This is a genomic window from Nostoc sp. (assembly GCF_036917555.1).
GTDB lineage: Bacteria > Cyanobacteriota > Cyanobacteriia > Cyanobacteriales > Nostocaceae > Nostoc.
On record NZ_JBALDD010000077.1, the window covers coordinates 173,015 to 230,685 of the forward strand.

General features: G+C 41.7%; 51 protein-coding genes and 2 pseudogenes (1 of these 53 cut by a window edge). 26 read left to right on the forward strand and 27 right to left on the reverse strand.

Annotated features, from left to right (window positions below):
* Nucleotides 1-109: 109 nt before the first annotated feature.
* The gene (metK, locus tag V7K60_RS30220; protein ID WP_334931188.1) at nucleotides 110-1,384 is read left to right on the forward strand and encodes a methionine adenosyltransferase; all 1,275 of its coding nucleotides are present in this window, start codon (nucleotides 110-112) and stop codon (nucleotides 1,382-1,384) included.
* Nucleotides 1,385-1,596: 212 nt separating this feature from the next.
* Here the strand turns inward: metK and V7K60_RS30225 are convergent, their stop codons facing one another.
* Both V7K60_RS30225 and V7K60_RS30230 read right to left on the reverse strand, forming a co-directional pair.
* Entirely contained in the window at nucleotides 1,597-2,781 is a 1,185-nt protein-coding gene (locus V7K60_RS30225) for an anion transporter (protein ID WP_334931190.1), read from the reverse strand.
* Nucleotides 2,778-3,026, reverse strand: coding sequence for a hypothetical protein (locus V7K60_RS30230; protein WP_334931192.1), 249 nt, complete (start codon nucleotides 3,024-3,026; stop codon nucleotides 2,778-2,780). Before V7K60_RS30230 ends, V7K60_RS30225 begins: the two co-directional genes overlap by 4 nt.
* 4 nt (nucleotides 3,027-3,030) lie before the next feature.
* On the opposite strand from V7K60_RS30230, the gene V7K60_RS30235 reads away from it, so the two are divergent.
* From V7K60_RS30235 to V7K60_RS35475, 3 genes are read left to right on the forward strand one after another with little or no spacing between them, the layout of a single operon-like run.
* On the forward strand, nucleotides 3,031-3,225 hold the full coding sequence (locus V7K60_RS30235; protein ID WP_334931194.1) for a hypothetical protein: 195 nt from the start codon (nucleotides 3,031-3,033) through the stop codon (nucleotides 3,223-3,225).
* Nucleotides 3,225-3,464 (forward strand): hypothetical protein, encoded by a 240-nt coding sequence (locus tag V7K60_RS30240; protein ID WP_334931197.1) that lies wholly within the window; start codon nucleotides 3,225-3,227, stop codon nucleotides 3,462-3,464. Before V7K60_RS30235 ends, V7K60_RS30240 begins: the two co-directional genes overlap by 1 nt.
* The gene (locus V7K60_RS35475) at nucleotides 3,421-3,702 is read left to right on the forward strand and encodes a TSUP family transporter (protein WP_442944489.1); all 282 of its coding nucleotides are present in this window, start codon (nucleotides 3,421-3,423) and stop codon (nucleotides 3,700-3,702) included. Before V7K60_RS30240 ends, V7K60_RS35475 begins: the two co-directional genes overlap by 44 nt.
* 236 nt (nucleotides 3,703-3,938) lie before the next feature.
* Here V7K60_RS35475 and V7K60_RS30245 read toward each other — a convergent pair whose 3' ends face one another.
* Both V7K60_RS30245 and V7K60_RS30250 read right to left on the reverse strand, forming a co-directional pair.
* Entirely contained in the window at nucleotides 3,939-4,394 is a 456-nt protein-coding gene (locus tag V7K60_RS30245; protein ID WP_334931199.1) for a pentapeptide repeat-containing protein, read from the reverse strand.
* A gap of 305 nt (nucleotides 4,395-4,699) precedes the next feature.
* A complete protein-coding gene (locus V7K60_RS30250; RefSeq protein WP_334931201.1) occupies nucleotides 4,700-5,566 on the reverse strand; it encodes an alpha/beta fold hydrolase in 867 nt (288 codons plus the stop codon).
* 205 nt (nucleotides 5,567-5,771) lie between these two features.
* On the opposite strand from V7K60_RS30250, the gene V7K60_RS30255 reads away from it, so the two are divergent.
* The 5 genes from V7K60_RS30255 (at nucleotide 5,772) to V7K60_RS30275 (ending at nucleotide 11,836) form a co-directional block, all read left to right on the forward strand.
* Nucleotides 5,772-6,590, forward strand: coding sequence for a DUF1206 domain-containing protein (locus V7K60_RS30255; protein ID WP_334931203.1), 819 nt, complete (start codon nucleotides 5,772-5,774; stop codon nucleotides 6,588-6,590).
* A 33-nt stretch (nucleotides 6,591-6,623) separates the two neighbouring features.
* A complete protein-coding gene (locus V7K60_RS30260; protein WP_334931205.1) occupies nucleotides 6,624-7,778 on the forward strand; it encodes a glycoside hydrolase family 10 protein in 1,155 nt (384 codons plus the stop codon).
* Between the two features lie 12 nt (nucleotides 7,779-7,790).
* Nucleotides 7,791-8,219 carry a DUF2358 domain-containing protein gene (locus V7K60_RS30265; RefSeq protein WP_334931207.1) on the forward strand — a complete coding sequence of 143 codons (429 nt, stop codon included), beginning with the start codon at nucleotides 7,791-7,793 and terminating at the stop codon, nucleotides 8,217-8,219.
* Between the two features lie 138 nt (nucleotides 8,220-8,357).
* The gene (locus V7K60_RS30270) at nucleotides 8,358-9,536 is read left to right on the forward strand and encodes a GNAT family N-acetyltransferase (RefSeq protein WP_334931209.1); all 1,179 of its coding nucleotides are present in this window, start codon (nucleotides 8,358-8,360) and stop codon (nucleotides 9,534-9,536) included.
* 992 nt (nucleotides 9,537-10,528) lie between these two features.
* The gene (locus tag V7K60_RS30275; protein WP_334931211.1) at nucleotides 10,529-11,836 is read left to right on the forward strand and encodes a serine hydrolase; all 1,308 of its coding nucleotides are present in this window, start codon (nucleotides 10,529-10,531) and stop codon (nucleotides 11,834-11,836) included.
* 263 nt (nucleotides 11,837-12,099) lie between these two features.
* Here V7K60_RS30275 and V7K60_RS30280 read toward each other — a convergent pair whose 3' ends face one another.
* Nucleotides 12,100-14,253, reverse strand: coding sequence for a cytochrome-c peroxidase (locus V7K60_RS30280; protein ID WP_334931213.1), 2,154 nt, complete (start codon nucleotides 14,251-14,253; stop codon nucleotides 12,100-12,102).
* Between the two features lie 279 nt (nucleotides 14,254-14,532).
* On the opposite strand from V7K60_RS30280, the gene V7K60_RS30285 reads away from it, so the two are divergent.
* Nucleotides 14,533-15,456 (forward strand): DMT family transporter, encoded by a 924-nt coding sequence (locus tag V7K60_RS30285; RefSeq protein ID WP_334931215.1) that lies wholly within the window; start codon nucleotides 14,533-14,535, stop codon nucleotides 15,454-15,456.
* 491 nt (nucleotides 15,457-15,947) lie between these two features.
* Nucleotides 15,948-17,657 (forward strand): alpha/beta hydrolase, encoded by a 1,710-nt coding sequence (locus tag V7K60_RS30290; protein WP_334931217.1) that lies wholly within the window; start codon nucleotides 15,948-15,950, stop codon nucleotides 17,655-17,657.
* A 110-nt stretch (nucleotides 17,658-17,767) separates the two neighbouring features.
* Here V7K60_RS30290 and V7K60_RS30295 read toward each other — a convergent pair whose 3' ends face one another.
* Nucleotides 17,768-18,211: a type II toxin-antitoxin system PemK/MazF family toxin gene (locus V7K60_RS30295; protein WP_334931218.1), complete on the reverse strand. Its 444-nt coding sequence runs from the start codon at nucleotides 18,209-18,211 to the stop codon at nucleotides 17,768-17,770.
* Nucleotides 18,205-18,447, reverse strand: coding sequence for an AbrB/MazE/SpoVT family DNA-binding domain-containing protein (locus tag V7K60_RS30300; protein WP_334931219.1), 243 nt, complete (start codon nucleotides 18,445-18,447; stop codon nucleotides 18,205-18,207). Before V7K60_RS30300 ends, V7K60_RS30295 begins: the two co-directional genes overlap by 7 nt.
* A 313-nt stretch (nucleotides 18,448-18,760) precedes the next feature.
* On the opposite strand from V7K60_RS30300, the gene V7K60_RS30305 reads away from it, so the two are divergent.
* The 3 genes from V7K60_RS30305 (at nucleotide 18,761) to V7K60_RS30315 (ending at nucleotide 23,547) form a co-directional block, all read left to right on the forward strand.
* Nucleotides 18,761-21,064 (forward strand): ATP-binding protein, encoded by a 2,304-nt coding sequence (locus V7K60_RS30305; RefSeq protein WP_334931221.1) that lies wholly within the window; start codon nucleotides 18,761-18,763, stop codon nucleotides 21,062-21,064.
* A 59-nt stretch (nucleotides 21,065-21,123) separates the two neighbouring features.
* Nucleotides 21,124-21,597, forward strand: a complete 474-nt coding sequence (locus V7K60_RS30310) for a response regulator (protein ID WP_334931223.1) — start codon at nucleotides 21,124-21,126, stop codon at nucleotides 21,595-21,597.
* Nucleotides 21,598-21,876: 279 nt separating this feature from the next.
* The gene (locus V7K60_RS30315; protein ID WP_334931225.1) at nucleotides 21,877-23,547 is read left to right on the forward strand and encodes a hybrid sensor histidine kinase/response regulator; all 1,671 of its coding nucleotides are present in this window, start codon (nucleotides 21,877-21,879) and stop codon (nucleotides 23,545-23,547) included.
* Between the two features lie 179 nt (nucleotides 23,548-23,726).
* Here V7K60_RS30315 and V7K60_RS30320 read toward each other — a convergent pair whose 3' ends face one another.
* From V7K60_RS30320 to V7K60_RS30340, 6 genes and pseudogenes are all read right to left on the reverse strand, one after another.
* Nucleotides 23,727-25,214 carry a hybrid sensor histidine kinase/response regulator gene (locus V7K60_RS30320; RefSeq protein WP_334931227.1) on the reverse strand — a complete coding sequence of 496 codons (1,488 nt, stop codon included), beginning with the start codon at nucleotides 25,212-25,214 and terminating at the stop codon, nucleotides 23,727-23,729.
* A complete protein-coding gene (locus V7K60_RS30325; protein ID WP_334931229.1) occupies nucleotides 25,211-25,501 on the reverse strand; it encodes a response regulator in 291 nt (96 codons plus the stop codon). The genes V7K60_RS30320 and V7K60_RS30325 overlap by 4 nt, the downstream gene beginning before the upstream one ends.
* Nucleotides 25,498-26,217 carry a sensor histidine kinase gene (locus V7K60_RS35480; RefSeq protein WP_442944496.1) on the reverse strand — a complete coding sequence of 240 codons (720 nt, stop codon included), beginning with the start codon at nucleotides 26,215-26,217 and terminating at the stop codon, nucleotides 25,498-25,500. Before V7K60_RS35480 ends, V7K60_RS30325 begins: the two co-directional genes overlap by 4 nt.
* Nucleotides 26,218-26,376: 159 nt before the next feature.
* Nucleotides 26,377-28,800: pseudogene (locus tag V7K60_RS30330) on the reverse strand (ATP-binding protein); the annotation flags it as partial.
* Between the two features lie 351 nt (nucleotides 28,801-29,151).
* Nucleotides 29,152-29,505: a hypothetical protein gene (locus V7K60_RS30335; protein WP_334931235.1), complete on the reverse strand. Its 354-nt coding sequence runs from the start codon at nucleotides 29,503-29,505 to the stop codon at nucleotides 29,152-29,154.
* 1 nt (nucleotide 29,506) lies between these two features.
* A complete protein-coding gene (locus V7K60_RS30340; protein WP_334931237.1) occupies nucleotides 29,507-30,679 on the reverse strand; it encodes a GAF domain-containing protein in 1,173 nt (390 codons plus the stop codon).
* Nucleotides 30,680-31,244: 565 nt separating this feature from the next.
* Between V7K60_RS30340 and truB the strand changes: the two genes are divergently transcribed.
* Nucleotides 31,245-32,213, forward strand: a complete 969-nt coding sequence (gene truB, locus V7K60_RS30345) for a tRNA pseudouridine(55) synthase TruB (protein ID WP_442944490.1) — start codon at nucleotides 31,245-31,247, stop codon at nucleotides 32,211-32,213.
* Between the two features lie 232 nt (nucleotides 32,214-32,445).
* Here the strand turns inward: truB and V7K60_RS30350 are convergent, their stop codons facing one another.
* The 4 genes from V7K60_RS30350 to V7K60_RS30365 form a co-directional block, all read right to left on the reverse strand.
* Complete coding sequence (locus tag V7K60_RS30350) at nucleotides 32,446-33,225, reverse strand: hypothetical protein (protein WP_334931239.1); 780 nt, start codon at nucleotides 33,223-33,225, stop codon at nucleotides 32,446-32,448.
* Between the two features lie 229 nt (nucleotides 33,226-33,454).
* On the reverse strand, nucleotides 33,455-34,291 hold the full coding sequence (locus V7K60_RS30355; RefSeq protein WP_334931377.1) for a CheR family methyltransferase: 837 nt from the start codon (nucleotides 34,289-34,291) through the stop codon (nucleotides 33,455-33,457).
* Nucleotides 34,292-34,333: 42 nt separating this feature from the next.
* Nucleotides 34,334-34,870, reverse strand: a complete 537-nt coding sequence (locus tag V7K60_RS30360) for a hypothetical protein (protein WP_334931241.1) — start codon at nucleotides 34,868-34,870, stop codon at nucleotides 34,334-34,336.
* A gap of 183 nt (nucleotides 34,871-35,053) precedes the next feature.
* Nucleotides 35,054-35,620, reverse strand: a complete 567-nt coding sequence (locus V7K60_RS30365; RefSeq protein ID WP_334931245.1) for an HD domain-containing protein — start codon at nucleotides 35,618-35,620, stop codon at nucleotides 35,054-35,056.
* Nucleotides 35,621-35,864: 244 nt separating this feature from the next.
* Between V7K60_RS30365 and V7K60_RS30370 the strand changes: the two genes are divergently transcribed.
* The 3 genes from V7K60_RS30370 to V7K60_RS30380 all read left to right on the forward strand — a co-directional run bounded on the left by V7K60_RS30370 (nucleotide 35,865) and on the right by V7K60_RS30380 (nucleotide 38,056).
* Nucleotides 35,865-36,605, forward strand: a complete 741-nt coding sequence (locus V7K60_RS30370; RefSeq protein ID WP_334931247.1) for an LmeA family phospholipid-binding protein — start codon at nucleotides 35,865-35,867, stop codon at nucleotides 36,603-36,605.
* Between the two features lie 33 nt (nucleotides 36,606-36,638).
* A complete protein-coding gene (locus V7K60_RS30375) occupies nucleotides 36,639-37,190 on the forward strand; it encodes a DUF2231 domain-containing protein (RefSeq protein ID WP_334931249.1) in 552 nt (183 codons plus the stop codon).
* 488 nt (nucleotides 37,191-37,678) lie between these two features.
* A complete protein-coding gene (locus tag V7K60_RS30380; protein WP_334931251.1) occupies nucleotides 37,679-38,056 on the forward strand; it encodes a hypothetical protein in 378 nt (125 codons plus the stop codon).
* A 451-nt stretch (nucleotides 38,057-38,507) separates the two neighbouring features.
* Here V7K60_RS30380 and V7K60_RS30385 read toward each other — a convergent pair whose 3' ends face one another.
* Nucleotides 38,508-41,834: an alpha-mannosidase gene (locus tag V7K60_RS30385; RefSeq protein ID WP_334931253.1), complete on the reverse strand. Its 3,327-nt coding sequence runs from the start codon at nucleotides 41,832-41,834 to the stop codon at nucleotides 38,508-38,510.
* A gap of 87 nt (nucleotides 41,835-41,921) precedes the next feature.
* Here V7K60_RS30385 and V7K60_RS30390 point away from each other — a divergent pair, with 87 nt between their 5' ends.
* From V7K60_RS30390 to V7K60_RS30405, 3 genes are all read left to right on the forward strand, one after another.
* Nucleotides 41,922-43,580 carry a hypothetical protein gene (locus V7K60_RS30390; RefSeq protein ID WP_334931255.1) on the forward strand — a complete coding sequence of 553 codons (1,659 nt, stop codon included), beginning with the start codon at nucleotides 41,922-41,924 and terminating at the stop codon, nucleotides 43,578-43,580.
* Nucleotides 43,581-43,836: 256 nt separating this feature from the next.
* Nucleotides 43,837-44,061 (forward strand): hypothetical protein, encoded by a 225-nt coding sequence (locus V7K60_RS30395; protein ID WP_334931257.1) that lies wholly within the window; start codon nucleotides 43,837-43,839, stop codon nucleotides 44,059-44,061.
* A 226-nt stretch (nucleotides 44,062-44,287) separates the two neighbouring features.
* Nucleotides 44,288-45,208 carry an alpha/beta hydrolase gene (locus tag V7K60_RS30405; protein ID WP_334931259.1) on the forward strand — a complete coding sequence of 307 codons (921 nt, stop codon included), beginning with the start codon at nucleotides 44,288-44,290 and terminating at the stop codon, nucleotides 45,206-45,208.
* A gap of 55 nt (nucleotides 45,209-45,263) precedes the next feature.
* On the opposite strand, the gene V7K60_RS30410 is transcribed toward V7K60_RS30405, so the two are convergent.
* The 9 genes and pseudogenes from V7K60_RS30410 to V7K60_RS30450 all read right to left on the reverse strand — a co-directional run bounded on the left by V7K60_RS30410 (nucleotide 45,264) and on the right by V7K60_RS30450 (nucleotide 53,476).
* Entirely contained in the window at nucleotides 45,264-46,325 is a 1,062-nt protein-coding gene (locus V7K60_RS30410) for a hypothetical protein (protein ID WP_334931261.1), read from the reverse strand.
* Between the two features lie 97 nt (nucleotides 46,326-46,422).
* On the reverse strand, nucleotides 46,423-46,752 hold the full coding sequence (locus V7K60_RS30415) for a hypothetical protein (protein WP_334931263.1): 330 nt from the start codon (nucleotides 46,750-46,752) through the stop codon (nucleotides 46,423-46,425).
* A 50-nt stretch (nucleotides 46,753-46,802) separates the two neighbouring features.
* Nucleotides 46,803-47,573 carry an SDR family NAD(P)-dependent oxidoreductase gene (locus V7K60_RS30420; protein ID WP_334931265.1) on the reverse strand — a complete coding sequence of 257 codons (771 nt, stop codon included), beginning with the start codon at nucleotides 47,571-47,573 and terminating at the stop codon, nucleotides 46,803-46,805.
* A gap of 272 nt (nucleotides 47,574-47,845) precedes the next feature.
* The gene (gene arsS / locus V7K60_RS30425) at nucleotides 47,846-48,853 is read right to left on the reverse strand and encodes an arsenosugar biosynthesis radical SAM (seleno)protein ArsS (protein ID WP_334931267.1); all 1,008 of its coding nucleotides are present in this window, start codon (nucleotides 48,851-48,853) and stop codon (nucleotides 47,846-47,848) included.
* Nucleotides 48,854-48,896: 43 nt separating this feature from the next.
* Nucleotides 48,897-49,862, reverse strand: coding sequence for an inorganic phosphate transporter (locus V7K60_RS30430; protein ID WP_334931269.1), 966 nt, complete (start codon nucleotides 49,860-49,862; stop codon nucleotides 48,897-48,899).
* Nucleotides 49,863-50,069: 207 nt separating this feature from the next.
* Complete coding sequence (gene arsM, locus V7K60_RS30435) at nucleotides 50,070-51,038, reverse strand: arsenosugar biosynthesis arsenite methyltransferase ArsM (protein WP_334931271.1); 969 nt, start codon at nucleotides 51,036-51,038, stop codon at nucleotides 50,070-50,072.
* A gap of 355 nt (nucleotides 51,039-51,393) precedes the next feature.
* Nucleotides 51,394-51,963 (reverse strand): annotated as a pseudogene (locus V7K60_RS30440) (SDR family NAD(P)-dependent oxidoreductase); the annotation flags it as partial.
* Between the two features lie 358 nt (nucleotides 51,964-52,321).
* Nucleotides 52,322-52,996: a response regulator transcription factor gene (locus V7K60_RS30445; RefSeq protein ID WP_334931273.1), complete on the reverse strand. Its 675-nt coding sequence runs from the start codon at nucleotides 52,994-52,996 to the stop codon at nucleotides 52,322-52,324.
* A 192-nt stretch (nucleotides 52,997-53,188) separates the two neighbouring features.
* Complete coding sequence (locus V7K60_RS30450) at nucleotides 53,189-53,476, reverse strand: Mo-dependent nitrogenase C-terminal domain-containing protein (protein ID WP_334931275.1); 288 nt, start codon at nucleotides 53,474-53,476, stop codon at nucleotides 53,189-53,191.
* 659 nt (nucleotides 53,477-54,135) lie between these two features.
* On the opposite strand from V7K60_RS30450, the gene V7K60_RS30455 reads away from it, so the two are divergent.
* The 5 genes from V7K60_RS30455 to V7K60_RS30475 all read left to right on the forward strand — a co-directional run.
* Complete coding sequence (locus V7K60_RS30455; RefSeq protein ID WP_334931277.1) at nucleotides 54,136-54,297, forward strand: hypothetical protein; 162 nt, start codon at nucleotides 54,136-54,138, stop codon at nucleotides 54,295-54,297.
* 3 nt (nucleotides 54,298-54,300) lie between these two features.
* Nucleotides 54,301-55,794 carry a sensor histidine kinase gene (locus V7K60_RS30460; protein ID WP_334931279.1) on the forward strand — a complete coding sequence of 498 codons (1,494 nt, stop codon included), beginning with the start codon at nucleotides 54,301-54,303 and terminating at the stop codon, nucleotides 55,792-55,794.
* 15 nt (nucleotides 55,795-55,809) lie between these two features.
* Nucleotides 55,810-56,238 carry a response regulator gene (locus tag V7K60_RS30465; protein ID WP_334931280.1) on the forward strand — a complete coding sequence of 143 codons (429 nt, stop codon included), beginning with the start codon at nucleotides 55,810-55,812 and terminating at the stop codon, nucleotides 56,236-56,238.
* A 75-nt stretch (nucleotides 56,239-56,313) separates the two neighbouring features.
* The gene (locus tag V7K60_RS30470) at nucleotides 56,314-57,351 is read left to right on the forward strand and encodes a sensor histidine kinase (protein WP_334931281.1); all 1,038 of its coding nucleotides are present in this window, start codon (nucleotides 56,314-56,316) and stop codon (nucleotides 57,349-57,351) included.
* 21 nt (nucleotides 57,352-57,372) lie between these two features.
* Nucleotides 57,373-57,671, forward strand: partial view of a GGDEF domain-containing response regulator gene (locus V7K60_RS30475; RefSeq protein WP_334931283.1) — the beginning only. Its footprint extends 2,173 nt past the window's final position; the window shows 299 of its 2,472 coding nt (coding positions 1-299); its start codon is at nucleotides 57,373-57,375; the stop codon falls past the right edge of the window.

The following is a 57,671-nucleotide window of genomic DNA, read 5'->3' on the forward strand; positions in this document are numbered from 1 at the left end:
GAAGATACTAACGACTGAAGTATAAATATTGTTATGATTTCAGAAATTAGGAGTTGAACTAAATACTCACATTTAGTCAACGAAAAAACTCTCGATGGAGGAATTTCCTTTGTCTCGTCGATATTTATTTACCTCTGAGTCAGTCACCGAAGGTCATCCAGATAAAATCTGCGATCAGATTTCTGATACCATTCTAGATGCCCTGCTGACACAAGATCCTAGCAGTCGTGTCGCCGCTGAAGTAGTAGTTAATACTGGTTTAGTGCTAATCACTGGTGAAATAACCACCAAAGCTAATGTAAATTTCGTCAATCTCGCCCGGAAAAAAATTGCCGAAATTGGTTATACCAATGCTGACAATGGCTTTTCTGCTAACAGCACCAGTGTTCTGCTAGCTTTAGACGAACAATCACCCGATATCGCCCAAGGCGTTAATACCGCCCAAGAAACCCGCGAACAAGATAGTGATGAACAATTCGACAAAATTGGCGCGGGCGATCAAGGTATAATGTTCGGCTTTGCCAGTAACGAAACACCAGAACTGATGCCTTTACCCATCAGTCTCGCCCACCGTATTGCTCGCCGATTAGCAGCAGTCCGCAAAACAGGTGAATTGTCATACCTCCGTCCTGACGGTAAAACCCAAGTAACTGTAGTCTACGAAGATGGACGCCCAGTAGGTATTGATACGATTCTAATTTCCACCCAGCATACAGCTAGTATTGGGGAAATTACGGATGAGGCGGCGGTACAAGCCAAAATTAAACAAGACCTCTGGTCAGCAGTGGTCGAACCTGTTTTTGGTGACATTGACGTTAAGCCTAATCAGGAAACACGTTTTTTAGTCAACCCCACTGGCAAATTTGTCGTTGGTGGTCCTCAAGGAGACTCTGGTCTGACAGGACGGAAAATAATCGTTGATACCTACGGTGGTTATTCACGGCATGGTGGCGGTGCTTTTTCTGGCAAAGACCCCACAAAGGTAGACCGTTCTGCTGCTTATGCGGCTCGCTATGTCGCGAAAAATATTGTCGCCGCTGGGTTGGCAGAAAAAGTTGAAATTCAGCTATCTTATGCTATCGGTGTAGCACGACCAACAAGTATCTTAGTGGATACCTTTGGCACTGGCAAAGTGGATGAAGAAACCTTACTGGAATTAATCAACAAGCACTTTGAACTCCGTCCAGCAGGGATTATCCATACCTTCAACTTACGCAACTTACCAAGTGAACGAGGCGGACGTTTTTATCAGGACGTCGCGGCTTACGGTCATTTTGGGCGGGCTGATTTAGACTTGCCTTGGGAACAAACCGATAAAGCCGAATTGTTGAAGCAAGCAGCGAATGAGTCACTTTCGGCAGTAGTTGCTCAGGCACTGACTTAGACTTATACGCTACTGTAAAAACTTAGTTTATCTACGTGAGGGTATTGGCAACTTGACAAGTTACCAATACCTTTATTTTTTAGTAACCACCTGAATCTCGAAAAATAAAACAGGATTCAGGAGTCAGAATTCAGAATTCAGAATCCTCTACCCATGTTCGTTCAGCGTACCGTAGACTTGTTGACTAATGACTAATGACTAATTACCAATGACTAAATCCAAAAATAAGTCAGCATGAGAGTCAGGATAGTTAGTGGTAGACCAAAACGTAAATGTTCCCAGAATGATAACTGATAACCAAGTTTTGCAACAGCCTCAGCAACAATTAAATTAGCAACTGAACCTAACAAAGTTAGATTACCTGCTAAGGTAGATCCTGCTGCTAATAGTAACCAGGTTTTTGTATCTGGATGAGGAAGTAAATGTTGTAGTAACAATACTGCTGGAACATTAGAAACTAAATTTGAAAGCAGAGCAGTAATTCCTAATATGCTCAGAGGATTATAAACTAAATCGCTAAATAAATTCAATATTCCTAATTTTTCTACTCCAGCAGTAACAATAAATAGTCCAGAAAACATCACCAGTAAATCCCAATCTACTTTATTTAAAATTCGTTGCGGTTTGATTCGCCTAGTAATGAACAGTAAACTGGCAGCTACGAGCGTTGCTTGGGCTGGGGGTATTCCAATTAAGAATGCAATTAATAATCCTCCTGTTATTAATAGGCTTTTAGTAAGTAACGGTTGAAATATGCGGTAACGCACAAGGGTTACACTCGGACAAGACTTAGTAGAACGGACATCAGGATAAAGCCACCACAATAACGCAATTTGGATCAACAAACTTACTAATGCGATGGGAGTCAATGCTTTTGCAAAATCGAGATAGCTGATACCAGAGAACGAACCAATTAGAATATTTTGCGGATTACCACTTAAGGTAGCTACTGAACCTAGATTAGTTGCTCCTGCCAAAGCAAGTAAGTAAGGAATAGGATTGAGGTTCAAAGTTTGGGTTAAACCAAGAACTAAAGGAGTCAAAATTAGAGCAATGGTATCGTTCAGAAAAAAAGCGGAGAGAATCCCACTGCCAAAAGTTAAAACAATTAGCAAACCCAGGGGGCTGCGAGTAAAGTGTGTAACTGTATCAAGGGTTAATTGGAAAAAACCAGCGTAAGCTAAGTTCGTACTGATTATCATCATGCCAAACAGAAAAATCAGCGTTTTATAGTCTATTGCTTGCCATGCTTCTTTGAGGTCTAATACCCCGAATGCCATCAGTAAAGATGCACCAACTAAAGCAATACTGGCTCGGTTCATCCGCAAACCAGGTAGATATCCTAAACCCAAACCTATATAAGTCAGCCCAATGATGATGTATCTGAAAACAATCATGATTTTGCTAGATTCTTGTGACGTGATGCCTTTCTATTAACTCCTGTTTTTGTTTCAGGTACATAGAACCAAAAAACCACTAAAGTCACAACTGCGTAGGCATAGCCCGCCGCAGGCATCGCTGCTAGAATCAAAAAACCAACATTGTAACCAGCACTTTTAACCACAAACCCGCAATTAGGGGATGCAGAGTTTCGCCTGCCAGTCCTTGCTGGCAAATTTAACCATTCAGTGCGGTAGGACATACCTTTGAACCTAGCTGTCAGCTTGATTACGATCGCTGCTTCTTTGACAATCCGGGGGAGTACACTTTCTTTTAGTCAAGTTATTCCATTACTTTCTGTGGTTTTCTCTTTGATAACTGGAGCGGTTATCATAGCCTTTTTAGGGGCAGCGATCGCAGGAAGGCTCTCTCAAACGAACAGCTTGAGCGCATCATCTTAATGTTATTAGTAGTGATTGGCATTGCCCTAATAGTCGAGGGTTTTCTACCTCAACAAATACCAGCTCTTTTACCGCCTGCTTTAAGTTGGCGTATTCCAGCAGGTATTTTATTTAGTCTAGCAATTGGACTGGTAAGCAGTTTACTTGGGATTGCAGGGGGTGAAGCGATCATCCCAACACTTGTTTTTGCTTTTGGTGCAGATATTAAAACAGCAGGTACAGCCAGTCATTATTGTTAGTTTACCAACTGTACTGGTAGGGGTTATCAAATATGCTAGTCGAGGTGCAAATGCACCTCGTACACTCTTGGGCAATACTATAGCGCCTATGGGAATTGGCTCGGTGATTGGAGCCATAATCGGAGGAATGCTTGTCGGTATTGTTCCACCACGGATACTAAAGGTCACACTAGGGATAATCTTGAATATATACGTGTTTCGGGTCTTTCACAAAGTAAAGTCTTCTAATGGGAAATAACAAAGATTTTCAGATTTTGATTGCACTTTTTTGTATGGATATCGGCCACAATGCCCATAAGAAACCCCCTCTGCTTTTACCATAGTAAAGTGATTACAAGGCAGAGGGGTTTCATTTTTATTAATATTTTTGTAGAGGCAGGTTTTAAGGATAATTCTGGCAAAAAACTAGTTTATTTGATTTAAAACCCGCCAAAACTATGTCGTATTGATTTCTACTTGTGTAGTCAGTTCGGCCTATTTCCAATCGGGAATTTCAGCGTCTTCTCCACCAATCCCAATTCCAGTGTTAAATATTTCCGCACCAGTAAGATTTAGATCGTTCATTGATGCTTGATACACATTAGAATCGTGAATTGTAGCACGAGTAAAATTTACTCCGTTGAGATTGACTTGCTTCAAATTCACATTACTTACATAAGCGGATGTTAGGTTAGCACCTGCCAAGTTTGCACCAGTTAAGTCAGCACCTTCGAGGTTAGCTCCTACAAGGCTAGCTCCTTGGAGCTTCGAGCCTCTCAAGTCAGCACCAATTAAATGAGCGCCACTGAGGTTAGCTCCTGATAGATCGCACTTAACACATTCCCCAGTTGAAAGCAGCTTTTGTAAATCCTGTGGATTTTCAGCTCTAACCGAGCTAGCAAAAAATAGGGGAGTTGCTAAGGCAATGGCCGCTAATAGCTGGAGTTTCATAATTTTCCCCCTTAATAATCAAGTTGCGTCCGTTCTGTCCCTCACAACTCTATTATCTCACTAAACTTCGTGAGGTCAATCTATCTTGTGACAATCTATCTCCTGACAAGTTAGTTGTGATCTGAAACACAGATAAAAGTGATGCCAAAAATGCCATTAATTCCGATCTGTTGGCGATTTTTACCAAAAATTCCTTAAAAAATGCCAGTATTAAATCACTATTAAATCTTTTTAAAAGTAAAAACTGGTGCTACTTGCTATAGCTAGTTAGAGAAGTATTTATACTTATCAATTCATGGTTTAGCTTAAGTCCTCAGAAATTCTCGCATATATTGATTAACCAATTCCGGCTGTTCTTGCTGCACCCAATGGCCACAATTAGGAATGTACTTGATTTGGAAATTCCTAACATAAGCTGCGGTATCGTAGGTTAGTTCCTTGCCAAGTGCAGTGTCGTTTTCTCCCCATATCATCAGTGTTGGCACTTCCAGAACGCCCCTATTTGGATTTAGCATTCTCTGCTGAAAAACATTGCGGTAGTAGTTCAACATTGCTGTAAGGGCACCGCGTTTTGCAGCAGCATCTTTATATGCGTCAATATCCGCTTTAGTGAAAGCACTCTTCTTAACTGCTGTACCTTTAAAAATTGTTTCAATTGCTTGGTAGTCTGTAGATTGTAAGAATAATTCTGGCATCCAGGGTAGTTGAAAGAGGAAGATATAGTAACTTCGCTGCAACTGTTGGGGAGTGCGTAAGCCTTGGGCAAATTTGGCAGGATGAGGCATGTTAAGAATAATTAATCGCTCTACCATTTCGGGATAAGCATAAGCATAAGCCCAAGCGATCGCACCACCCCAATCATGTCCAACTAATACACATTTTTGGTATCCTAATCCTTTAATTACTCCCTCAACATCTTTGATAAACTCCTTCATTACATAAGCTAATTGCTCATTTGGTTTATCACTATCGTTGTAACCACGCAAGTCAATGGCAACTACTTTAAAATCTTGGGCAAATTCTGGTATTTGATGCCGCCAAGAGTACCAAAACTCAGGAAACCCATGCAACATTAACATTAAAGGGCCTTCACCTTGGGTAACATAGTGTAGTTTTACCCCATTGTTAGTTGTTATATATTCGTGTTTCCAAGAACTTTCTATTAAAGACATAATTAATCTAAATTCCGCATTAAAAAATACTAAATAATAATACTGTACTTAATAAATTTAATATTATTTCGAGCAGCCTCACATCTATTAAAAGACAGTATTACAATAGAGATTTTTGGTAAAAATATTAGATAATTTGCCTTGGGGTAGATGTGAATCGTGGGTAAAATTTGGTAGAAGGTAGATATAATTTTCTCCAACTACGATGACACAACAGTTGACAAACCATGCTTCATTGTGGGTTGAGCGACTGGGGCGATTTGGCTATGTTTCCAAGGGAGTAGTTTACGGTATAGTTGGACTACTCGCAGCACAGGCGGCTTTTGGCAGGGGCGGTAGAACAACTGATACCCAAGGCGCTCTCCAAACAATTGTCAACCAGCCATTTGGGAAATTTTTGCTAGCTTTAGTTGCAATTGGCCTAATTGGATACGTAATCTGGCGTTTTGTACAGGCAATTAAAGACCCAGAAAATAAAGGTAATGATGCCAAAGGTTTAGCAGTACGAATTGGTTACGCAGTTAATGGCTTGATTTATGCAAGTTTAGCCTTAAGTGCTGTACAAATCGTCATGGGTACAGGCAGCGGTAAAAATAGTAGTGATTCTACAGAAGATTGGACAGCACGTTTGCTTTCTCAACCCTTTGGTCAATGGTTAGTTGGAACTGTGGGGGCGTTTGTAATTGCTCTAAGTTTCTATCAGTTTTATCAAGCTTTTAGTGGCAAATTTCGTAAAGAACTCAATTTAACTGAGTTAAGCAACACACAAGCCCAATGGGTAATGAGGATTTCCAGATTTGGTTTAGCGGCACGGGGTATAGTATTTTGCATTATCGGTTGGTTTTTAATTGAAGCAGCAAAACAGTCGAATGCCGCTACTGCAGAAGGTTTAGATGAAGTATTACAGACGCTAGCGCAACAACCTAACGGAGCATGGCTTTTAGGTATTGTGGCACTAGGTTTAGTTGCTTATGGGATTTACACAATAATACAGGCGCGGTATCGTCGGGTAGTCAATGTTTAGATGGCGCAATGCTGAGAATTTCAATTTATAAAAATGGCAATAACAGAAACCCGTGGTATCTGGCTGACCACTACTGATAGTAAAGTTCTCAGGTCAAAGGAACGTATTGCTGAGGCGATGGATTTCCTGGCTGAGACGGGATTTAATGTAGTGTTTCCCGTTGTTTGGAATAAGGCAGTAACTTTATATCCTAGCCAAATAATGCAGCAGACCTTTGGAGTCAAAATTGACCCGATGTCTGTAGGCCGCGACCCTTTAGAAGAAGTAGTGATTGAAGCGCGGCGAGTTGGGTTGAAAGTTATTCCTTGGTTTGAATACGGTTTTGCCAGTTCCTACAATTTGAATGGTGGTGTACTTTTACAGAAAAAACCGGAATGGGCTGCGCGTGATTGTAACGGCAACTTACTGAAGAAAAACGACTTTGAGTGGTTAAATGCCCTCGATGCACAGGTGCAGGAATTTTTGTTGAACTTGGTGCTGGAAGTTGCGAAGAATTACGATGTTGATGGTGTTCAAGGAGACGATCGCTTGCCAGCATTACCCTCTGAAGGTGGCTATGATCGGGGAACTGTCAGCCGCTATCGCCAGGAATTCGATCGCAATCCACCACAGAACCACAAGGATAGGCAATGGTTACAGTGGCGTGCAGATATTCTCACTGATTTTTTGGCGCGTCTCTATCAGGAGGTGAAAGCGGTGAATCCTAACTTATTAGTAGCGATCGCACCCAATATCCATGATTGGGCATTCCAGGAATATCTGCAAGACTCGCCTGCATGGCTGAAGCGGGGAATAGTCGATATGATTCAGCCGCAGATTTATCGCCGTGACTTTAGGAGTTACGCTGCGATCGCTGATAAACTGGTAAACCAGCAGTTTACAGATGCGACACTGCCCAAGTTAGTACCGGGAATACTGATGAAGCTCGGCTCTTACTGTATTAGTCCAGAATATCTGGTGCAAACAATTGAATACAATCGTCAACTTGGCATTCAAGGAGAGGTATTCTTTTTTTACGAAGGTTTGCGCGAGAAAAACAATACCCTTGCTAAAATTTTGCGAAATGGGCCTTATGCTAAGTCTGCATCATTTCCTACTCTGTTAGATTTGAGTGCAAGTGGCGTGAGTCACAAGAGGACATCTTCAATTTGGCCAGGAGTGGAAAATTTGTTAAAAAAGATTTTTTAAGGGAAAAAGTACGTGGAATATAAATTGCCAGTGGAAAAGGTAATTAATACTTTAAAAGAAGATTTACCGACACTTTTTGAAAAAGATATTTCTTATGACATTTATACACAGAATATCTATTTTAAAGACCCGGTGAATACATTCAAATACAAATTTAACTATCGCATTATATTTTGGACTTTACGATTTCACGCTCGGCTATTTTTTACTCAAATTTACTTTGATGTGCATGAAGTTTATCAATCAGCCGAAGACACGATTTTAGCAAAGTGGACGGTGCGCGGAGTGTTGCGCGTTCCCTGGAAAGCAGGGTTGCTTTTTAATGGCTATTCAACGTATAAACTCAATCAAGATAATTTGATATACGAGCATATCGACACCTGGGATAGAAAGCCAGGAGAGATTTTACGGCAGTTTTGGCAAAGGCAAGGAGATAGCTAGTTAGCTATTATATAGCGCTTTTTGTTTGCGTGAGGTACACCCGTAGGGGCACGGCAGTGCCCATTGGTGTCAACTTAAGCATTGGGGCAACGTCTGCTGTAGTATGATTGTGTTTTTGTCCTACTAATGGTATGAAAAATGACGGCTCAATTTGAATACAGCACTCTTGCCGATCCACAGGATATTCAGCAGCTAATATATATCCTTGAGCAGTGTTTCATCACCGGAGGTGGTGGCGAGGAAGCTTATATCAATCTCATTGGCGTAGAAAATTTCCGTATTATTCGGGGATTTGGGCAATTAGTTGGTGGATTGGCAACTCTGGATATGGGTCAGTGGTGGGGTGGTGTGCGTGTACCAATGACAGGAATTGCCGCTGTGGGTATTGCTCCAGAGTATCGCGGTTCGGGAGCTGCGATCGCTCTCATGCAGCAGATGCTCAAGGAACTTTATGCTAGGGGTATACCGCTCTCTGCTCTTTATCCGTCTATTCAAAGCTTGTACCGAAAAGTCGGGTATGAGCAGGGGGGTAGCTGGTGTAATTGGGAAGTTTCTACTAAGAGTATCCAAGTGCGAGAGCAACCCCTACCTTTGCAACCAATAGTGAGTATCAATCATCAAGTATTTCATCAACTATATCAGCAGCAGGCAAAACTAACGCATGGATATTTAGACCGACATCCCGCAATCTGGGAGCGCTTAATTCAACCAGATGAGAAGGAAACATTTTACGCATATTTTATTGGTACAAAAGATCAACCCGAAGGCTACATCCTCTTCAGTCAACATTCAAAAGAGGATGGCACAATCCTGCGAATCAAAGATTGGGTAATTCTCACAGTTGTGGCTGCACAAACATTTTGGTCTTTTCTTGCCAGTCATCGCTCCCAAATTGACCAGGTGCGATGGAGGAGTTCTGTAACCGATTCTTTGACATTGCTGCTACCAGAGCAAACTGCCAAACTTAAAAACACGATGCGTTGGCTGCTGCGGGTAGTGGATGTAGTCAAAGCACTGGAGATGCGGGGTTATCCATCAGGAATTGAAACTGAATTGCACCTAGAAATTCAAGATAATTTGCTAACTGGAAATAATGGTAAATTTATTCTTTCTGTCGCCAACGGACGTGGTGAAGTTACAAAAGGTGGAAAAGGTGAGTTACAGCTAGATGTTCGAGAACTAGCACCACTATATACAAGTTTGTTCGCTCCCTATCATTTACAAATAGCCGGAAAACTGCATGGGACAGAAACAGCTATTTCAGCAGCTACGCAAATATTTGCAGGTAGTTCTCCTTGGATGGCTGATTTCTTTTAACGTGAGATGTCAACCAACCTTTCTCTGCGTCAGTTCAAGTCTGTAAGGGGGGGACAGTAATGTGTAGTTAAACCAACTGATCCCGTCTCAATTTTGTCACGCTTCGCTTCGTCTTGTCAAACGCTTACGTCTCGTCAAAAAGATCGGAAAAGTGGGAAAATTGCAACATTTGAGTAATGACACGCCAGTAGAGTGCGTTATGGACACGCCGAAATAACAAATGCATTCGCCGAAGTAACAAATGCGTTCGCCGAAGTAACAAATGCATTCGCCGAAGTAACAAATGCATTCGCCGAAATAACAAATGCATTCGCCGAAATAACAAATGTATTCGCCGAAATAACAAATGCGTTCGCCAAAGTAACAAATGCGTTCGCCGAAATAACAAATGCGTTCGCTAAAGTAACAAAACGTTAAGTTGACACTAATGGGCAATACTCATTGGTGTCAACTTAAGCCAAAACCCTTTTAAAATCTTGTTTCTAGCCTCTGGCTGGAAATGCTACTCCTGGCGGCTCTGCCGCGAGTTCGGGAGGCTCTGCCTCCCATTAGGCATTCCCAGTCGGAGACTGGGAACGAGATAAACGAGATAATCTGCTAAAAGCTTTTTCTAGACTGGCTTTAACCTTAAGTTGACACCAATGGCCAATGCTGTGCCCCTACACGAAATCTATATGTATTAGGGTTTTAGTGAATGGGTTTTACTTTCTCTCTCTACAAAACATAAGTCGGAAACATAATTAATCCTTCGCTCGTCCTTGCCCTAGATTAACAATTTCTGTTGTTGTCAACTCACACCACAAATAAAACTCTCAGCTATTACTTTTAATAAGTAATGATGATTTATCGTGCTTATCTAATCCCAAACATAATCTCAAAAAATAACTCAACGGGATTTATGACTTTTTCTCCGGAAGTTCAGCACAGTCATCAGAAAATAATCTAAGTAAACCTGATTAGTTACTCCTTACTTGCACACCCACATTCACAACATGAAATCACATCTACTGGCGATTGGTTTAAGCAGTTTGGTTCTAATTGCAGGACAAGCTAAAGCCTCACAATTACAGTCTTGGTACTATGATTCTAGCCAAAATCAATTAGACTTAACTACCACTTCGGGAATAGAACCAAAAGCCTTTTTATTAGATAATCCTAATCGCTTGGTGATTGACTTACCTGGAACTAATTTTAATTCCGATACTGTCAAACAAAGTTTTGGTAAGGCGGTGAAAGAAATTCGCCTCGGCAAACCAGACTCTCAAACCACTCGTTTTGTTGTAGAATTAGCTCCTGGTTATGATGTTACTCCCCAAAATATATCAATTAAAGGAGATTCTCATTCGCATTGGATTTTCAAGTTCAATTCATTTAACCGCCAAAGTAATCCCATTGTTGGAGAGAACAGAGAAGATATTGCCATCAAATCCACAGATGCATCGACATTTGCTGGAGTTGTGAATCTTGGTCAAGAGATGGTTGGTATCACTTCTCAGATTCGCAGTTTGTTAGCAAGTTATAAAACATTGAATCCAGGAATATTTTTCTTAGATTTATCTACAGGAAACTATATAGATATTAATGGCGAAAAAAGATTTGCTGCTGCCAGTACAATCAAATTTCCCTTATTAGTGGCTCTTTTCCAAGAAATAGACGCAGGTAAAATTAAGCTCACCGATAAATTAGTGATGCGGCGCGATTTAAAGGTTGGCGAATCTGGAATTATGCAATACAAACCCATCGGTACTAAATTTAGCATCCTGGAAACTGCTACCTTGATGATGACAATCAGCGATAATACCGCCACAAATCTAGTTCTCGATCGCTTGGGTGGTGCAGCAAAAGTTAGCCAACGTTTTCGTAGCTGGGGATTGCAAAATACAGCACTTCGGAATCTACTTCCAGACATCGGTGGTACAAATACAACTAGTTCCAAAGATTTGGTCAGATTAGCGGCGTTAGTTTCTAATAATCGTTTGTTATCCCCAACTAGCCGCAATCAAGTTTTAGGCATTATGCGCCATGTCAAAACCAATAGTTTACTACCAGCTGGTATCGGTCAAGGAGCGACCATCGCCCATAAAACTGGTACATTGAGATTTGTCATTGGTGATGCGGGTATAATTCAAATGCCCAACGGCAAAAGCTATTTAGCAGGTGTTTTAGTACAAAGACCAAACTACGATCCCAAAGCTGGAGATTTTGTCCGTGAAGTTTCGAGAAGAGTCTATAATTACCTAGACAATACCAAAATTAGCAATATAGAACCGATACTTGGCGATGCCTCCGGTGGTCACTGAGCTTGCCGAAGTGCGGGCTACGCCTACGCACTCGTTAGTCAAGCGATCGTAACTACTAGTCCACCAGATCAACTTTGGTGGATGAATAAGTTCGTAGTAAGGACTTTAATCCTGGATTTTTAAGCACGCTTTATGCTGACTACAAACTGATCATATTTAATGGGACATACTACCACTATTGCACCAAATCGCAAAAATAGGGACGTACAGCTGTACGTCCCTACATATCTATCTGTATTCAGGTATTTTGTCGTGAAATGGAATTAACTCAGAAAATTTGGTGTACCACTATTACCATTCCTACCAACAGCAGGAATTTCCACTGTGTCATCTTTAGCTTTACCAGTGCCGTCATTGACAACGGAATTAGAGTTACCCACATGTCCATTAGGGATAAACAATTGTGGATGGTCAAAGGGCGCTTTATCATACCGAACTCGGTCATCGGTCAGTCCTTTTAAAAAGGTGACCAAATCCTGTTTTTCTTGTGGTGACAGATTTAGCGGCGGAAGTACTCCAAAATCACCACCACGATTGTAAAAATCAACCACTTGCTCTAGAGTCCCCTGACCTCCATTGTGAAAGTAGGGAGCAGTGAGTTCCACATTCCGAAGTCCAGGTGCTTTGAAAGCTCCGTTTGCAAACACAGTTTCACTGGAATTCAATGGTGGACTAAGGGTTGGGGGGTTTTCGCCAAGCAGATCCTTAAATTTGCCCAACTGAGCCAATCGTGCCTCTGAAAGCGGATTACTACCCGGAAAACCGTCATGACCACCCAAACCGGGGTCGTCTGTGGGCGGTCTGACACCGATATTAAAGAAGCCATTGTCTTCAGGGGATTTTGGGCCAAACGGCGCACGTTTGATTCGTCCCTCTTTAGCCACGCTGCTTACTGAAGCCGCTGTTAATTCTACTCCAGTGTGGCAACCAATACACAGACCTTTGCCCTCAAATAGTCCTTTCCCTCGTTGCTGCTGCGCGGTTAAAGCGCTGGTGTTTCCTTCCAAGTAGCGATCGTAGGGCGTATCATTGGCAATGAGTGTAGACTCGTACAACTGAATTGCCAGACCAAAGAATAGCGAGAAGTTGTACTCTAGCACTGTGTACTCATTAGTCTCCAAGGAGCGATCAGGCCTTTTGACAATAGTCCGTTTACCGTCAGAGTCAACTTGGATGAGGCGAGTAGAATTCCACCACTCCTGCTTGAAGGCATCTTTAATCATCTGCTCGTAGGTTTTATCTTTAAGTCCAGGTTGAGGCGATCTACTATCCTCACCTAAAACGCTGTCTTGTGGATGCACAATCTGTTTAACTAGCGGTCTAAGAGGTAATAACTTTTTCGCAAGTTTTCGGGGGAGCTTTCTACCCTTACCAGAGGTGAAAGATATTCTGTCAACTAGCCCCAACTTATCACTCCCGAACTTATCACCAATTTCTTGAAAACTGCGACCATCTGCGGATGACTCAAAGGAACTGAGTGGTGGTCCGACAGCTTGAGATGCCAAAGACGAGTTCTTGAGGCTGACTTTCACAAATTCTGCCCTAATTGGGTTTGTAGCTTTGACAACGGTGGCGTTAGGATCTCTTAAACCGAAAGGATTCACCCCATTAAAGATATTTTGTGCTCTTCCGTCCCAAAAGTTGCGGAAGTTGAATGCAGCATTAATCACGGTTGGCGTGTTACGCGGCTCGACGCGCCGCACATTGATACCTCCCACGTTAAACACCGGATCTAGGTCGGTTGTAACTTTGTCTTCTGCATTACCAGGTATGATATCCACAAACTTTGAATTGAAAATCCCCTGAGAAGAACTGACGTCGTTATGGTCAGATACAATAGTCTTAGGATCGTTTGGGTTTGACAGCTTGTGGAAGGGAAAATCTTCTGGTTTGAGCTGATAGTTTGGTAGTCCGCCGACATTAAAAACTGAATCTGGATTCTCTGTACCATCGGTGTTGACCCGCAAAAGCCCAGGAGCAATCTGATTTTTGGATCTATTGTCGGCTCCAGCATGGAAGTGACAACTAGCACAGGAGGTCTTTCCATCGCTCCCAACCTGCATATCCCAAAAAAGAGTCTTTCCTAACTTGATTGCAGCTGTTTTGTCTGCTACAAAGTCTCCAAGATTATCAGGTTCTGGAACTGATACGCTTTTGAGCGAAACTGGAGACGGGCCTGTAACTGCTGATACAGTATTTCCGGCTATTACTGCTACCAGAATAATGGCAGCAATTGTTATAGTCCTTAAAAATCTCGATTTCAAGTAGTTAGGCTTGCTATATCTGAATTTCCACTCTTGCCGCTTTATTTTTGTCACCAAAGATTTGAGCAAAAATCGACCTCTTGAGGTCAGCAATAAGTAGCTTGATAAAGCAGTGGTAAAGATTATTAAGCTGATTATGGGTAAAATTCCCATAGTTTTTTTCTAAAGTAACACCGAAATAAAGTATACATTTACGAGGAAGTTTGAAATTTAATATTCATGTAAAATAAACACACAAATTAAAAATTTTACGTGAACAAAAAAAACATCCTCTTCGGGCTACGAATAATAAATTGAGTTTGGTCAGCAGATTATTTTATATTGAATTTGGATTAACTAAGCTACTAATATCTATTCTCAACAAGAGTTTGATAAAATCAGTTAGATATATCTAAAACTTATTATCATTCCTACTTTGTGTAGGATATTTAAATGTTACTACATCAAAGTTCTGGTCGGTGGCGCTTAGGGCTAGCATTATCGCTATTGACAGTGTTCTTGTGGGGAATTTTACCTATTGCTCTTGCAGTAACTCTACAAGTACTTGATGTCTATACCGTAATTTGGTTTCGCTTTTTGGTATCATTTATATTGCTTACTGTGTATTTAGGGATACGCGGCAAATTACCAAAATTAGAACAATTACGCTCTGCTTCTGGGAAATTATTAGCGATCGCTACAATATTCTTAGGGATTAATTACTTTTCGTTTACCCAAGGTTTAGCATTAACATCACCTGCTAACGCTGAAGTTCTCATTCAATTATCTACCCTTTTATTAGGTTTAGGAGGGTTAGTAATTTTTAAAGAACGTTATCGGCTGTCTCAATGGATTGGCGTTAGTGTAATGATTTGCGGTTATCTTTTATTTTTCCACGAACAACTAACGAATTTAATTACAGTATATGGCACATATATACTAGGTAGTGTTTTAATCGCACTAGGATCGACAGCTTGGGCTATTTATGCTTTGGCACAAAAGCAGTTATTACAATCTTTATCTTCCACCAGTATCATGTTGATCATTTATGGAGGCTGTGCTTTATTATTCACTCCTCTAGCCAAAGTTAAATCAATTTTTATACTTGATACTTTCCATTTAGGAATGTTGATTTTTTGTGCATTGAATACTTTAATCGCTTACGGTGCTTTTTCGGAATCATTACAACATTGGGAAGCATCACGAGTAAGTGCAGTAATAGCTTTAGCTCCCATTGTGACATTAATATCAGTCGTGGTTGTATCAGTTATTGCACCTGATTGGACACCACCAGAACACTTCACCCTCATAGCAATATTCGGAGCGGGTTTAGTAGTTACAGGTTCAGTAGCGATCGCCTTGGGAAAAGCTGATTAATTGCAATGTTTTTCAGGATTTTTACTGGATTTTTCAGCTAGTAAATTTGTGCAATATTCAAAGCTACAACATAAATACTGAGGCAGACTATTTTTTATTTGTTATGATTTAATAGTGAAGGCAAACTACTGAAGTCAATCTGCGTGACTTTGTAGTATTTGATTGTTGACTTTATAGCCGAAATATCCTTGCAAAAGAATTCAAAAATCAGAATTCAGGAGTCAGAATAAATTACTAGGGCATTGGGAATCACTACTTTTTTTGACTACTAAATCTAAGATTTGGTGGAGATTTTAAACCCATTTATACCTATTATTTTAAGCCAGCTACATTCGCAAGTCATACATAATTCATCGTGAATTATAACTACTGACTCCTAAATTCTGTTTTGATAAAATTGAGGCTAATAACTTTAAGTAAACCAAGCAGGGCGCCCGAATAACTACCAAAGCCAACACTTGATAAAACCAGACCACCGAAATAGTTGAGCGATGAATAGTTTGTTTGGTAATTGGGCCAGCACCCTCAGAAAAAATTCTTTATTGCTGGTTCTTTCAATGGTGCTGCCAACATTTGGAATTAGTAATTCTGTCTTGGCAGCAGAGCGGATTTATGCATCTTATTCAGCTTTAGAGCTTTCCATTTCAGTCACGACTTTAGAGAACTACGCTAAAACAGGTGTAATTAACGAAGACTTAGCAACCTATCAGCGATATCTGCCTTTAGAACAGCTTCAAGAATTGCGGCGGATTTTGCTTAATCGTGTGAAAGTTAGTCCAGTAGTAGTTTCGCAACTTCTCTACACACCGCAAGGAGAATTTTTACTGCATCGATTGGCGCAAGTGATTAAAACCAGTCAACCACAACCAGGATTTGGTACTTTGCGTTCGGCGCTAATTTTAGCCTCTGGTGAATCGGGAGGCTTGACACTTTTGAACGTGTTGCGTAAATATCCCACCAGCAGCATTCGCCTTGATGTCGCCGAGACTTTAGAAATAGCTACGGAATTGGAGAAACTTGTTAACCAAACCCATCAGGCGATCGCAGCTGTTTCCCAAAAGTCTAAAATAGAAGCTGATAGCATTTCCCAACCAAATTTCTCGCAATTACCCGATTTAAAAGTTCCGGGAAAACTTAAGTCGCAAAAATACACCCTGAAGTTTTTCGACTCAACCCGCAATCGACTTTTATTGACTGATGTTTACATTCCCAATGTCCAAAAAACTGTACCGATAATTGTAATTTCTCACGGCTTGGGTTTAGACAGCAGTAACTTTCAATATTTAGCCACTCATCTAGCTTCTTACGGATTTGCTGTCGTTGTTCCCAATCACCCTGGTAGTGATGCGAAACAATTGCGTTCTCTGTTAAAAGGACGCGCCATTGAAGTCGCACAACCAAGTGAATTTCAAGACCGACCTTTGGATATAACATATATACTGAATCAATTGCAAAAAGGTAATCAATCTGATTTACGGTTTAAAGGTCGCCTAAATCTGCAACAAGTTGGAGTATTTGGTCAATCTTTGGGAGGCTACACAGCCTTGGCTTTAGCAGGCGCTAAAATCAACTTTGAGCAGCTAAAACAAGACTGTCAACCAGCAGCACTGCAAAATACCTGGAATATGTCTTTACTGCTCCAGTGTCGCGCTTTAGAATTGAGCATCAGCAAGTCTGGCAAAGATTATAACCTGCGGGATGAGAGAGTGAAAGCTGCGATCGCAGTTAATCCCATTACTAGTTCGATTTTCGGCAAAGCTGGTTTAAGTCAAATCAAAACTCCAGTGATGATTGTCAGCAGTAGTGATGATACAGTTGCACCAGCTTTATCCGAGCAAATTTTACCTTTCTCCTGGTTGACAAATTCCCAAAAGTATCTCGTCATGCTTGTTGGTGGTACACACTTTTCCACCATTGGCAATGCAAACCCTGTAAATCAACAAGTAGCATTACCTGCCGATATGATTGGTGATGCTTCCCAAGCACGTCGTTACATGAATGTTTTGAGTTTACCTTTCTTCCAAACATACATTACAGGAAGCTCGCAATATACTCCCTACCTGAATGCTGCCTATACTGAAAGCATTTCTAGTAAGTCGCTTGGTTTGAGTCTCGTTAAGTCATTGAATACGACCGAATTAGCACAATTATTGGATATAAAAGGAGCCAAACTCGTAAAAAAAAAGTTCCCAACACCATAGTCAGCTTCGGATTTTGGATGCTGGATATTGGTGTTGCATTGCTGCATGTAATGATTTTTATTTGATTTGTACAGACGTAATTAATTACGTCTGTAAAATTTATTTGCTCTTTATAAAATTAGAGACTCAATTCTTGCTTGGACTTCTTCAATTAGGTCCTGTTCAACTTTCTCTACAAACAACACCTTCCTAGCTTTCCAATCCAGTGATTTGATCTGATCGGCTAGCACTACGCCACTGGTTATCATTCCGTCAGGAAGCAGAACCTCAAAGTTAAGACCTTTTTTTTGATTAGTAATTGGACAAATTAGAACTATAGAAGCCATTCGATTGTATTTTAATGGCGACATAACTAAAAAAGGACAATAGCCCATCTGCTCACGCCCTTGAGGTTTTAGTTCAGCATTAAGCGTTTCAGCAATATCTTCAAATGACATTCCTGATGTTCTCAGGGCTAATACACGTCGGATCAAATCAGCCGTAATTTGCTTTGTAGTTCCGCAGTCTAACTTGACAATATCACCTCTATCTGGAATGTATGGTTTAACTACCAAACTTCATTCCCCACAGCAGATCCAGTATCTATTTCAGAATGGAAATTATCTGGAGTCATACCTTCCAATAATTCATCAAGCGTATATTTTTTTCGCTGCTGCGGCGTAATTACAATGCTATTGCCTGAAATGCTGAAAGTTATGTCTGTCCCCTCTTTGAGATTAACTTGTTCAGCCAAAGCTTTCGGAAGTCGAATAGCTAGGCTATTTCCCCACTTAGCAACAACTGTAGTCATAACTACCTCAAAATAAATACTTTCTTAGAGAATTTCACACCCAAACATAAAACTTTTGGAGCTTGACGCGCCTATTTTAAACTATTTGACGTATCTACTTTGAATATACCATAGTTTGTATTTTCGCTATATTACAGAAGCCTTGCCACGTCACTACACTATCTTCTAATTATTTGCATTTACCTTAGTTACTGTAAAAACTGTAACCAGCATAGATATATACGATCGCATTCATATCTTCTCGACATATACTTTAAAGAAATATGACATTTAATTGCGCTATTGTAAAAATCAGCTTTACATAAGTTCAGTTATGAGCCAGCCGGAATATACTACAGCCCAAGCTAATGCCCTGACTAACCACGATCGCAAACCTATTCACATACCTGGCTCTATTCAACCTCATGGCGTTCTACTGGCACTTAGTACTCAGCTAGAGATACTGCAAGTTAGCAACAATACCCAAGCATATTTGGGCAAAGAGTCAGAAAATTTGCTCGGCAAGCATTTGAGCGATTTACTTGACACTCAGCAAGTGGAAATTGTCAAGCAGTGTTTAGTAAAAAAGATAGGCAGTGCTAATGCTTTTAAAGTATTAATAAATACTTTAAATAAAAAAATATACTTTGATGCTATTGCTCATCGTACAGAAGAAGCTGTAATTCTGGAGCTAGAACCAACTGACTCGGAATCTCAGGTGAGTTTCTTAAACTTTCATAGTTTGGCGAGTGAAGCGATCGCTAAAATGCAAAGGACATCCAATCTGGGAGAATTTTTGCATCTGGTGGCTGAAGAAATCCAAAAAATCATCGGTTTCGATCGGGTGATGGTCTATCAATTTGACGAGTCAGAAGCGGGTTCTGTTGTTGCAGAAGTTAAACGGAAAGATTTATCACCTTATTTAGGACTCCACTATCCCGCTACAGATATTCCAGCGCAGGCTAGGGAGTTATACACACGCTGCTTTCTGAGATTTCTCCCCGATTTGACTGCCGAACCTGTCAAACTACTTCCAACAGAAAATCCGACAACACATCAGCATCTTGACTTAAGCTACTCTGTGCTACGAAGTTTTGATTGGTGTTGTACTCAATATCATCAAAGTATGGGAGTAAAAGCTCTTTTGGTGATTTCACTTATTCAAGAGCAGAAGCTTTGGGGATTAATATCTTGTCACCATCAAACACCAAAGTATATTTCTTACGAAGTCCGCAAGATGTGCGAATTTTTGGGACAAATTGTGTCTTCAGAATTAGCGCACAAAATCAGTTACTCGGAATGGGATTATAAAGTAAAACTCAAATCGCTACAGTCTGAGTTTCTAGAATCTATTTCCCAAGCAGACAATTTTATCGATGCCCTAATCAAACCGGAAATCCGCTTGCTCGATCTTGTTAGTGCTTCAGGAGCGGCAGTTTGTCTGGATAATGAAATTACCCTTGTAGGAACAACACCGAATATTGATGAAGTTAGGGCGCTCATTCAATGGGCGGATACCCAAGTTAGTGACAACCTATTTTCCACTGATTCTCTGCCGAAGCTTTACTCAAAGGCACTGATATTTAAAGATACTGTTAGTGGCTTATTGCTACTGCGGATTTCTAAAGTCCGGCGCTATTACATCCTTTGGTTTCGCCCCGAAGTTATCCAAACAGTACACTGGGCAGGAAATCCACAGGAATCCATGCAAGCTCAAGCAGATGGTAGCTTTAGCCTATCTCCCCGAAAATCCTTTGAACAATGGCAAGAAACGGTTAGATTAACTTCTCTACCTTGGAAACCTTGTGAACTTGACAGTGCGATCGCTTTGAATAATGCGATCGTTGGTATTGTACTCTCGAAAGCGGATGAATTAGCTAAAATCAACTTGGAGTTAGAGCGCAGCAACCAAGAACTAGCATCCTTTGCCTACGCCGCTTCCCATGACCTCAAGGAACCTTTGCGGGGCATTTATAACTTCTCGACAGTGTTGCTAGAAGACTATGCCCAAGTATTAGATGATGAGGGAATTGAGTGTTTGCAAACAGTAGTATCCTTGTCTGTACGCATGGAAACTCTGATTAATGCTCTATTGCGACTCTCACAGTTAGGACAAGCGCAACTGCGTGTGCAAGCAACTGACCTCAACGAATTGCTCAACCAAGTAATTGAAGTCTTTCGTGCTAGTCGCCAAGACTTTCAGCTTGTAGATATTCGCATCCCTCGCCCTTTACCAACAGTTCAGTGTGACCGAGTTCTCGTTAATGAAGTCTTCAGCAATCTGATTGGTAATGCGTTTAAATACAACGATAAGGCAGAGCAATGGGTTGAGATTGGCTACATTTCTCAAGAAGAAGGGCAGAGGGGCAAAGGAGCAGGGGAAGCAGGAGGAGAACAAATATTAGCCCATGCCCAATACCCAATCTTTTATATCCGAGATAACGGTATTGGAATTCCACACCATCACCTAGAAACTATCTTTAGATTATTTAAGCGACTCCATTCCCAGGAAAAATACGGTGGAGGAGCCGGTGCAGGACTAGCTATTGTTAAGAAGATTGTTGAGCTTCATAACGGTAAAATTTGGGTGAAATCTACTGTAGGTGTTGGCTCAATGTTCTATTTTACGCTGGAATAGTTTAAGATAGTGGCTAAATGCTAAATATGTATTTTTGTTAAGCTCTTTTAAGACCACGAATGACAAAAAAACTTCATGAACCGCTGCTCGTTGTTGAGGACAGCAATGAAGATTTTCGGATGCTGCAACGTCTGATGCGGCGTATGTCTGTCCAGAACCCCATACACCGTTGTACTAATGGAGATGAGGTTTTAGAGTTCCTTTATCAACAGAGAAACAATGCCTACGCTAAGGACGAAAACCTACCCAACTCTAAAGCAGCATTACGACCCTCTGTGATCTTGCTCGATCTGAATTTGCCAGGTATTGATGGGCGTGACATTTTAGATCGGCTCAAGCAAGACAAAACTTTCAAGGGAATTCCCATCGTTGTTTTTACCACATCATCTAACCCCAAGGATATTGAATTGTGCTACCAAAAGGGCGCAAATGGATATCTGGTAAAACCGATGGATGCTCAGGAACTAAAAAAGACGATTCAGGCATTCGTGGATTACTGGCTTGAAGCCAATACGCCACCTGTGTGGGATTAATTTATTTATTTTTTGTTGATGTAGCAGTGGGCGAAGAACGATAATAAAGGAGATGGCTCAGAGGACACAGAGACATTTTCCTCTTTGAGTCACTGTGTCTGTTTGTCTCTGTTAGATTCCTTTTGTCAATTTTCCTGTTTTTGACTATTTGGTGTTTCTTTAGGATTACTAAAGAATTTAAATTTTATTTACACTTATTTTATATTATTTTTAGAATTATGCAAGAAAACACAATCTGGATAAAAGGGATCTATATGGCTCCCTGATCCTCATAACCTTATGTTGGACACATGGACGCTACTTATCATCGATGATTGTGCCGCAGATCGGAAAATCTATCGTCGATATCTTTTGAAAGATCCGCACCAGTCCTACCAGATTTTGGAGGCAGACTGTGCAGAAGAAGGACTTGCTTTGTGCCAAAAAGTACGCTGTGATGTCATTTTGCTGGATTTTTGTCTACCTGATATGAGTGGGTTAGAACTTTTTGATCACATCCAGCAGGAGATATTTAAGACTTCTGTCCCCGTGATTATGTTGACAGGGCGCGGCGATGAAGAAATCGCTGTGCAGGTAATGAAACGGGGTGCTTTGGATTACTTAGTCAAGCAAAATCTTACACAGGATGTGCTGCAACTAGCAGTCCGCAACGCCATTAAGCAGTCGTGCTTGCAAGCCCAACTGATCAAAACTCAGGAGAGACAACGCCTAATTGCCACGACTGCTTTACGAATTCGCCAGTCTCTTAACCTAGAGCAAATTTTGAATACGGCTGTAGCTGAGGTACAGCAACTTCTGAAGTGCGATCGCGTGATGGTTTATCAGTATGCCCCAGATACAGATGGTAAAATAGTTGCCTCATCAGTTGAGTCATACCGGACTGTGGCATTGTGCGATCGCGTCGGGGCTGGAAACAAAAGGACGAGGAGACAAGAAGATAGAGAACTGATAACTAGGGAAGAGTTTTCCCAATCCCCAATCCCTTATATCTATGAGCTTGGCTTGTGTAATTGTGTCAACCTAAAAGAGCAATTTAATACTAAGGCAAATCTAGTGGTTCCGATTAATCTGAGCAACAATGGGAACCCAACCCCCAAACTTTGGGGTTTATTGATTGCTCACTATAATTCTGGGGAGCGACAGTGGCAAACGGATGATGCAGAAATGCTCAATGAAGTATCAGTGCAACTAGCAATTGCTATTCAACAGGCGGAATTGTTAGCCCAAACTCAAGCAGCCCTTGCCAAAGAAAAGCAACTCAATGTATTTAAATCCCAAATAATTACAACGGTTTCCCATGAGTATCGCACGCCGCTAACTTCAATTCTGGCTGCGGCATCAACTTTAGTAAAACATAGCGAGCAACTAGATGAGTCTAAACAAGAGAGATTTTTGGGAATCATTGAACAGAAAGCAAGGTATATGTCCAAACTCGTGGATAATATGCTTCTGGTTAACCAACTTGAACTGGAAAAACCCAAGTTTAAACCAATCTCAGTCGATTTACTACAATTTTTTTCTGACCTTGTAGAACAAGAGCGAGAAACAGTAGGCGATCGCCACGAATTGATTTTTAAAGTTACTGGTAATCATCATGGATTTTGGGGCGATCGCGGACTTTTGCAACAAATTTTTATTAACTTCATGTCCAATGCAATTAAGTACTCTCCAGATAGAGGTAGTATAGAATTCCATTTGATCAGCAAAGAATCAGAAGCAATTTTTTACATCAAAGATCGGGGAATTGGTATCCCGATGGCAGATCAAGAAAATTTGTTTCAATCCTTCAGCCGTGGAAGTAACGTTGACACAATTCCTGGTACAGGCTTAGGGCTAGCGATCGCTAAAGCTTGTGTCGAGTTACATGGTGGTAATATTACCTTGTCCAGTGAAGTGGGGCAAGGAACTAAAGTTACAGTCAGCTTACCGAAGTTATTCCCAAAGGATTAAGTATCTCCATCATCAACTTGACATTATACGTATCTTATACCAATTTTAAAAAAGAATGCGACAGATACATACGGACATACCTTTTTTATGTCTGGCTTTCTTAATTTTGAATTTTGAATACTTCGACTTACCTCGGCTTTGCTCGGCACAAGTCGCTCAGTACAAGTTTTGAATTGGTATTAGTTGTGTTCTAGCAGGTTTAGAATCTTCTTCACTAACTCCTCTGGTTCTAATGGCTTGGTAATGTGAGCTTGAAACCCAGCAGTCAGTGCTTTTTGCTGGTCAATATCTGCGGCATAAGCGGTAAGCGCGATCGCCGGAATCGTTCCTCCCTGATTGGGTGGGCGTGAACGAATCTGCCCAATCAGTATGTAGCCATCCATATCAGCCATGCCGATATCACTCACAATTACATCAGGAATGAAACTATCAAGTACTTGCAATGCTTCTAACCCAGACGCTACGGCTGTAACTTTTGCGCCATTTTGTTCTAGCAAAAATGCTTCAAACTCACGAGTATCAGTATCATCATCCACGAGCAAAATTTGCAGGTTGCTTAAGGGAGTTTCTGCGCTTGATGTTTCAGCGTCGCCTGAGTTAAGTATAATTAGTGCTGACTGAGCCAAGATAGGTATTTTAACTATAAAGGTTGCGCCCTGATTCTCACCCAAGCTTTCTGCCTTGACTGTGCCACCGTGCAGTTCTACAATTTGGCGGACGATCGCTAACCCCAAACCCAAGCCGCCAAATCTGCGTGTCGTTGAGCTATCCTCTTGCCGAAAATACTCAAACACATGTGGGAGAAATTCCGGTTGAATGCCAATGCCTGTATCGATCACCCGGATCTGAGCTTGCCCTGCAATTTGCCTTAATTCAATGATTACTTGTCCCTCATCTGGTGTAAATTTGACGGCATTGGTAAGCAAGTTCCACACCACTTGCTGCAAGCGGGCAGTGTCACCAGAGATAGGTGCAGTCGGATCGAGATCAATCCGTAAGTTAATATTCTTTGCTTCTGCTGCTAAACGCACCGTTTCCAGGGCAGCAGAAATAACAGAGATTAAATTAAGGGGAGCCACCTTTACGGACAGCTTGCCCTGCATAATCCGCGAAACGTCGAGTAAGTCTTCAATTAATTGTGATTGCAGTTTGGCGTTGCGCTCAATCGTTAGTAGTGCTTCGCGTTGACGGGCGGCATTAAGCTTGCCTTTTTGCAACAGTTGTGTCCAGCCTAAGATGGGGTTGAGGGGCGATCGCAACTCATGAGACAGCACCGCTAAAAACTCGTCTTTAATCTGGTTGGCTCGTTGCAATTGTTCTGCGTGTTCCTGAATTGAGATAATTAGGTTGGCTCGGTCGAGGGCGATCGCTATCTGCTCAGAAATCAATTGCAGCAAAGCGATTTCTTCTGAGGTAAAGTGAGTGCGGGTGCAGCTAGCAAAGCAGATGGTTCCCAATAACCGTTCTTGGACAATTAACGGTTGACCGACATAAACGGTGGCACCCTGGTCGCGGTGGGTTTGGGCACGAGGATGAGTGGCAATTTGGGCGCAATCGAGAACGATTTGCTGGCGTTCTTGAGCCACCAATCCACAGAGGTCTTCACCGAACTCAAGCCACTCTATCGCCTCTAGGATCTCTTGAGTAATGCCCTGATGGTTTTTCAAATGTAGGATGAGGCGGTTGTCTTTTGACTCGACGATGTAGTTGTAGTAATAGTCCTGTCAGGACAAAGCTTCTGGGCAATTTTCAAAGCGGAAATCCCATCAAAACCGGGCAAGGTATAGTCTGCCAAAATTAAATTAAACGCATTGGTTTCTAATACCTTCACAAATTCAGCGTGAGTTTTTACCCGGAGCAGTTCACATTCAACGCCGCCATCGGTCAAGGTAAGATGTATTACCTCTGCGTCAAGGGGATTGTCTTCGAGCAAAAGAAACCGCAGTCTTGTCATAATTGCGCCTCACGTTTCGGCAGCGAAAAGTAGAATGTTGCGCCCTGGTCGATTGCGCCTTCTGCCCAGATGCGTCCGCCATGTCGATGAATGATCCGCCGTACAGTGGCAAGCCCGACTCCCGTGCCAGGAAACTGTTCCTGGGAATGCAGTCGTTGAAATATGCTAAATAGTCGATTGCAGTATTTCATGTCGAACCCTGCACCATTATCTTTAACGAAGAATATCACTTCTTGCTCCTGTTCCATCCTACCAATTTTGATGGCAGCTTCGGTGTTATTGCGGGTGTACTTGACGGCATTCGACAGCAAATTTTGCAGTACTAGTCGCAGCAGTGCGGGATCGCCTTCTACCGTTGCCAATGGCTCAATTTCCCAGTGGAGCGATCGCCCGATTAGTTCTGGCTGCAATTGTTCTTGCACCTGCTGCACCAATTGACTGATATTAACAGTGGTCAAATGCATTTCTGTCTTCCCCAAGCGGGAAAATTCCAGCAAGTCGTCCACCATTTTTTCTGCCTCAAGAGCAGATTTAGTGATAATGTTGAGAGTCTGCAAAATGGATGCATCGACGACGGTTGCATTGAGCTTACCTTGCAATCGTTCGGCAAAGCTGCTGATGTAGCGTAGCGGCGTTCGCAAGTCGTGGGATATCGAAGAAGAAAACGCCTCTAGTTCTTGGTTGATGGCTTCTAGTTGAGCCGTGCGTGCTTTCACCTGTTGCTCTAAGCGATCATTGAGTGTTTGTACCGCCTGCATTACCTGTTCGCAGTAAACTGCTTCGCGTCGCAACTGTGCTAATTGGAGGTTGGCATCGACTCGCGCTAACAGTTCTCGTGCCGAGAAGGGTTTAATTAAGTAGTCATCTGCGCCAATTTCTAAACCCTCCACCTGTGATTCTTCGCCAGCACGGGCAGAGAGCAAAATAATCGGGATTGTCTGGGTATTTGGTGAAGCCCGTAGCGATCGCAATAACTCAAATCCATCCATTCTCGGCATCATCACATCTGCTAACACCAAGTCATAGATGGCATTTCCACCACGCCGGATCGCAGTCAGTGCAGCTAACCCGTCATTTACAGTTTCCACCTCATAATATTGGTTTAACAACCGCCTGAGATAGCCGCGCATGTCGGCGTTGTCATCCACTAAGAGAATACGCGCCTTCTTGGAGCTTTGAGCTTGAACTTTTGAGCTTTGAGCTTGAACCTCCGAGTTCTGAACTTGAACTTTTGAGCTTTGAGCTTGAACCTCCGAGTTCTGAACTTGAACTTCCGAGCTTTGAGCTTGAACCTCCGAGTTCTGAACTTGAACTTCCGAGCTTTGAGCTTGAACCTCCGAGTTCTGAACTTGAACTTTTGAGCTTTGAGCTTGAACTTCCGAGTTCTGAACTTGAACTTCCGAGCTTTGAACTTGAACTTCCGAGCTTTGAACTTGAACTTCCGAGTTCTGAAATTTTATGCTTTCTTCAGGTAGCCAATGTAACGCTTCTTCAACAAAAGCATTTGCAGTTACAGCCGTCGATGGCAGTGTCGAGGCAACCTCAATTTGGTCGGCGGGTAGATGGGCGATTCCGGTGGGAATGGTGATGGTGAAGGTTGTGCCTTGGTCTACTGCGCTCGTAACCGCGATCGCGCCGCCATGCCGCTTAACGAGTTCCTGCACCAGAGACAAGCCAATGCCTGAGCCTTCATAGCTGCGCCCCTTCGCGCCTTTGACTTGATAAAACCTTTCAAATAGGTGAGGCAGTTCGGAAGCGGAAATACCTACGCCAGTGTCGCTGACCATTAATTCAACTGTGTTTGCGTTAGGTTTGAGCGAGACAGAAATCATCCCCTCGAAGGTAAATTTTAAGCCATTGGAGAGTAGATTCAACACAATCTTTTCCCACATTTCTCGATCAACGTAAATAGGATCGGGTAGGGGGGGACAATCGACAACTAACTGCAAATTGACATTCTCAATTGCCGATCGGAAAACACTTGCCAGTTCCGCCGTGTAGGTGGATAAGTCGGTAGGTTCGTAGTTTGCCTTCAGGCGATCGGCTTCGATGCGGGAGAAGTCGAGCAGGGTATTGACCAGTTTCAGCAAACGCAAGCTATTGCGATGTGCTAGTTCTAGCTGTTCCCGTTGTGAAGAAGTTAGGGAATTTACCGAATCGCTCAAGGCATCTTGCAGCGGAGCCAGTATCAGCGTTAGCGGTGTGCGGAATTCATGGCTGACGTTGCTGAAAAAGGTAGTTTTGGCTCGGTCGAGTTCTGCCAAAGCTTCAGCTTGGAGGCACTCCTCCTCGTAAGCCAGGGTATTGGCGATCGCTGTTGTGACTTGACCGGCAATCAGAGCGAAGAAACCTCGATAGTCATCATCAAGGGGACGGTACGGGCTAATGCCAGCAATTAAAACCCCTAGTGTTTCCTGTCCAGGTCGAGCCAAGGGTAGGGCGATCGCACTATTGGGAGATTCATCCCACGCTCCACCGGGAAGTTGCCCAAAGCGACCGATTAATGGGTGAATGATGCGGTTTTCTCTGGTGGTCAAAGTCGAGTGAAGCGACCAGCAATCAGATGTTTCATCTGCAAGCTCAATCACACTGGGGCTAACGGGAGTTCCTTTCTCTAAATTGGTCGTAGCGATCAGTTGAGCCTGTTGACGATCAGGGTCGAACAAATAAATCAGTGCAAAGGGAATGTCCTTGAGATTATTGGTTAATACATCAGCAGAAATCTGACAGGCTTCGTTGACTGTCTTCGCGTGTGCCGTCTCTGCCCCCAATTCCCGGAGAGTTCGCAGACGGCGATCGTCGATTACTCGTCGGGTGTCTTCAGTGCAAGCACAAAAGATCCCGCCCACACCATCCTCATCCCTGCCAATGGGACTGTACGAGAAGGTAAAGTAGGTTTCCTCTGGGTAGCCATTGCGCTCCATAATCTCCAGAAATTCCTCGTTCCAGGACGGATTGCCGTTATTGAGTACGTCATATGCAAAGGGTCCAACCGAGTGCCAAAGCTCTGACCAGATTTGACTTGCCGATTCCCCTAATGCTTTGGGGTGTCGTTTTCCCAATACGGAAATATAAGCGTCATTGTAAAGGTTGATTAGGTCTCGCCCCCACCAGATAAACATCGGGTAGCGGGAACCTAAGATAATCCGAATTCCTGTTATTAAGCTCTTTGACCACGTTTCGGTCGAACCCAGTTTGCTCTTTGACCAATCATGCGATCGCATTAAGGCTCCCATTGCGCCCCCGCCTGCAAAAAGGGTTTCAGATAAGGTAGTGGGGGATTCGGGGGTAATCGTCATATCTTTCACATCTGTAAATTTTCCATTGATTAGGTGGACTGGGCGGGAACCCAGAGTTGCCGCTACTGCCCGTCAAGTTCAACTATGCCCAGCAGACTTCAGGCTCTGCTACCCAAGGGCTCCAACAAGATCGCTTTCCTCTTCTGCCGCTGTCCGACGCTCAAGTCTATTCCCTTTTCTATTCGTCCACTACCAATAGTTTTACCAGCTAGATAACAGCGGTTGTAGTTAATAATTTCAGAGTAATGCTTTTCGAGATAGCCAGTTATTTGAGTTCTCAAATACGCTAGGAAGTAGTGGTGAGGTACAACCCTTACCCCGTCATATCCTGTACAATATTAGCTAATGCAATTAATCCTCAATTAATCCCTGATAAATTAGCGTTTTTGATGACAACAGTTTTAGCGTTCTTACTTTATCCGTTTGTTTGGGCTGATCTTCACCAGTAGGCAATACCTCACCATTTGATTTTTGTGTCTTGTTACTGTTTTTAGCTTCTTCGTGAATTGTCTGAACTGCCACCTCAAGTTCCATACCGGACTGAACCATTTGGCAGACCTTTTCGAATCCTCTTATTTGTTCACTAGACGGTTTAGCTAAACTTTTGATTTTGATGGATTCTAGAATCTTAGAAATTTGGTCTTTAGGGATGGAATAGCGCTCTGCAATTTGCTTGAAAGAATCATGGATTGCGTTAGCTGACATATCAAAGCCTCTCTTTTTCTAAGTCTAGGTTTTCAGTAAGGTCATTGTCTTGAACCAAGTGACCGTTTGTCACAAACGGAGCCAGTTGGTTGTTGGCGCTCCTCTCAGAAAAGCGTACAGAATTGCCAAAATTTCTTTTGCACTGAGCTTGAGCTAGAGTCATAAAAATCTCAAATTGAGTTCGAGAAACGGCGATCCCCTCTTCTTCGCGCAAGGCGACCTGGGCAAGACAGTGTTCAATCAGATCAGCGGCTTGGCGGGCGAGTAAATCGAGAAAGCGCAGTTCGCGATCGCTCGGTCGATGGTGGTTGCGCCAATGGGTCGAAACCATGCCGATCGCTTTGCCTGAACGCGAAATCAACGGTGTGGACTGTGCCGAGAGAAGTCCTGCCTCAAGGTGCATTCGCATTGAGCCATGCGGGTTTTCACTCTCTGGCACATCGAAATCAACAAAGGTGCGTTCGGTGAAACCGTTGCCGAAGGCATCGCCCGTTGTTAATGCCATACCGCAGGGCGTGTTTGAATCCGCGTTGACGCAATAGAAATGCTCAATCATTGCTGGCGTCATGCCTTGAGTGGCAAGCAGCAAGAGATCCTGCGTCGCTTCATCCAGAATTTGGATCGATCCCGCATCTGCTCGTGTGAGGGCGATCGCGGCAGCCATAATCTCCTGGTAAAGCGTCTGAATGTCGCTTTCAGTTACAAGCCTCGCGCTCAGTTCGTGCAGCAGCAGCGTATCTTTCAGGTCTGACTCGACGGTTGATAAAGCTTGTCTGCACTCGATGGTATCTTTGTCAAGTTCCTGGGCTTCCTGCAATGCCCGTTGTACCGATGGCACTAACCGCCCTAAGCGTTGCTTGAGTACATAATCTGTCGCGCCCTGTTTGATCGCTTCAATCGCCAATTCTTCGCCCAAACTGCCAGAGATGAAAATAAACGGCGTATTAGGACGTAGACGACGGGCGATCATTAGTGCCGTAACACCATCAAAATTAGACAAGGCATAGTCTGTCAAAATCAAGTCGATTTCGTCGGTTTCCAGTGTTCTAATAAAATCAGCGCGAGTCTCTACCCGCAGTAGTTCACAGTTAATCCCACCCTCGATCAGCGTGGCTTGCACGACTTCTGCATCGGGTAGATTGGCTTCGAGCAAGAGAAACTGAAGTGCTGACATTATTTTCCTTGTGCTGTTTTAATAGTACCGGGCGGTTTCTTCCACAGTGCAGAGCAAATTTGCGCCAGTACCTTCATATTTCCATTGGTCACAAAAAGCTTTTTAGCCACAATACCTTAACCTTATTTATGGTAACTAGTACCGCAAGGCGGAAGTCAAAAGTCAAAAGTATTATGGAGTGAGCTTTTTAGGGATTTTAAATGGTTGCTCGTCTTGCAAAGTCTGAGCGGCGGTTCCTTTAAGTGGCTAGGGTGTACACACAAGTATGACCAGCATAGGTTTCAACTCTTTTAGTAGTTTCGTAGGGTGCGTTATGGACACCCCGAAATAACAAATGCGTACGCCGAAATAACAAATGCGTTCGCCGAAATAACAAATGAGTACGCCGAAATAACAAATGCGTTCGCCGAAATAACAAATGAGTACGCCGAAATAACAAATGAGTACGCCGAAATAACAAATGCGTACGCCGAAATAACAAATGAGTACACCGAAATAACAAATGAGTACGCCGAAATAACAAATGCGTACGCCGAAATAACAAATGAGTACGCCGAAATAACAAATGAGTACGCCGAAGTTACAAAAGACAGATGACACCCCTCGCCAGTTATCTTTAATTATACCGACCTACTTAACTAATGATTTTGTGTTATTTCAAGGTTTTCTCAACTTAAACAAACCATTCGACTGGACTTCCCACGACTGCGTGGCGCGGGTGCGAAAATTGTTGCGCCTCAAACGTGTAGGACACGCAGGAACCTTAGATCCGGCTGCTACAGGAGTTTTACCAATCGCCCTTGGTAAAGCTACAAGATTATTGCAATATCTGCCAGGAAATAAAGCTTACAAGGCTACTATTCGGCTGGGTGTGCGGACTACAACCGATGATTTAGAAGGTGAAATCATTAGTTCTCAAGCTTGTGTTGGGTTGAGTTTGGCAGAGGTAAAAACTGCACTAACACAATTTGAAGGCAAGATTGAGCAAATCCCACCAAATTATAGTGCAATTCAAGTGGATGGGAAACGTCTCTACGACTTAGCACGCCAAGGGAAAATAGTGGAAGTTCCAGTGCGGACAGTGGAAATTTTTCAAATAGAAATTTTGGACTGGAGAGAAGGAGATTTTCCCGAATTGGATGTGGCGATCGCCTGTGGATCTGGTACATATATTAGAGCGATCGCTCGTGACTTAGGTACAATCTTAGAAACTGGTGGCACTCTTGCGGCTTTGATTCGTACCCAAAGCAGTGGTTTCGATTTAACAGATAGTCTCACTTTCACCGACTTAGAAACTAAATTGCAAGGCGGGACATTTCAACCTCTCGCCCCTGATGCAGCCTTACAACATTTGTTGTCTGTGACTTTACCAGCAATATCTGCTCAAAAATGGTGTCAAGGTCAGCGAGTTTCTCTAAATTCTGAGGTTACTGGGATAGTGCGAGTTTATCAAGAAGAGACTCGCTTTTTAGGTGTTGGACAATTACAAGATGAAGTGTTAATTCCGCAAATGGTTTTTGAACCGATTTCTTGAAGAATTCAGAAGTCAGAATTCCGAAGTCAGAATTTAGGAGTGCAGCCGGAGACACCCCGCCTCCCTAAGAATCAAAATGTTCTCTACAAGACCCTGTGTGTAGCTTGCTTTATTCGCTGTAAGGGTGGACTCGCTACCCTTGCGCTATCCACTAGTCGCACACAATTCAATTCTGTTAGCGGTAGCGAGGCGTTTAGCCCATTCTGACTCCTTACTCCTGAATTCTTTCTTGTTAAACCAAATAACTTGTATTGGGTACGATCGCAAAGAAGGCATACTCGTACCAAGCAGTCCAGATAAAACTGCGAATCCATCGCTGACGCTTGTCGAGACTCAATTCATATTCAAACGCCCCACGAGATACATCAATGGAAGATAAATGAGAGTTGCAACCGCAGCCATGCTGATAAGTAAAACCATATTTAGAAGCAATACTTTGTACCTTCATTTGGATAGCAAATACCTTACCTGCATGGAGTATGGCATCCCAAGCACGTTTATGCTCAATATCGCGTTGATCGAATCGCAAGGCACGTTCTTCAAAAACATGATCGCGGTAAATTGGTGCTAGATGCACGTGATAAAAGCTAGCAGGTAGTTCATAACCAAATTCATTGAACAAATCTATGCCAATACGAGCCACTTTTACTTCATCAGCGTAATCGATTCCTTTTGACTCCACATTACGGAGAATTTCTGCAAAGTTCGGATAGCTGTGTTTGAGAAAGTCTTGTCCAAAAAACTCTAAGGTTTCCCATGCTAGTTGTGCAAATAGCTGGGAAAATGATGGTATTAGGTGAGCTAGTTGGGGGCGATCGCTAAATAAGTCAACATCACCACGTTCTAATTTATACAAAAATAACTGCGCCATTTCAACATAGCTTTGGGGTTGGGAAAGTCCGACACTCGTGGTTCCTCTAGCAATGTCTTGCCATATAGAAGGTAGTTGAGAAATATGAACTGCATTTTCTCCAGCAATGACTGCAACAGGAGGACATTCGAGAAGTTGCATCGACAATCTCCTTTAAGACTTTAATGTGTAATTTACCTTAAACAATCGCTAAATCTATCTTTTGAACACAATAAAAAATGTTTGACAGACTGTCTTTTGACAGCGATATCTACGATGGGCTACGCCTACGCAATTTTATTTATAATTTTTGAGGCATTGGGCATTAGTTATTTTAGGATAATTCATACTTCATAATTCATAATTCAATTACCCACTCAAAGCATTCTCTTCAGCCACCAGCTATTTTCCTATATATTTTTTCACCCTTGATTAACTCTTCATAGTACTGTTCATAAGAGGTGAACCTGATAGATTCTTGTCTTCCTAAACCTAAGATACCAAAGGTGCAAAGGCTGTTGTAAAATAGTTCGTGTACCCGCTTTTGAAGTACCTGATTAAAATATATGAGGACATTACGACAAAAAATAACATTAAACTCATTAAAAGAACTATCAGTGGCTAAATTATGCTGGGCAAAAACAACATTTTCTCTTAGGGACGATCGAAAAATAGCATTGTCATAAGCTGCTGTATAATATTCTGAGAAAGATTTCTTGCCGCCTGCTTTCAGATAAAGGTGAGTATATTCCTGCATCATTTTCAGCGAGAAAATCCCACTTTTGGCATTTTGTAATACCTTTTCATTCGTATCAGTGGCATATATGCGACAACGGTGATAAAGTCCTTCTTCTTGGAGTAAAATTGCCATTGAATAGACTTCTTCACCAGTTGAACATCCAGCGTGCCAGATGCGAATAAACGGATAGGTTTGTAAGAAGGGAATAACCTGATTTCTGAAGGTATTATAAAAGCTGGGATCACGAAACATTGATGTTACATTCACCGTCAGAGCAAGCAAAAATTTTTCTAAATAGGGGCGGTTGTGGAGTAACCGCTCTTGCAATGCAGAAATATTTGCTACCCCTTCTAATTGCATAAAGCTCTGGATGCGGCGCTTGAGCGAGGAAAGAGCATAATTACGAAAGTCATAACCATAGTACTGATATACACCTTCCAAAAGCAGATGTATTTCTATGTCCTCCAATATCGGTTTGGGCAGAGGCATAATATTCATAATTCATCATTCATCATTCATCATTCATAGGTTTCAGTTTAACCAAGTGGCTCTTACTACTAAAACAGCGATCGCAATTACTGAAATTCCAGCTAGCCATCTCACCTGATAGCGCAGATTTTTAATCTCTTGGCTCAGACTTTCTGTCTGTGGTAGGGAATATGGTTCCAGTTTTACAACTTCAATAGGTACTTGTTCGGGTGTCTTTTGAGGCTTTTCAAACGAGACTTGCGTGTGTAGCCAATTAGTAATCAGTTGGGGACAGTTCTTTTTAAACCAATTTAAAGCTAAGGCTCTAAAAACTGGTTTAGACATTCGGGCAATTAATTTCATCACCCTATTTAAGGGTTTCAGCCGAAGCTTTTGATTAATCAAATTGACTGAACCAACATCATAAAGACAATCGAGAATTAGTTTCACAGTGGCTTCTTCACTGTTAACCAAGTTTTGCAGTAAAAGCAGAACATCATGCATACGCTCTGCTTCCATATACTTTTCTGCCAAGTTCTCTGAAGGACTTACAGAAGGATTTACAGTTGGATTTAGGGTGTTTTTTCTTACTATTGTCATATTAGTAACATAGCAGTCAGAATAATGTCAGTACAACTATCTACCGAGAGAAAGATTTTTAATCTAGAGAGAGAATCTAAAAGCCAAAATTTATTCGTGAGAGACATGACTCAATCGTGTTTGTAAAAAACCTATTTGTTTAGTTCTGATAAATCTTTTATCTACTTCTGGGGAAATAAAATTTTATTTAGATGCTAACACCTCAATTTGCAAAATCACCCGTTCTAATTCCTCAATAATTACAGGACTTTCAGTCTTTTTAAAAGCATCTACAAGCGCCCGATAATACCAAAGCGTACCTTCTTTACGCCCCTGAAAACGTTCCCAAAGTGATTCGCCTAAAATGCGATAATCTTTGAGAATAGACTGGGCATTGTAAAGTTTATCAGCTAATGACACAAGCAGTACTGATGGGGAAGCTGTAGGAATATGAGCAATATATGCCTCCTTGCGCTGTCGCCAAGGGGGTTTTGGAGTTGTATCAGCGTCAGTACAACCATCTACAATTGCCGTTACATTGTCACCAAAGCGACGACGAATTTCTTCTCGTGTTGCAGCGCCACCTTGATCTTCGATCGCATCGTGTAAGAGGGCTGCGATCGCTTCATCTTCATTTGCTCCGTATTCTAAAGCAATACTGGCGACACCTAATAAATGGGCAACATAAGGGACACCCGAACCTTTACGAACTTGGTTAGCGTGTAATTGGGTGGCATAGGTAAGGGCTGCGGTAAAACGTTCTGAGAGCATTGTATAAAAAAATCCAGCAGTCAGAATAACTCAACCGAAATATTGGGTTTGTGTCAATTTTATAACAAATCGCTCCAAGTGCAGAGGTAATAAAGGATGAAAAGGGTACAGAGGTAAAATTGAAATTTTAAATTAGATAGACAACATTTAAATCTATATTCCATCGTCAGATAGATAAAACTCTGCTGTTAGTTTATTAAATTTACTCAAGGATGTGCTTTAAACTAGGAGTTAACTTAACATAATGCCAGAAAATCCTGGATTAGGAGAGCAAGCGCTCAATAAAGCGGCAGAAATAGGATTATCTAGTCAATTAGATGAAGTAGAAAATTTAGATGTAGATATCAAGACAGACCCGCTGAAACTGGTTCAGGGAGAAGTGGATGAAGTCACGATTGAAGGTGAAGGTTTAGTTATGCAAAAAGACCTCCGCATGGAAGAATTTAAAATGCAAATGACTAGTGTTGCCATTAATCCTCTCAGTGTGGCTTTTGGCAAAATTGAACTCACTAAACCGACTGAAGCTCATACACGGGTTGTGTTAACTGAAGCTGATATCAATCGTGCTTTCAACTCAGAATATGTGCGTTCACAATTGCAAAGTCAAAAAATACATATTAACGGACAGCTGAGGACTATTGAACCTCAAGATGTAGATTTTCGGTTACCGGGTGATGGGAAAGTAGCACTAAATGCCAGCATAAAATTAGTAGAAACTGGTGAAAATCAGCAAGTTGCTTTTTCCGCAGTTCCTAAAATTAGCAGCAATGGAAAAAGTGTGACTTTGGAAAATATCGAGTATAGCGAAAGTGAGGAAATCTCGCCAGATTTGACAAAAGCTTTGATAGATCAAACTAGCGAAATTTTGAATCTAAGTAACTTTGATTTAGATGGCATAAGTTTGCAAGTCAATCAACTAAAAGTAGAAGTAGGCAAACTAATCCTACAGGCTGAAGCTTATGTTGAAAAAATTCCTTCAGCTTAAAAATGTAATGTTCATAAATTCAGGATACTAATAATGGAAACTACAGAAACAACGCAAGTAGGTTCAACACCTTTCCCAAATATTCCACCAGTTATTGAAAGTAACGACAGTGAATATCGTGATACTGGTGTACCCAGTACAGTTGCGATCGCTGGACATCCCTTACACCCGTTGAGTGTGATCTTTCCCATAGCCTTTTTAGCCGCCGCCTTGGGAAGTGACATTGGTTATTGGTTAACTAGCGATTTCTTTTGGGCTAGGGCTTCCCTATGGTTAATCGGACTTGGATTAGCTGGAGGTGTCCTTGCATCTGCGATCGGTCTGAGCGACTTTGTAAAAATTGAACGAGTCCGCAAACGCACCGCTGGTTGGACGCATTTGATACTTAACGTTTCTATATTAGTTTTATCACTCGTTAACTTTCTCCTACGCTTGGGCAACGCTGAGTCCCGAATAGTACCTTGGGGACTGTTAATCTCGCTCGTTGTTGGTACACTAACCAGTGCTTCTGGTTGGTTCGGTGCTGAACTTTCCTATCGCCACAAAATCGGTGTAGTAGGTGGAGGTAGCAAAAGATATCCTTAAAGGAAAAGGAGGAAGAAGATAAGAAAAACCCAGCACTTAACAAGATAGTTGGTCAAACCTACAAACTCAGTGACAGATAATTATTTACAGCTTCCGCTAAGAATATTTAGCAGTTCTCGTTTGTATTTGATACAGTTTTAATATATCTTGTGGGATGGAGATAAGTCCGATATAAGGTTTTCCCAAATCAAAATACTGGAGGATATTTCCCTTACCAAGTAAGGCTTTTGAACCCATCTCACAAGAAAAAATGTAGCTTATTTAATTAATAACTGTATACTTTATCTATATGGTAAAAAAAATTACATACTGTTAAATATTAACTATTTATCTACACAAGCTTATAAAAATTACAATAAGACAAAAGGGTGAAATTGCAATATTTAATTTCATCCTAATATTAAGTTTAAAAAAGCTCGCAAGCGGTAAATTTCCGACTTTAAAGTGTTTTAATAAAGTTATTACCAAAAGTTTAGAGAAGCAAAAACATGAAAGGTTTCAGGAAGTTATCTTCAATAGCAGTATTGCTATTTGCCTTTGTGTCTCCGCCCTCATTCGCTGAAGCAAAAGATATTTCTTTAAGTAATGCTCTGAGTGAACAGAGCGTTGCCCCAGATGCCAACATAGTTGGAAATAAAACTGGAGAGCTTTTGATTACTCAACGGCGGTCAGGACGATATCAGAGAATCCGACGACGGCAGATAATCCGACGACGGCAGCCTTACGGACGATACCAGAGAATCCAACGACGGCAGCCTTACGGACGATATCAGAGAATCCAACGACGGCAGCGTTTTGGAGAACGCCAGATTATCGAACGACGGCAGCCCTACGGACGATACCAGATTATCCGACGACGGTATTAGAGATATGAGTAAAAATGACGTAGGCATAATACCCTTCTCATAACAGAGACGCTACGCGTAGCTTGCTTCCACGAAGTGGTATAGGAAGCCTTCGGCTACATGAATTTTGCCTACTAAGGATTTTGGATAAGGCACATAATTAGTTTCTAGAGATGTCTATTGAGGACTGGTGATACAAATAATATCGTGTCTGGTTAAAGACTTATCATTAAGACCGCAGAGGGGCAGAGGGGATGGGTTTTTGGTCTTTCTAGATAGATTCGGGAATTATAACTAATTAGCCGGACATGATATAAGCCAATTGTTAATAGAAATCTGGTGAAAAAAAATGTAGAAACGCAGCACTGCTACATCTCTACAAAGGTTTGGATAACACGTATTTAATTTCACCAGATGTCTCTCTAATGGTTAGTGGTTGTTCTATTAATCACTAACCATTAACTATAGTGGCTCACTCCAGCCTGGGATTAATCGCTGGTATCACCTTGAAATTGGCGATTTTCCAAGGTTGTATCATCAAGATTTGTTGCTGAGATGAAAATTCAGTACTGGCGGAACGCTCTAATAAATCTACTGTATTTCCGAGATTCAACCCTAAATCACTTTGCAAAGATAACTCGGCTGTTTCTCCGTGAGATTCATAACATCGCAGAATTAACTGCTGTGGATCATCTTCAGACGGCTTCAAGGCCATCAAGATTAAATTTTCAGCTGATAAATTTAGGAAACTTACTCCTTCAATAGTGTTGATAGCGGTAGCGGAGGGTTGAGCCAGTGGCCAATTGAATATCACTTGCAACGGTATATTCAATTCATAGCCACGCCGTACTGTATGGGCTGATTCCCAACTATCAGCATGAGGATACAAGGTATATTTGAACTCGTGAAAACCTCGGTCAGCCTCTGAATCTGGCCAATTAGAACTGCGTAGCAGTGTTAGGCGGAGTTGATTTGGTTTGCTGTCATAACCGTATTTACAATCATTGAGCAAACTGACACCATAACAATTTGGGATTGCAGTATTTGTCTGTGTGTCCTCTGCTGTTAAATCAGCCCAACGCAAAGCAGGAACTTCCCATTTTGCTTGCTCTGCGGGGGTTTTCGGTTTAGTGGGGCGGCGAATCGCGCCACAGGGAATTTCATAAGTAGCAAAGTCGGCTTCAATATTTAGAGGAAAAGCAGCTTTCACTAATACATGATTTTCTTGCCAATTGACAGTTGTAGCGATGTTCAGCAGAGGTGAACCAGCTTGCAGAATATAGTCTTGGCAAAATTCCGATTCACCCAACTGACGCACTACGCGCACACAACTTTGCACCGGGCCTTGTTCTAACCACTGAATAGATTGAAGATTTGTTGAGGGTAAGGGATGTTGAGCATAATTAGGGTCTATATTCCAAGCATCCCAATATTGCCCACTGTCTTTAAAAGCTTGCAGTTGATTCCCCGCCCCACTCAAAACTTCTCGCTGATAAGTTTTGTCAAAAACACTTGATAAATCTCCGGTGTCAGGATCTATAACAACTCGCAAGAATTCATTTTCTAAAATCCAGTCTGGGAGCGGTGGGGGAGATGAGAGAGAGACGCGATTAATCTCGTCTGTACTGGTGAGTGAAGGAGAAAGCCAAAATATGCGGTAGCCTACGGGTGGAATTTCGGTGGCAAGAAATAGTAGGGTTGATGGTTCAGATAATTGGGAGACAAGCTGCTTGCCAGAAGCATCGTAAATCTGCCATTCTTGGGTGGTTGTTGGTGGTGTGGGTAAGGCTACAAAGACTACCTCAGAACGTTGCCAATTGAGAGAATTGAAAACAAAAATAGGCAGACTATCGGGTTTTGGTGGTTCTGATAGGGTAATGTGAGATGCGATCGCTAAAAGTGATTCCTGTAATATTTTCGTTCCCACTTGTTCCACTTGTTGCCATTGAGGCAAGGCATCTGTGTAAACTTGGGTAATTGAAGAACCAGGTAAAATATCGTGAAACTGTTGAAATAACACCAATTTCCAAGCTACTTCAATTTCTGCCTTGGGATATGTCACACCACAGCTTACAGTTGCCAAGGTAGCAAATAGTTCAGCTTCATACAATAAATTTTCACAACGACGATTCCAGCGTTTTTGATCTCCGTGCGTAGTATAGCAACCGCGATGAAATTCTAAGTATAGTTCGTCATTCCAAGTCGGGAATAAGGGAGAATCATCACTACTGCCTTCTGCCTCACTTCTCCTGCCAGAGACGCTGCGCGAACGCGGACTCGCTAACGCTGCGCTATCCTGCCTTCTGCCTCCTTTACTGATTTGCTGTAAATACTTTTCAGCCGTCGTAAATTCTAAGTCTGGAAATAAAGGAGACTTTTGCCAGCGTCGGGCGGTTTCTAACATATCACGGGTGGGACCGCCGCCGTGGTCGCCGACACCGGGAAGCCAGAGGGATTCTGGTAAACTAGTTTGGCTTTGCCACTCAAGAGTATAAGTTGCCATTTTAACCGGGTCAATGCTTTCACCGATGAGTGCAGACATCAAACTAAAGACTTCGCTACCGTCAGGCGATCGCCACCAAAAAGCCCCATAATCAAATTTAGTAGTATCATTCCACCGCAACTTCTGTGTCACAAAATACTCAATTCCGGCATTAGCGAAAAACTGCGGTAAAGTTGCACAGAAACCAAAAGAATCTGGAACCCATTCCACAGTTGAAAGCTTGCCAAATTTCTCCTGGATGTAGCGCTGACCATACAGTAGCTGACGAACTATTGATTCACCAGCAATTAGATTGAGTTCTGGTTCCACCCACATTCCGCCGACAACTTCCCAACGTCCGGCAGCTACCTGTGCTTGAATCGCCCTAAACAAATCCGGGCGGTGTTCTTCAATCCAAGCATAAAGTGCTGGACTTGAATGACAGAAAATTAACTCAGGAAAATCTTCTTGCAACTTCAGAACCGACTCAAAAGTATTTTGCGCCGCATTCCAAGTTTCACTCACAGGCCATAACCATGCTAAATCTAAGTGAGCATGACCCAATAAAAAAATTTTAGATTTTATATCCGTAGCTTTCAAAAAGGGGGCTAAGATATCGGATTGAATTAAATTTTGGCGTAGAGATAAAAATGACTGTACCAACTCTCCCTTCTCTTTCTCCGTGACCTCTGCGCCTCTGGGGTTCGTAACTTCCCCTAGCATCGCCGCCAAAATATCCAACTTCTCCGGCGCAAACTTTTCCAAATAAAGTTGCACTACAGCTAACTCATCAGCCACAAAACCCGGATCGGGATTATTATCAACAGTAGACTCGTAAACTAGGAGCGATCGCACTAAAGCACCATCACAATGTCCTGGACTCACTAACCGCAAAGCCACAGTGAATTCTTCCCCTGGCGTTACGCCTTGACTGAGAAGTACTCTAGGGGAACAATCAAATAAATCACCCTCCAGCACTAACTCGCCATTTACATAAATCTCAGCAGAATCCGCCCACCAAACCAGCGCCAGTCGCAAAGATAACCCAGCTAAGGGATAACCGTGTAAATCTTGGGGAACTACCAATCTTTGCGCTAGCCATAGCACTTTTTTCCCGCCTGTCCAAGCAATATGTTCTTTAGCATTCAACTGGGCAGGTTGCCAATGAGACAAATCAGCAGCTACAACATCAGTAATAACTAAGTCAGATTCCTGATACAGCCACCTAGACTGAAGATTAACTTGACAAAAAGAGCGCAATTGCTCAATTGCTTGTGAGATAAGTTTGGTCTGAGATTGAGAGACAGTCGGGGTCATATATTCGCTAAGATGAGGTGTTGGTTGTTTTTATTGTTTGGCGCGAGTCTCACAACTTAACAAGACTTGAACTAAAAAATTACTACTATGTCTTCTGGTTCCTCTGGTCGTTATCAAAGCAGACTATTTAACTTTGTCCACCAGCAATCTCGGCGGGTGACACAACAGTGGGAACACACCTTTCGGCATTTGCAAGTTGCCACTAAGTGGGGTGTCGAGGTACTACTTTACCCCGTGTATCTACTGTTTCAGTCATCTGAATCATCTGGAAAAACGCTACATACTAAAGAACCACAAACTAGATTAAAGTTACAACCAAATGATACCGATTTCCAGCCTGAAACTCTACCCAATGCTGATAGTCCCATTCAAAATGTGCTAGAGGCAGTCAATTATTTGTCATCAGAACCAGCCTCCACTTCTACGAAAGCATCTGAACATTTGAATCCCTTGGCTTTATTGGGAGTTTTTCGGCTGAAATTCGTTGAAAATAACTCTAATTTTACTCAATTATCAAATATTACAGCTAATCAAGCTGTCAGTCTCAACCCTTCACAATTAGAAAATGCCCTTCAACAGCGTCTTCCAATAGTGCGAGGAATTGCCACAAATTTAATGAGTCGAAATTTAGTACTTGTTACTGCTGACAATGAAATTCTAGATGTCTTAACACCTGAACAACAGGCAAAATTAGAAGACCGAATTATTAACGAAGTTGCTAATTACTGGCAGTCTTCTCTACGAGACGCTGCGCAAAGGCGTTTGATTGTAGCTAAAAAAGAAACGCAGCTATTACCACAAATTGACCGATTATTAGCAAAACTCACTGACGTAAATTCAGATGAAATTCCAGTTTTAGCGGAAGATACACCTAAAGATTTACTGAATACAGATAGATTATTAGCATTTCTAGATATAGCCATTGCTAAGTTGGAATCGAATGCTTTAGTCCCAGTGCAAGAACGTAGCCAGGAAGTTATCCAAGTTGTCCAAACTCAGTTAAACATATTTCTTTATGGCAAAGAGCAATTAGCTGCTAAAGGAAAAATTGCACCCAACGCTGATGGTTTAGAAACTCATTCACAGAATTTTCAGGCTTTGATTGAGGCGGCGCTTAATTACTTTTTTGGTGTCGGTAATAGAAAAACACTTGAGACAACAACTAGTAATGAGAGATTGCCAGGTAAACTATTTTCGTCACGCCTGAGAAAAGCTTTGTCCAAAAGCCCTTTGCTAGAGAACCAAAATTTTACAGATGATCCTTGGCTAACGTGGAATGATTTATTTGGTGACACCAAAACCATTGCTGACAAGCCAGTTATACTTTCTGGGGGGAAAAATCCTGCTTTAGCCCCAAGTTTATCAATAGGGCATTTTCCACAAAAGAATTTGAGTGTAAAACAATCTAAAGTCGGATCTGGTTTAGTACAAAGAAAACAACCAAGTAGTAATCTCGCCTCAAATCAAAAAATATCTGGAAAAGTCACCTCTGTAAAACAAACTCAAACCCGTATTTCCCAAACTAAAAGTGAGAGTCGTAAAGGAGAAATTTTGCAACAGCAATTTCACCAAAGCAGTCATGTTGAGGCACAGCCAGACTGGATAGAAACCACAGCAACTTCAACTGGCTATGAAAAGCACCCTTTAGAGCAACTTTTGGAATGGCTTGATTATATTATGGTCTGGCTAGAAGAAAGATTTGTAAAGATTTTTCAGTTGTTGCGACAGCTATGGCAAGGGAAATAAGACTAATTCGTAATTCGTAATTAAGACTTGTCACATTGCATCTGAGTTTCCAGGTTTACATCTGTAGCCTAATTTTGGATAATTTGTATAAGCTGGCAGAGATTTTTTAATAAACTATTATAATAGCAATTTTTCAATTTAAGGATAATCAAGATTATCTATAATATTATTGGTGGTTGTCTAAGTGAAAATTATTGTTGACTGTAAATAATTTAATTTTAAAAATCCATTAGATAAACCGAAAATTGAGACGTTTGTGGTAAATCTGCCTCAAATACCGAAGATAGGTGAAACAATTGTAGTCGAAAGAATTTCATCCCAAAAGCAGTTTGTAATTATCTTTGAATACATTGTGACAGCATTGCAATTTAACGCTTCTAGAGAATCGGCTGATGCAGCAGATGCTCAGGTAAACGCATTTTTGAACCACTGTTGGGAGGGAACATCAAATTTCAAAGTTACAAACTTTTTAGAACAATAATCTCTCACCACAATATATGATTGAGTAAATAACGTAACAGCTTTAATCCTGTTGGTTCAGGGTAATCAGTTGGCAAAAGAGCCAGCATCGCATTTTGCAATTTTTCCAAAGCTATATCTACTTCCTGGCACTTTGGTCTAGTTGTTTGGGGAACTCGTACTTGGAAAAAGGAATAGATGTTGACTTTTTAGTAGCTTGTTGGGAGAATACTTAAAAAATTAACCAGATGATTGACCATAGCGATCGCCTAGCGTCTCGTAAAGAAGACAGATTCCAAGGTGTTGGAGGACTTGAACTGTATTATCAAAGCTGGCATCCAGAGGGTAAAGTCCGGGCAATATTAACCATTGTGCATGGACTTGGAGGGCACAGCGATCGCTACAGTAATATAATTGAGCATTTGATACCCAAGCAATACGCCATCTACGCCTTAGACTTGCGTGGTCATGGACGCTCACCAGGTCAGCAAGGCTATATCAACGCTTGGAGTGAGTTTCGTGAAGACCTGGGAGCTTTTTTACAGTTAATTCAGACTCAGAATCCTGGATGTCCAGTTTTTCTCTTGGGTCACAGTTTAGGAGGGGTAATTGTCTTAGATTACATTCTGCGCTATCCCCAACAAGCATCATTATTACAGGGTGCGATCGCTCTTGCGCCAAGCTTGGGGAAAGTTGGAGTTTCACCTATTCGGGTACTTTTAGGAAAAATGCTCTCACGGGTATGGCCGCGTTTCACCCTGAATACAGGCATTGACATTAGCGCTGCTTCACGAGATCCGCAGGTTTTAGCCGCGATCGCTCAGGATACAATGCGACATACCCTTGCTACTGCCCGTCTGGCTACAGAATTCTTTGCAACAGTTGATTGGATTAATGCTCACGCAGGTGATTGGCAATTACCATTGTTGATTCTGCATGGTGGTGCAGACCGAGTGGCTTTACCTGCGGGAAGTGACATCTTTTACCAACGGCTAAACTGCAAAGATAAGCTGAGAATTGAGTATCCGGGAGCCTATCACGAAATTCAGAGTGACATAAATTACCGCGAGGTAATGGCTGATTTGGAAGATTGGTTGGAGCGACACCTACCATCTGAGGCGGTGCGGTTAGAACGAGAAAACGCTGAGTTAGAGTTTCCTAGTTCTTAGCAGTCTAATACTCATTAATATACTAAAATCATTAAGTCACATCTCCAATAATCAGTCAGTCAGTAACTAACTCGTATCGGAACTTTATATCGTTTAGTTGCAGTTCCGACATTCTTTGCAGAGTTGATATAAGAACCATCGAGCCTAAGTTACCAGCTTCTGTTATCTTTAATTCATATTCCTCAAACTCTTCTGTTGCATCAGCTCGATCAAACTTACTTGGAAAAGGTTCACCGCCGTGTACAAAACCTGAACGGTAACTGTACATCTGTGTCAATTTTTTTTTGAAAGTAGTTAGGGAACCAAGAAAAGTTTGACATTTCTGGTTGATTTGTTGACCGACTTGCTCTTTTGAATCGTTGTATATTGCTTCAATACCAATTAATGAATAAAGAAGGATTTCATTTGCTTTTACTTCATTAAATCTACCGAAAAGGTGTGTATAAGCATTAAATGCCCGACTCAAAGTACTATTCCCCTGCTTTGTACACAGTGAGTTATTCTCTACCCATTGGGCAACTTCAAACAATGATAAATCCTTGACAGGTGGCCAATTAAGTAATTTAGCATTTTGTCGAGCATCCATTAGTGTTGAACAAACAGGATGAAAACTGTGAAGTCCCCCATAATATGATTGTGCAATAGCTTTTGTTAAGTTTATAGTACCCGGACTAGCAATATTTGAAATAAGCACAGCCTGTTGTAACCGCTCACCTACATCATCGGTGAGAAATTTATCAAACAGTGCTAGTCGCTCGGAATCATCTTCATGCCAATCTACAAGATTTTCAAGTAAATGATTTCGCTCGAAGCTAGCTGACAATTTTGCACGAATCCAAAAAATTGGGATAGGGACTATGTGTGGCTCTTGAAAAATAATTTTTAAAACTGCTGGTATTTCATCTTCTCCTACGATTGAGAACGATACCCAAAGTAAATTATTATCAAAATAATTTGGAAAAGAAAGCTTTAACTTTGTGAAGTCGTCTAAAAGCTGTTCAAATCGTTTTTTTTCTACTGTATCAATTATATACTCAGGTAAATTTGGTTGAATTTTTCCGTACACATCAATAACGGACTTATGAAGTTCTGGCAAGGAAGTCTGAATGTTGGTCATATCTTAAAAGTTCGGATGAACTGATTTTATCTACTATATTATTAAGGCGATCGCATCTACTTCTATCAAACAAGCGATCGCACCTTAAAATGTAGAGTCAGTTATTTACATTATCTGAAAAATAGGTTGCTGAGGATTGAGAGTTTTTTACAACCAAAATAGGTTCTCCCTTTACTCCTCCACGGGTAAGAGTACAAATCTTATAAAGGTTTTCACACTCAAAGATTGCCAGAACTAGCTCTTTACCTGTTTGATAAGACGATGGTAAAGATTTCCCTACCTCGCATTCCATATCAATTTCCTTGTCACGCCACTGTAACTTCCAAATACGCTTTTCGGTTATTGGTACTTTGACAGACTGAGCAAGAGCGCTATATACCTGCTCTGCTTTAATAGCATCCTTGGCTGCTGGCACAAAAAACTTCATAGGCTGAGGTTACAAATAACGTAGGTTTCATTAGCACCAGCGTAACGCAGTTACCAAGGCAATCTGCTCCCATTCCATGAGAAAAAGTGTCCACTATCGCCTTCTTGAAGCTGTTCGATGACAGCCAATAATTGGGTAACGGTGCGTTCCACTGAAAATAATTTTTCCGCAGGGACATTTCCCTGGAAAGGACGAGAAAGGCGGGTATCAGTTGTACCAGGATGCAATGTTACTATTAATGCTTTCGGACAACTTCTTTTATACTCAATTGCCGCATTTCGCATCAACATATTGAGTGCTGCTTTAGAAGCCCGATAGCCGTACCATCCACCAAGTTGGTTATCGCCAATACTGCCCAATTTAGCAGAAATAGTGGCGAACACGCTGCGTTCTCCATGACGAAACAGAGGCAATAAATGTTTAGCCAGTAAGACAGCACCAATACTATTTATCTGAAAGTAGCGCAGCAAATTTTCTGAATTGATTTGTCTTAAGCTTTTTTCAGGTTGCAAAGTATCTTCATGTAACAGTCCTACACAATTGACTACCAAATGCAGTTTATCGGCTTGAGTAGATATTTTTTGAACAGCTTCAATAATCTGCAACTCGTCAGTAATATCTATCTCCAAACAAATTAATCGCTCAGGATATTCGTCTGTAAGAGCTATTAACTCTGAGGCTGATTCCGGTTGACGAGAAGTTGCATAAACTTTAGCTATTCTGTGATCTTGTAGCAATTTTTTTACAAAATCCAAACCAATACCTTGGCTGGCTCCCACAATCAAAGCATTGACAGGATTAATTTCATCGATAAAAGACATATCAATTTCGATAACTTGTGCAGGTATTTGATATTCATAGCCAGAGACGAAATAAGCACCAACTTGTCTCTGGCTGTGATAACGGAAACTAAAGCCTTGATATACTGCTCTCAGGCGCGGACGCTAATCATCGCAATCTAGACGTAAATAACGTTTACTAAGTGTTTGTGCGTGTTCAAAAGCCCAAGCCAGCAGTGTCGAACTATAAAGTGATGTACAAATGCTGACTCTTTCTGAGAGATGTCGGGCCAGAAAAGTAAATGCTCTAGTTCTTAGAGCAAAGCGCCGCCACAACTAGAACCACACCCAGCAGTACAGCCATAGCAATAAGCAGCAGTTTGCACCTCACTAATTAGGTCTAAATTGCCAGCTTCTAACAATTTGCCAACTGTCAAGGTTTCACCATTGCGGGTTTTTGCAGGCAAATTCATCATTTGGTTAAAGTCACAATCATATACATTGCCCAGATAGTCAATTGAAAGTTCATCACGACACATTAAATGTTCAACTGTGCTGGGATTAAAATGCGACTCTAAAAACTGCAAATAGCTAGCGTATAGTTTTCTCCGTTCTAAATGCATTTTGGTTCTACCAACTGGTAGGTTGGTAAAGGTGAAGAGGTTGTTAAACACAATATTAAAATGTTCTTGTAAGAACATTTTGTAATCTCGTTCTAGGTTACTCTGTTCGGGAGCTAAAGAAAATTTTTCATCGCTGGGCAACTGGGGATTAAAAACCAAGTCCAAAATTAAATTCTGGTCTTTACCATAGCCAAGTTGGTTAAGCCACTGCAAAGCTTTGACTGAACTATCAAAAACACCAGTACCACGCATTTTATCAACATTATCTGCTAGGTAACAGGGTAGAGAAGCCACAATTCTTACTTGGTGTTTAGCAAAGTATTCTGGTAGATCACCAAATCCATCTTCAAAATAAATGGCCAAATTAGACCGGACAATCACTTGTTTACCAGTTACTTTTGCTACTTCTACCAGTGGCTTAAATCCATAATTCATTTCGGGTGCACCACCAGTCAAATCCACAATTTTAATTTCGGGAAATTTATGGATTAGTAAAATCAATTGTTCGCAAATTTCAGGAGAAAGTTCTTCTGTACGTTTTGGCCCAGCTTCGACATGACAGTGTGTACAGGCCAGATTACAACGCTTACCTAGATTAATTTGTAAAACAGTGATTCCTTTTTTGCTCAAGGGTGAACTGAGTTTGTTTTTAAAGGCTGTGATTGCTGTATCTAGTAGAGTTTTTGTTTGAGTTTGCATTAGTTACTATTCCTAAACAATTGCACAACAATATTCAATTTTTCTAACCTTGCAATAATCTGTAAGTGATTGCACTAATAATTGCAGCAGTTGGTAAAGTTAAAATCCACGATAGTAAAATCTGATAAAAAACACGAGTATTAAATTTAGATGTTTTGCTAATTAATCCTACACCAAAAATAGAACTGACTGAAACGTGAGTGGTAGAAACTGGAAGCCCAAACCTAGTAGCTGCAATCACCAGAACCCCAGTTACTATATTTGCTGATAAGCCTTGAGTAGGATTCATTGAGGTAATTTTTTCACTCATAGTTATTGCAACTTTTTGAGAGTTGAGTAAACCGCCAAGTGCCATTGCGATCGCTATTGTGATCATTCCTCCCTGAATCGAGAAATACTCAATAATTAGGATGAGTGAAACAATCTTAGGAGTATCATTTAATCCTCTAGCAAAACTGATAATTCCAGCACTGAAAAAATGGCAAATATCAATCATTTTTTGGTTGACTGGTAGATGCAATTTTGAATTAAAATAGCCAGATAAGCTGTAAATTCCTGCTCCCAAGGGAATAGCAATGATTGGACTGAGTAATAAAGGCAAAATAAAGGAATTTCCCAAGGCGGCAAAATTAACTTGTAGTCCGATGGCAACTAATCCAGCGCCAACCAGCGCACCTGTTAAACTGTGAGTTGTGGAAATGGGAAACCCCATGAGGGTAGCAATGAGTACAGTTAATCCAGTAGCGATCGCTACTGCGAGATGAAACTCTGGAGCATTAGCGATCGCATCAGGTAATAGTCCTTTTCCAGAAAAGTTTTTAATTAATATTCCTGCCAAAAAAGTCGCAGTTATTGCACCAGCAAAAGTTGTGAAGCTTGCCCACAAAATCGCTGTTTGATAACTGCTAGTTCGGCTACCAAACAGCGTCGCTACACCTTTAAAATTATCATTTGCTCCATTTGAATATGCTAAAAAAAGCGTACCTAAAAACAGACTAATTAACAACATTTTGGAGTTTATAAAAAAGAATTCAGAATCTATAATTCAGAATGTAATTAGTGAAATATTCAAATTGTGCATTCATTACCCAGCGATGCACTGAGTTTCGACTCCGCTCAACTAACGCTTGTCGTTCGCGGAGCGTCTCGTAGAGAAGTGTCGCACAGAACCATTCTAAATTCTAACTCCTGACACCTGAATTCTTTCTTAGATAAATTAACAGCAACCACCACCGCTATAGTACCAGGTTGAATTGGTAACAATTATTTCTGCTGGCTTACTAGCAGTAAGTTTAGCAGCAGTTTTATCACATACCGCAGTCGGAATACCTAGCTGAAGTATATGACCTGCCAAATCGTCAAAGAAGGCTTCAGAACCAGCATAAATTGCCGTTTTTCCCGTGAAAAGGCAAGCACCATCTTCTGGAATTACAACTTTAAAACAGACAGAATCCAGACTTTCTAAAAGTAGGTTGTCTTCTAAATTATAAGTTTGGGAATCTAGTAGGCGATAAGGACGACGGGCACGAATTTCAATTTGACCAAAACCAGCATTTATAATCCTTTCAGTATACTGTTGATATGTGAGTGCGCCTGATAAACACATTGCTCTCAATCGCTCATCTTCTTGAAGATGTGCTGGAATTGGACGAGTGGCAATTGGATCGCTCATCTGCAAGCGTCCACCTGGTTTTAATACGCGATGTGCTTCTTTTAAAGCGCGAGTTAAATCTTCTGGTTCAAAGATGTTGAAAAGGCAATTTTGTGCCACGATATCAACGCTAGCATCAGCAACAGGTAAGTTAAAAGCATCACCTTCGCGGATTTCTACAAAGCTGGTGTTAAACCAGGGGTTTTCTTGAGCAGCAATTTCCAGATTACGTGCAGCTGCTTCCCGCATAGCCCCAACCGGTTCAACGGCAATTACAGCACTTGCATAGCGGGAAAAATAAGCGAATTGCAATGCTTCTAAGCCGCCGCCAACGCCAACGTAGAGCACAGTAGGTTGGTTTCCTAGTTCGGTGGGGTGAACAGTAGTACCACAACCATAATTCATTTCCTGCATTGGCAAAGGAATTTTCAATCCTGGTAGTTGCAGGGGCGTACTTTGTACACAACAAAGTCCAACTTGCGGGGTTTGGGCAACTTCGCGGTAGAACTGCGCTGCTGTTTCTAGATATGTCATGCCACTTTGAGTTTTGGATTTTGGATGATGATAACTTTGTGCATCCTAATATAATTAACTCTAAGTTGGATGAGTTTCCAGCAATTCCAAATTCAAATTTTGACAGGAGGATCAACTGGGGAGAGGATAGAGGTTTCTCAGCGAGAGCAGAAACACAGAAGCGACCTCAGACCTTGACTGGGAGTCGTGAAGTGCGTCTTGGTTCAATCATACCAAGCACGATCGAGCTTTCCTCTTACCCATTTGGGTGCTTCTCAGGTGTGGTATCAGTAACGGAATCGGGTGTAACGCGATGATCAGTCTATGAGCAGCTTCGCACAGCGATTCTCTCAAGCCTTAAGTTGCGGCTACTGTTTCATTCAAATGCAGTGCTAATCGAAAGGGGTTTCCAAGCTTCGAGTTCAGCTTTCATCGCGTCGAGCTTTTGCACAATCCCATTCGCTGAATCTTCGCCGAGCGCTAATCGCATGGGTGGATCGTCGCTTTCAACCACTTGAATCATCGTGGCAGCAGCTTTTGCTGGATCGCCGGGTTGGTTGCCATGTGATGACCGCATGACATCGATCATTTTGCCGCTGGTCTCGGCATAGTCTGTGATCGGATGCTTTGGCGTGACCATTGATGAACCAGCACCATTCGTCCGAAATACTCCCGGTTCGATCAGCGTCACTTTGATGCCTAAGGGCTTGACTTCCTGTGCCAACGCTTCCGAAGCTCCTTCGAGTGCAAACTTGGTTGCACTATAGATCCCAAGTCCACTCAAAGAAGCCACACCAGCAAAAGAGGAAATATTGAGAATGTGACCACTACGTTGCTCCCCCATGGTCGGTAGCACGGCACGAATCATTCTCAATGCACCAAAGAAATTCGTTTCAAATTGCCGTCTAATGTCGTCGTCGCTCAATTCTTCAATTGCGCCCATTGCAGCATAACCTGCGAGGAACGCGCAAGGGCTTTTTCCAGGATATTCTGGCGCTGACTAAGTACCTCTGGTTTGAAAACTGGCAGCATCTCCTCGATTTCATGCTCTCTGATTCCCCGCCTGCTCAATCTGCTGATTCCTCTTAATTTTTGAATTTAGAATTGCTGATGAGTTTCTGCTGAAATTGCCAAAAACCCCAAATCCTCCTAAAATAGAAGTATTTGGGATTTTACCGTTATTTGACACTGGAAGACGAACAAGAAGTAAGAGGAAATGACGGAGAAATCAATTAAAAATTAAAAATTAAAAATTAAATAACTTCTGCCTTGTGCCTCCTGCCTCCTCTTTCCCAATGCCCAATTCAATCATGCAATGTGTAGCCAACACCGATCACAGTTTGAATGAGGCATTTTTCGTTATTGGCTTCAAGTTTCTGGCGCAGGTAGCGAATGTAAGTTTCAATGATGTTGGCATCACTCATAAAGTCGTAACCCCAAACTTCTTCTAAAATGCGATCGCAGCTAATTATCTGTCGCGGATGGGCCAGCAAATATTCTAGTAAATCAAATTCCTTAGCAGTTAACTCAATTAACCGCCGATTTCGGTACACTTCCCGCGTGCGACGATTTAAACTTAGGTCTTCAAATTCTAAAACATCTGCGTACTCTGCTTGCTTGCTTCTTCGTAGGTGAGCGCCGACTCTGGCTAATAATTCATCAACACTGAAGGGTTTAACGAGGTAATCATCAGCACCAGCGTCTAAACCTGCAATGTGATCACTCACTTCATCTTTGACGGTTAATAAGATTATCGGCACTTTCTCAGCTATACTTCGCAGGCGACTGCAAATTTCCAACCCCGATAAACCAGGCAACATCCAGTCTAAAATTACTAAATCCAGATGTAACTCCCTTGCTGCGGTGAGTGCAGTCAATCCATCATAGGCAATACTGACTTGATAGCCTTCATAATTCAATTCCAACTCGACAAATCGTGCCAGTTTGACCTCATCTTCAATCAGTAAGATGTGCGTCATGATGATGTTAATGATTTCAGCAGGATACGGTAAGCAACAATATGGTCTGGAAACACTTTAGTGAGGTGTCAGCTACTTAATAGCCAAACATCTGATTAGGTGTAAGTTAGCTTAGTATAAACCTGAGTAAGTAACAACCGTAAATCTGCAATTACCGATCGCTGCTCGATCAAAGAACAATCCAACTGGCGATCAGCAATAAGCTGTGATATCTTCACCACATTCATCAGCAAGATAACAGAGCGCTCTAAAACGCAAACCAACCACTTCCTCGTATAGAGGATTTAATTTACACATAGGTGGAATATGAAATAGCTTCCGACCAAACAGCGTGATATCTCGCTCAAAGGGACATTGAGCAGGAATAGCTTGGCATAGGAAATGAGCCAATTTGGAGTTATGAATTTCTATCGTTTCCAACCATTCGCGGACTGGGTGCAGTAGATCGTTGTGTAAGTGAACTTGAATAAAGTTTGTCATAATTTTTCACCTTGATAATTTCAAACTAGATTGAGTTTTTTATATTTGAACCTTTATAAATAAATACAGTTAGGTTTTGTAGTTTTATGCACTTGTTACTTTTTCTTTGGTTCTCTACAGAGGTAGAAAGAGTAGTGTTAACTACACATTCAAGTACTACAGTTCCCGATAATTTGTCCTGACTTTTCACTTCATATTGAAAAACCCATCCAAAACTTAACCCCCTAACCTTTCCCTAGTAGGGAAGCTCAATTTTCAGGGCAAAAATGTAGACAGGACAACGTTTTTGGGCAAATTGACACTATTTGACAAACATTTCGGCTCAATCCTTTAACGATGCAGAATTTTTCAGTTTACTGACAGTACTTTATGTTTATATCTAGTCTACGTATTTATTAATCAATTTAATATCAAGCTAATATAATTCAAGTTTTTTAAGTGCAATTACTGGTATTGACTAGCATATTAAGATAATTTATGCAAGCGAAAAGCTCGTGAAAATAGCTACGGAAATATACTGAATAATTTAACAAAATTTATTATTTGCCTTCTCATGTCTCAGAAAATATACGCTCACAATCATTAACTAATATAGATATCCTTTATTAGAGCTAATTCGCTCTCAAAGTTAAGAAACTTGGTTATCAGTTACTAAAACTATGACGAGTAGTGGGGCTGCTAGTCACCCTTCTCTTTCAGAGACGGGAACACGTGACGATCCTAACGGCGCTAACGCAGCGATCGCGCAGCCTCTCGTAGAAACGCTGGCTCACCGTTTTTACCACTTTAGTCAGCAGCTGCTTTTTCAACTAGGAAGGTAAAAAATGGAATGGGCTATTTACAAAAAGAATACAGGCAGTTTTGTAATAGCAGTCGCAATTATGACTGGTGTTGGCATAATCTCATATCTTAGTTTGCTTCAGTATAGAGAAAACGCTCAATGGGTAACACATACACGCGAGGTGCTTGAAAAGACAAAAGAAGTAATGTCACAGATCAAAGATGCAGAGACTGGACAACGGGGCTATCTTCTCACAGGCAAAGAACGCTATCTAGAACCGTATCGTACTGCAACTGGCGAGATTGCTGAGAAACTTCAGGTTCTGCGCCAATTGACTGCAGATAACCCAAATCAACAGCAGCGGCTTGATCGCCTTGAACCCCTAATTGCCAAAAAACTGGTTTTGATTGAACAGACGATTAACGCTAGGAGCAAAAATTTAGAGTCTGCGCTGCAAATAGTTCAGACAGATCGGGGTCAGCAGATTATGGAGGACATCCGAATGCTGACTACAGCTATGGAGAATGAAGAGAATCAGTTGTTAAAACAGCGCTCGATGAAGGCGAATGCCAGCGCTCATCAAACAACTTTACTGACTATTTTTGGCAGCATTATCGCTTCCGTTGTCGTCGGTTTTGCAGCCACAATCACCAATCAGGAACTCGTCAAACGCAAGCAGATGGAAAATTCTTTGCAAAAGGCTCGTGATGAATTAGAAATAGAGGTTAGCAAACGGACTGCTCAACTAAGAAACACTAACGAAGAATTACAAACTGAAATTAATGAGCGCAAAAAGGCGGAGTCAGAGATTCTACGTCTGAACATCCAGCTTGAGCAGCGAGTTGCAGAACGCACAGCACAACTCGAAGCCACTAACAAAGAGATGGAAGCATTTAGTTATTCTGTGTCTCATGACCTGCGCGCCCCCTTGCGGAGCATCGACGGCTTTAGTCAAGCACTCCTAGAAGATTATGCTGACAAGCTGGACGCACTAGGTCAAAACTACCTCCAACGAGTGCGTGCAGCCACCCAGCGGATGGCGCAACTAATCGACGATTTACTGAATCTGTCACGATTGACGCGTAGTGAGATGCATTGCGAAAAGGTCGATCTCAGCGCACTGGTGGAGGCGATCGCTACAGAGTTGCACAAAACCCAACCAGAACGCCAAGTAGAGTTTATCATTACGCCGGGATTGGTTGCTAATGGTGATGCTCATCTGTTAAAGATCGTGCTAGAAAACCTGCTAGGTAATGCCTGGAAGTTTACAGGAAAACATCAAAAGGCCCGAATAGAATTTGGGCTTTTGCTGCAAGATGACACCCATGTGTATTTTATCCGTGATGATGGCACAGGCTTCGATATGGCCTATGTTGAGAAACTCTTCGGTGCTTTTCAGCGCCTACACGCCATGACTGAGTTTGAAGGTACTGGTATCGGACTAGCTACTGTGCAGCGCATTGTTCACCGTCATGGTGGTCGTGTCTGGGCTGAAAGTACAGTGGAGCAAGGCGCAACATTTCACTTCACCCTTTAACTAGAAGAATACAATATGATTTTACTTGTAGAAGACAATCCTGACGATGAAGCGCTAACCCTACGCGCACTTAAGAAAAACAATATTCTGAACGAGGTAGTAGTGGCACGCGATGGGGTGGAAGCCCTAGATTATCTCTTTGGTAAAGGTATGTACGCCGATCGCGACATGAGCGTTATGCCCCATCTCATCCTTCTAGATTTGAAGTTGCCCAAAATGGATGGTCTGGAAGTTTTGCGACACCTGCGAACCGACGACAGGACAAAAATCCTTCCCGTCGTCATTCTCACTTCCTCCAAAGAGGAGCAAGACTTAATCAATGGTTACAGCTTGGGAGCCAACAGCTATGTTCGCAAACCAGTAGACTTTTCCCAATTCAGTGAATCAGTGCGACAACTAGGATTGTACTGGTTTGTCTTAAACGAATCACCGCCGAGAATATAGTTTATACCATACTAATCCTCCAAAATCAGGTTATAGATGCAAGGCTGACTTTCTTAATTACGAATTACGAATTACATGGGTATACCACTGCGTGTATTACTTGTTGAGGATTCAGAAGACGACGCTTTGTTGCTGCTGCGTGAACTGCAACGTGGTGACTACGAAGTAACCTTTGAACGGATTGATACACCCACAGCCATGAAAGCTGCGATCGCAGAGCAAATATGGGATATCGTAATCTGTGATTATTCTATGCCCACCTTTAGCGCCCCTGCTGCATTGAAGCAGGTTAAGGAAAGTGGACTTGACCTGCCATTCATTATTGTCTCAGGCACTATTGGTGAAGATACGGCAGTAGCCGCCATGAAAGCTGGTGCCCATGACTACATCATCAAAGGCAATCTAGCGCGACTTACCCCTGCTGTTGCCCGCGAGTTGCGCGAGGCACTAGTGAGACGAGAGCGTAAACAAGCAGAGGAGCAGATTAAAGCATCCCTTCAAGAAAAAGAGGTGCTATTGAAAGAAATTCATCACCGGGTAAAAAATAATTTACAGATTATTTCTAGTCTGCTCAACCTGCAAGCAGAGTATCTCAAGGACAATCAAGCCCTTGAGGTATTCAAAGATAGCCAGAACCGGATTGAATCAATGGCTCTGATCCACGAGAAACTATATCAATCTCAAGACTTGGCAAGGATTAATTTTGCCGACTATATCCAAGATTTAGTAACTAATTTATTTTATTCATACAACGTTAATTCCAGCGATATTACCTTAGAAATGAACGTTGAGGAGGTTTTTCTAGCCATTGATGCAGCTATTCCTTGCGGCTTGATTATCAACGAACTTATTTCAAATTCCCTAAAATATGCCTTTCCCCAAAGAGAACCGGGAGAAATTTCTATTGACTTTTGCTCCAGAGAAGGAAATTTATTTACACTTACTATCAGTGATAATGGTGTCGGTTTTGCCCAAGATTTTGACTTTCAAGCTACAGAATCATTAGGTTTGCGATTAGTCAAAGGTCTAATACATCAGCTACAAGGCAATATCGATTTTACCAGTAACAAGGGAGTAGAGTATAAAATTATATTTCCGAATAAAATTTTCTAAATTTAGAAGTTAAATAAAATCATGAAACCAGTAAATATATTAGTTGTTGAAGATGAATTCATCGTAGCAATGGATATACAAAATCGGCTAAGGAAATTTGGATACACTGTTCTGGGGCTTGCCAATTCTGGAGAAGAAGCAATTAAGAAAGCAGCAGATAATTCTCTAGATTTAGTTTTAATGGATATTCACCTCAAAGGAAATATGGACGGTGTGGAGGCCGCTCAGATAATTCATAATATTTTTAATATTCCAGTCATATATCTTACTGCTAATGCAGACGAATCAACATTGAATCGAGCAAAGGTAACAGAGCCGTT

What these genes read in the sequence shown, in the direction of transcription:
- V7K60_RS30325 (WP_334931229.1), bottom strand. Translation starts at nt 25,501, where the DNA reads ATGACAAGACTGCGGTTTCTTTTGCTCGAAGACAATCCCCTTGACGCA.
- V7K60_RS30410 (WP_334931261.1), bottom strand. Translation starts at nt 46,325, where the DNA reads ATGACCAACATTCAGACTTCCTTGCCAGAACTTCATAAGTCCGTTATT.
- truB (WP_442944490.1), top strand. Translation starts at nt 31,245, where the DNA reads ATGAGTACGCCGAAGTTACAAAAGACAGATGACACCCCTCGCCAGTTA.
- V7K60_RS30340 (WP_334931237.1), bottom strand. Translation starts at nt 30,679, where the DNA reads ATGTCAGCACTTCAGTTTCTCTTGCTCGAAGCCAATCTACCCGATGCA.
- arsM (WP_334931271.1), bottom strand. Translation starts at nt 51,038, where the DNA reads ATGACATATCTAGAAACAGCAGCGCAGTTCTACCGCGAAGTTGCCCAA.
- V7K60_RS30240 (WP_334931197.1), top strand. Translation starts at nt 3,225, where the DNA reads ATGTTATTAGTAGTGATTGGCATTGCCCTAATAGTCGAGGGTTTTCTA.
- V7K60_RS30355 (WP_334931377.1), bottom strand. Translation starts at nt 34,291, where the DNA reads ATGCCTCTGCCCAAACCGATATTGGAGGACATAGAAATACATCTGCTT.
- V7K60_RS30370 (WP_334931247.1), top strand. Translation starts at nt 35,865, where the DNA reads ATGCCAGAAAATCCTGGATTAGGAGAGCAAGCGCTCAATAAAGCGGCA.
- V7K60_RS30445 (WP_334931273.1), bottom strand. Translation starts at nt 52,996, where the DNA reads ATGACGCACATCTTACTGATTGAAGATGAGGTCAAACTGGCACGATTT.
- arsS (WP_334931267.1), bottom strand. Translation starts at nt 48,853, where the DNA reads ATGCAAACTCAAACAAAAACTCTACTAGATACAGCAATCACAGCCTTT.
- V7K60_RS30390 (WP_334931255.1), top strand. Translation starts at nt 41,922, where the DNA reads ATGTCTTCTGGTTCCTCTGGTCGTTATCAAAGCAGACTATTTAACTTT.
- V7K60_RS30270 (WP_334931209.1), top strand. Translation starts at nt 8,358, where the DNA reads ATGACGGCTCAATTTGAATACAGCACTCTTGCCGATCCACAGGATATT.
- V7K60_RS30405 (WP_334931259.1), top strand. Translation starts at nt 44,288, where the DNA reads ATGATTGACCATAGCGATCGCCTAGCGTCTCGTAAAGAAGACAGATTC.
- V7K60_RS30470 (WP_334931281.1), top strand. Translation starts at nt 56,314, where the DNA reads ATGGGTATACCACTGCGTGTATTACTTGTTGAGGATTCAGAAGACGAC.
- V7K60_RS30290 (WP_334931217.1), top strand. Translation starts at nt 15,948, where the DNA reads ATGAATAGTTTGTTTGGTAATTGGGCCAGCACCCTCAGAAAAAATTCT.
- V7K60_RS30230 (WP_334931192.1), bottom strand. Translation starts at nt 3,026, where the DNA reads ATGTCCTACCGCACTGAATGGTTAAATTTGCCAGCAAGGACTGGCAGG.
- V7K60_RS30415 (WP_334931263.1), bottom strand. Translation starts at nt 46,752, where the DNA reads ATGAAGTTTTTTGTGCCAGCAGCCAAGGATGCTATTAAAGCAGAGCAG.
- V7K60_RS30250 (WP_334931201.1), bottom strand. Translation starts at nt 5,566, where the DNA reads ATGTCTTTAATAGAAAGTTCTTGGAAACACGAATATATAACAACTAAC.
- V7K60_RS30255 (WP_334931203.1), top strand. Translation starts at nt 5,772, where the DNA reads ATGACACAACAGTTGACAAACCATGCTTCATTGTGGGTTGAGCGACTG.
- V7K60_RS30455 (WP_334931277.1), top strand. Translation starts at nt 54,136, where the DNA reads ATGACGAGTAGTGGGGCTGCTAGTCACCCTTCTCTTTCAGAGACGGGA.
- V7K60_RS30275 (WP_334931211.1), top strand. Translation starts at nt 10,529, where the DNA reads ATGAAATCACATCTACTGGCGATTGGTTTAAGCAGTTTGGTTCTAATT.
- V7K60_RS30375 (WP_334931249.1), top strand. Translation starts at nt 36,639, where the DNA reads ATGGAAACTACAGAAACAACGCAAGTAGGTTCAACACCTTTCCCAAAT.
- V7K60_RS30450 (WP_334931275.1), bottom strand. Translation starts at nt 53,476, where the DNA reads ATGACAAACTTTATTCAAGTTCACTTACACAACGATCTACTGCACCCA.
- V7K60_RS30280 (WP_334931213.1), bottom strand. Translation starts at nt 14,253, where the DNA reads ATGGGAATTTTACCCATAATCAGCTTAATAATCTTTACCACTGCTTTA.
- V7K60_RS30335 (WP_334931235.1), bottom strand. Translation starts at nt 29,505, where the DNA reads ATGTCAGCTAACGCAATCCATGATTCTTTCAAGCAAATTGCAGAGCGC.
- V7K60_RS30460 (WP_334931279.1), top strand. Translation starts at nt 54,301, where the DNA reads ATGGAATGGGCTATTTACAAAAAGAATACAGGCAGTTTTGTAATAGCA.
- V7K60_RS30260 (WP_334931205.1), top strand. Translation starts at nt 6,624, where the DNA reads ATGGCAATAACAGAAACCCGTGGTATCTGGCTGACCACTACTGATAGT.
- V7K60_RS30385 (WP_334931253.1), bottom strand. Translation starts at nt 41,834, where the DNA reads ATGACCCCGACTGTCTCTCAATCTCAGACCAAACTTATCTCACAAGCA.
- V7K60_RS30305 (WP_334931221.1), top strand. Translation starts at nt 18,761, where the DNA reads ATGAGCCAGCCGGAATATACTACAGCCCAAGCTAATGCCCTGACTAAC.
- V7K60_RS30360 (WP_334931241.1), bottom strand. Translation starts at nt 34,870, where the DNA reads ATGACAATAGTAAGAAAAAACACCCTAAATCCAACTGTAAATCCTTCT.
- V7K60_RS30285 (WP_334931215.1), top strand. Translation starts at nt 14,533, where the DNA reads ATGTTACTACATCAAAGTTCTGGTCGGTGGCGCTTAGGGCTAGCATTA.
- V7K60_RS30420 (WP_334931265.1), bottom strand. Translation starts at nt 47,573, where the DNA reads ATGTCTTTTATCGATGAAATTAATCCTGTCAATGCTTTGATTGTGGGA.
- V7K60_RS30310 (WP_334931223.1), top strand. Translation starts at nt 21,124, where the DNA reads ATGACAAAAAAACTTCATGAACCGCTGCTCGTTGTTGAGGACAGCAAT.
- V7K60_RS30300 (WP_334931219.1), bottom strand. Translation starts at nt 18,447, where the DNA reads ATGACTACAGTTGTTGCTAAGTGGGGAAATAGCCTAGCTATTCGACTT.
- V7K60_RS30380 (WP_334931251.1), top strand. Translation starts at nt 37,679, where the DNA reads ATGAAAGGTTTCAGGAAGTTATCTTCAATAGCAGTATTGCTATTTGCC.
- V7K60_RS30350 (WP_334931239.1), bottom strand. Translation starts at nt 33,225, where the DNA reads ATGCAACTTCTCGAATGTCCTCCTGTTGCAGTCATTGCTGGAGAAAAT.
- V7K60_RS30225 (WP_334931190.1), bottom strand. Translation starts at nt 2,781, where the DNA reads ATGATTGTTTTCAGATACATCATCATTGGGCTGACTTATATAGGTTTG.
- V7K60_RS30465 (WP_334931280.1), top strand. Translation starts at nt 55,810, where the DNA reads ATGATTTTACTTGTAGAAGACAATCCTGACGATGAAGCGCTAACCCTA.
- V7K60_RS30430 (WP_334931269.1), bottom strand. Translation starts at nt 49,862, where the DNA reads ATGTTGTTAATTAGTCTGTTTTTAGGTACGCTTTTTTTAGCATATTCA.
- V7K60_RS30245 (WP_334931199.1), bottom strand. Translation starts at nt 4,394, where the DNA reads ATGAAACTCCAGCTATTAGCGGCCATTGCCTTAGCAACTCCCCTATTT.
- V7K60_RS30365 (WP_334931245.1), bottom strand. Translation starts at nt 35,620, where the DNA reads ATGCTCTCAGAACGTTTTACCGCAGCCCTTACCTATGCCACCCAATTA.
- V7K60_RS30315 (WP_334931225.1), top strand. Translation starts at nt 21,877, where the DNA reads ATGTTGGACACATGGACGCTACTTATCATCGATGATTGTGCCGCAGAT.